This window comes from Streptomyces sp. NRRL B-24085 (genome assembly GCF_001282115.1).
Classification (GTDB): Bacteria; Actinomycetota; Actinomycetes; order Streptomycetales; family Streptomycetaceae; genus Streptomyces.
On record NZ_LJBR01000065.1, the window covers coordinates 1 to 51,606 of the forward strand.

A 51,606-nucleotide genomic window follows, 5' to 3' on the forward strand; every position below is an offset into this window, starting at 1 on the left:
AAGCCGCTGCGTGAGGAGACCCGATGACCGTCCCCCTTTCCGTCTGCGTCTTCTGCGGCTTCTCTCCCGGAGCGGGGACACGGTACGTGGAGTCGGCCAGGGACCTGGGCGCGCTGCTCGGCCAACGCGGGCACCGGCTGGTCTACGGCGCGGGGACGGGCGGGCTCATGGGGGCCGTGGCCGCCGGGGCCGCGGAGCGCGGCGCACGCATCACGGGTCTCATCCCGGACTTCCTGCGTCTGCGCGAACAGGCCGACGAACTCCCGGAACAGCGCCTGGTCCTCACCGGCGACCTGCTGGAACGCAAGCGGGGGATGATCGACGAGGCCGACGCGTTCGTCGCGTTGCCCGGAGGCTACGGCACGCTGGACGAGGTCCTCGAAGTGATCTCCATGAAGGCCCTGGGCGTGCTGGACGCCCCCCTGGTGCTGGTCAATGTGGACAACGCCTGGACCCCGTTCGTGGCGCTGATCGACAGCCTGCACGAGCGCGGTTTCCTGCGCGACCCCCGAGTCTTCAGCGTCGCCGCCGACCCCGCGGAGGCGCTGACGCACATCGAACGGCACACGGCACGCGACCGGCTGGAAAGCCGGCCTGCCGTCGTGCACCAGTGAACGGCCCGACTCCCGGGCCGTGGACCCCGACACCGACCGAGTGAAGTGGTGACCATGCCGACTCCGACAGGTCCGGACAAGCCCCTCATCATGCTGGTGGGAATGGGAGACCTGTCCTCCCGACTGCTCACCATGCTGCTGTCCCACCCCGCCACCAACCGGGTCGTGGTGGCCGGACGCTACCCGGAGACCCTCCGGCGCCGTGCCAACCTCGCCCGACTCACCGCCGTGAACCTCGGGTTGTTCGGCAGTGTGGCGACGGAACGGATCGACCTGTACGACGTCGCCGGCACCGCCGAGACGCTCGACCGGGTCCGTCCCGACATCGTGTTCATGGGAGCGTCACTCCAGTCGTGGAGGGTCATCACCCAGCTCCCGAAGGACGTCTTCGAGGAACTCGACCAGGCTCAGCTCGGCCCCTGGCTGCCTCGCCATCTCACCCTGAATCACCTGCTGATGCAGGCCGTACGGATGTCGGGCACCGGGGCGAAGGTGGTCAACGCGGCCTACCCCGACGCGGTGGGGCCCGTACTCGCCACCGCCGGACTGGCCCCCACCACCGGCATCGGGAACGTCGCCAACATCGTTCCGGCCCTCACCCTGGCGTACGCGCACTGCGCCGACCGGGACCCGGCCGACGTCGAGGTCCGGCTCGTCGCCCAGCACTACTTCAGCCACTACGTGCCGCGCTACGGAGAGGCCGGCAAGGGCGCCTACCACCTCACCGCGCGGGTCGGCGGAGAGTTGTTGGACAAGTCCCACCAGGAGGTCTTCCCCCAGATCAACGGCCGGCTGAAACGCCTGGGCGGTCTCGACGGCCAGCTCCTGACGGCCTCCTCCGCGATGCGGGTGCTGCAAGCGATGGCCACCGACAGCGGGGCCCTGTGCCACGCCCCCGCGCCCGGCGGTCTGCCCGGTGGCTATCCCGTCCGGGTGACCGCGGAGGGGGCCACGGTGGACCTGGACCCCTCCCTCACCCTCGACGAGGCGGTACGGCTGAACGTGGAGTGCCAGCGCGCCGACGGCATCGAACGGATCGACGAGGACGGGACGGTGACGTTCACCGAACCCGAGATGGCCGTCATGAAGCGGATGCTCGGCTACGACTGCCCCGCCATGAAGCTCTCCGAGACCGCCCAGTGGGCGGACGAACTCGGCCGCAAGTACGAGGCGTTCGCCGCACGCCACAAGTGACTCCGACACGGCGGTGCCGCGGTCTTCGGCCGCGGCACCGCCGTATCACGCTCGCAGCCGTGTCACGCTCGTGTCCTTGCCGTCCCAGGTCCGCCGACCACGTGCAACGAGCAGCCGTGCCGGCCCAGTTGCTCGGCGAACCGTGCGGCCACCCGGGGAGGCGGCGCCGCACCGGTGCACAGGACATGCCTGAGCCACGGCGGCGGCAGCAGCCCGTGCACCCGTTGGAAGTCCATGAACTCCTCGAGCGCGTCCAGCGGGAGCACCATCACGGTGGCACGGTTGCGCTGGCAGGCCAGCAGCCGTGCCATGGGATCCCGGGCCTCCTGCGCCACCACGGCCGCGCCCGCGCACAGCGGCCAGAACATCTCGAGCACCGCCTCGGGCGAGCCGACCGCCGCCGAGTGCAGCATCGTGTCACCCGGCGTCAGCGGGCAGACCAGCTGCGCCTCGAAGATCTGCGCCAGCCACTGTCCGTGCCGGGACACCACCATGGACGCGGAGCCCGCCCGTTCGTCCGGGGCGGGGGCGGCCGCCGTGTCGTCCCGGTCGGTGAAGCAGGCCGTGGCCCGGGCCGACGCAAGGATCCGGTCCACGCGCTCGGGCGGGGTGGCCGCATCGATGGGCAGCGCCGCCGCGCCGCTCTCCAGGACCGCGAGCGTCGCCGCCACGAATCGGGGGCCGCGCGGCAGACACACGCCCACCGGTGCCTGCGCGGGGTTGCCGAGCGCGGTCAGCCGCCGCGCCAGACTGTGCGAACTGTGCAGCAGTTCCCGGTAGGTGAACTGCTCCATCGGCGAGCGGACCGCCAGCCTCCCCAGGGCCCGTTCGCCCTGGCGGCCGACCAGCTCGTGCACGGGACTGACGTCCAGGGTCATCGCGGTCACGACGCGGGCCCGCCCGCCACCGCGATCGGCAGGAACCCGCTCACCGCCCGGGCGACCTCGGTGGCGAGCGGCGGCCTGAGCATGTCGAAGTGGCCGCCGGACACGCTCGCCCGGTGCACCGCCCCGGTTGCCAGGGACTCCCAGCGGGCCGAATGCGCGTCCTCGGCGGAGGTCACCAGGCACAGGTCGCCGTCGTGGGGGCCGGGACGGTAGGAGCCGAGCCGTGCGCACTGCCGCTGCCACACCCGCAGGACCTCGCGGGGGAACCGGTCGGGCGTGCGGCACGACGCCGGGTCCACCCCCATGGCCTCGACGAGACCGGATCGGATGATCGCCTGGAAGTCCTCCTCCAGGCGCCGGCCCGTGGCCTTGTGCAACCGTGCGCTCATCCCGGCCAGTTCACGTTCCTGCTGCCGCCAGCCCGCCGGGTCCTCCGGCGCGCACGGATCGAGCAGGACCAGCCCGGCCACGCCATGGCCCAGGGCGGCCAACTGACGGGAGGTCTCAAGGGCCACGGGCGCCCCGGCCGACCAGCCGGCGACGACCACCGCCTCGTCCACGGCTCCCGCGATCTCGCGCGCGTACCGGGAGCTCATCAGCTCCAGAGTGCTCTCGTCGTCGCCGCCGTCGCCGTGCAACGAGGCGAGGGTCAGCCCGTACACGGGCTGTGCCGGCGGCAGTTCTGCTACCAGATGCCGGTAGCAGAACACCGTGCCGCCGACCGGATGGACCAGCACCAACGGGACACCCCCGCCCGCGGCCCCCTGGATCCTCGCCAGACTGCGGGGCCGGGACACGTCCGGGGACCCGGACACGCCGGGCCGCTTGCGCTCGGCGTCGATCACCGCCGACAACGCCGCAAGGGTGGGGGAGCGCAGGACCTCCTCGAAGGGGACGGGGCGGTCGTAGCGGACGCGCAGCCGCTCCAGCAGCGCGAGCACCAGGAGGGAGTCGCCGCCCAGAGCGAAGAAGTCGTCGGCCGCCCCGATGTTCTGCGCCGGGATGCCGAGCAGCTCGGACCAGAGGGCGGCCAGCTCGACAGCCGTCTCGCCGGCCGAGCGAGCGGAGGGCCCGTCCGCGCCGGAACCCTGCCAGACCGGCGGCGGCAACGCGGCCCGGTCCGTCTTGCCGTTCTCATTGAGCGGCAGTGCGTCCAGCCAGGTGATCACCGAGGGCACGAGATACGGCGGCAGTACTTCGCCCAGTGATGCGCGGAGCTCTGCCGCGGGCGGCCGCTCGGAGGTACGGGGGACCGCGTAGGCGGCCAACGCGAGCTGACCCGAGGGGGCGCGCACGGCGACCACCACGGCTCGCTGCACCGCCGGATGCGCGGCCACCGCGCTCTCCACCTCCGCCGGTTCCACCCGGTATCCGCGGATCTTGACCTGCTGGTCGGCTCGGCCGAGGAACTCCACCTCGCCGTCGGCGTTCCAGCGGCCCAGATCTCCCGTCCGGTACATACGGGCGCCCGGCGGGCCGTACGGATCCGGCAGGAACCGGCTCGCCGTCACCGCGGGCAGACCGGCGTACCCCCGCACCACACAGTCGCCGCCGATGTAGATCTCGCCGGTCACGCCGGTCGGCACCCGGTTGAAGGAGGCGTCCAGGACATGGAGCGTGGTGCGGGGGATGGGCAGACCGATGGGCAGGTCACCGGCCCCGTCGGCGTCGTCCGGAGCGGCCTCGTGCACGCTGTTGGCCACGGACGCCTCGGTCGGGCCGTACTCGTTGAGCACCGGCGTGTGCGGGTCGAGCGCACGCCACGCGCCGAGCGCCGAGCGGGGAAAGGCATCGGCGCCGACCACCAGCAGCCGGGCCAGACCTTGCGCCCGGTGCGCCGGCAGTTGGCGGGTCAGCAGCTCCAGATGGCCCGGGGTCAGCTTGACGAACGCGAACGGCCCGGCCGCGCAGAGGACCTCGCCGAGTTCGGAGGGCGGGACGGACTCGGGGACGACCGTGACGGTCTGGCCCACCAGCAGCGGTGCGAACAGGTTCGGCACGATCATGTCGAAGGCGATCGACGAGAACAGCGGCGCCCCGCCGGTGCGGTCGCCGACGTACCGGTGGACGCACCACATCAGGAAGTTGACCAGACCCCGGTGCTCCACGAGGACGCCTTTGGGCGTGCCGGTGGAACCGGACGTGTAGATGACATAGCACAGGTTGCGCGGATCGGCCGGCTCCGGGGCCGGTCCGCCGGGGGCGGCCTGTTCGTCCACCAGCATGACCGCGGACGACAGTTCGGAGGCGGAATCCGCCAGGGCGGGCTCGGTCAGGACGACGGCGGATCCGCTGTCACGCACGAGATGGCGCAGCCGCGGCAGCGGGAAGGCCGGATCCAGCGGTACGTACGCTCCGCCCGCCTTGGCGACCCCCAGCAGCGCGGCCACCAGATGCGTGGAACGGTGCATGTACACCGCCACCCGGGTCTCGGGGCCCACCCCGCGTGCGGCGAGCGCCCGGGCGATCCGGTCGGCTCGCGCGTCCAGTTCCGCATAGGTGAGCGCGGCCGCTCCGTCCCCGCCGGCCTCGCGCACGGCGACCTGATCCGGAGTGCGCTGTGCCTGCCGCTCGAACAGTTCGTGCAGGCAGGCGTCCGGGAGCTCGCCGGGCCCGCCGTCCGACAGCTCCTCGAACCGGGCCAGTTCGCCGGAGGTGAGGACGGGAATCCGGTGCAGCCGCAGATCCGGCCCACCGCGTGCGGGGTCGGTGACCGAGTCCAGGACCGTGCGCAGCCGGGTCCCCACCTCCTCGGCCGTACGGCTGTCGCAGGCAGAGGTCCGGTAGGTCAGCGTGCCCTCGAGCCCCCTGCCGCACGGTGCGAGCGCGAGGTCCAGGTCGCTCTTCGGGGTGGTGAAGCCGACCGGCCAGGATTCGGCGTCGGTGCCCGTCAGGCGCAACGCCTCGGCCGGCTCGTAGTCCACCTCGAAGAGGACGTTGAACAGCGGGTTGGCCGCCGCCGACCTGGTCGTGCGCCGGACGTCGCGGAGCACGGTCTCGAAGGGGGTCTGCCGGTGCTCCAGAACGTCGAGGAACCGCTCGGCGTTGCGGTCGACGAGGTCGGCGAAGGCAGGGTCGCCGCCCAACTCGCCCCGCAGCACGACGGTGTTGAACAGCGGGCCCACGACCCGCTCGGCCTCGGCCCCGTCCCGCTGCGAGACGGTGGTGCCCACCGCCACGTCGCGGGTGCCGCACAGTCGGCCCAGCACGGTCTGGAACGCGCTCAGCAGCACCACGAACCGCGTGGTGCACAGCCGCCCGGCCAGGGCGTCGACCCGGGCGAGCAGATCCTCGTCCAGAACGAACCGGGTTTGCGCGCCGGGCCGCACGGTACCCGGCGTCGGCTCCACGGAGTTGCCGGGCAGCTCCAACAGGCGTATTCCAGACAGCTCTTGGCGCCAGAACGACAGGTCGGCCGCACGTCCGGGACCGTCCGTGCCGCGGGCGCCGCGCAGGTACTCCCAGTAGGCCGGGCGGGACGGGGCGGGTGCCGGGCCCCTGGCGTCCGGACGGCACAGACACGCGTAGGTCTCCGCCAGTTCTCTCAGCAGCAGTCGAAGTGACCAGCCGTCGCAGACGGAGTGATGGAGGTCGAGGTGCACGACGTGGTCGCGGGGCCCGAGCCGTATCACGCCGGCTCGCAGCAGTGGCGGGCGGGACATGTCGAACGGCACGGCGGCAGCGGTCTCCACCCGGCGCCGGGCATCCCGCAGGGCCGCCGCTTCCAGCCTGCCGCCGAGATCGACCACCTCCAGCGGCACACTGGCGTCGGGAACGGTTTCGACGACGAGCGTCCCGGCGCGCTCGACGAAGCGCGAGCGCAGGATCGGGGTGCGGCTCGTGAGTGCCGACACCGCGGCCTGGAGAGCCCCCACGTCGAGCGGTCCTGTCAGTCGGCTCGCCGTCGAGACGTTGAACGCCGGGCTCCCCGGAGCCAGCCGGGAGGCCAGCCACATGCCCTGCTGGATGACCGACGCCGGCTCACAGGCCGGGGCCGTCACCGCTGTCCCTCCGCGCGGGCCATCCGCTCACGCAGATCACGGGGCCGCATGTCGGTCCATGTCGCGTCGATGTGGCGCAGACACTCCTGTTCGTCTCCGCGCGTGCCCTCGGCCCGCCAGCCGTCCGGCAGTTCGAGCTCGGCGGGCCATATCGCGTACTGGTCCTGGTCGTTGGCCACCACCATGAACACGGAATCTCCTTGGAATGAGGCGGACCGCGTCAGCGTAGGAACCGCGTGGCCGCGACCGCGGCACTCCGGACCGGCAGTCGACCGGCACCTTGGCCCGCCGCACGGTTTCGGCCTTGATCCCGATTTCGCTGCTATGGACACCGACCAGGACCGTGAGAAGAATGAAAGAAGCCTTTCGAAAGGGGGCCCAGCACCAGTTCGGCCGGGACAACGATGTCCCTCGGCCGGGGCCCACCCGTCGTCTCGCCGATCACATGTGCACGAGGAAAGTCGAACAACCAACGGAGGTTGTGAATGGGACCCGAAGGAATCGGCACCCTGGTCCGCAGGTTCCGCTGCCAGGCGCGCCTGACCCAGTACGAGTTATCCGAGATCAGCACGGTCAGCGTACGGGCGATCAGGGATCTGGAGAACGGACGGGTGGAACGCCCCCGGCAGGAGACCGTGCGGCTCATCGCCAACGGACTGCACCTGGGGGAGTCCCAGCGCCTGGTGCTCCACGCGGCGTGCGGAGGCAGCGCCAAGGAGGCTGCCGCCAAACTGATCAGCGACGCGGCCCCGATCGAACCGCCCGCCCGCATCAACGGTCTGTCCGGCCGCGAGGCCGAGGTGCAGACCGTGGTCGAAGCCATGACACGCGACCACAACCGCTGGATGACCATCACCGGTCTCAACGGTGTCGGAAAGACGAGCGTGGCCCTCGACGTCGCGCACACCCTCCACAAGCTCCACTCGTACTCGACGCTGTGGGTCTCACTCGGCGCTCCCGGCCCGCACACGGACGGCTCCGACCGGTTCCGGGTGGACAGCGCGGTGGTGGCCGAGGTCTCGCGGATCGGTGAGCACCTCATGGGCGACGAATTCGACGCCCGTCAGCTCGTCCAGATGATCGGCCAGCGGCGCACCCTGCTCGTCCTCGACGGATGCGACCTGAAGCAGATCGGCGCCGACCGCGTGCTGGCGCTGCTCGCGGGCTGTCACGGCCTGCGGGTCCTGGTGACGACCCGCGACAGCGGCGCCACCCCCGGCGAGCACCTGCTGCCCCTCGAACCGCTCGACGTGCCGGCGTGCGAGACGAACCCGCCCGCCAGGGCCGAGCACCACCCCGCCGTCCAACTGATGCTCTCCCACATCCGCCGTCTGCAGCCACGGGCCGCGGACACCTCCGCCGCCACGGTCGGTCATCTCGTCGGTGTCTGCCGCGCCCTCGACTGCATTCCCGCGGCCCTCAAGCTCGGAGCGGAGTGGGGTCTCGTCCTGTCCCCGGTACAGCTCCTGGAACGTGCCCGGCGGGACCCCCTGTCCCTGCTGATCTCGCCGACCGTGGGCGGTGCCGGACCGGCGCTGCGGCAGACCCTGGAACAGTCGGTGCGCACCGTCACCGCCACGGACCGTCAACTGCTGGGCCTGCTCGCCCCGTTGCGTACCGGTTGGACCGTCCAGGACGTCGCCAGGCTCGCCGGCATCGACGAACCGGACTCCGCCCGGCGGGTCTGGGGACTGCTCGTCCGCGGCCTGATCCGGCGCGTCGACGGCTCGGCCGGCTCACACTTCCGCGTCCTGAACCTCGTCGCCCGCCTCTTCGAGATGCAGGAGCCGGAAACCGTCCACTGACGACAGCCGCGGGCACGCCCCGGCCACGAGCGACGGCAGTCTGCGCCGGATGCGACCGGCAGGCAGACTGCCGCGTTCTTGCCCTCCATGCTGCCGCCCGCGCCGCCCGTGCCCGGTGATGCTTGGTGCCCGCAACCGATCGGGCAGGCGACGGCTGTCGCCAGGCAGGAGCACTCGCGACGATGCGACCCAGCGAGAACGCGGCGGGCCCCCTGAGCGGCCGCGTCCGGACCACGCCCAGCCGACTCCTGCACGACGAGGTGCTCGGCCCCCAGTTCCGGTACGAGGCCGAACACCTCCTCCCCTGGTACGTCCTCATCGAGAAGGTGCTCCTCGTCGAGTACCACCGCATGGAACTCGTCGAGGCCGCTGACCGCACGGCCATCGCCGCGATCCTGCACCGCACCACGCCGCAGACGCTGGTCGCCGACCCCGAGGCCAACCTGTCGGACCTGGCCCTGGCGCTGGAGCGGCACGTGGAACGGCATCTGCCGCGGCGCGTGGTGCACTGGCACGTCGACCGCAGCCGCAACGACCTCCAGGCCTGCGCACAACTGCTGCACGGGCGCGAGACACTCGCCCGAACCGCGCAGGCCCTGCTGGACACGGCCGAGGCCGCCCTCGACCTCGGGGAGCGCACCGTCGAACTGCCGATGCCCGGCTACACCCAGTACCAGGCCGCCCAGATCATCAGCCCCGGCTTCTACCTCACCGCTGTCGTCGAGCAGACCCTCCACACCGTGGAGCGGCTCCTGTTCACCCACGACGTCAACAACCGGTCCCCGCTGGGCGCGGGGGCCATGGCCGGCCAGGAACTGCCGTGGGACCGCGAGCGCATGGCCCGTCTGATCGGCTGCACCTCGGCGGTGCCGCACGCGCTCACCGCGGTGGCCTCACGGGGCTGGCGCGTCGAGACGGCCGCCGAACTGTCCACCTACGCGGTGGCCCTGGGCCGGTTCGTCACCGATCTGATGGCCTGGGGGAGCAGCGAGCTCGGCTTCGTCGACCTGCCCGACGAGTTCTGCGGGATCTCCGCGGCCATGCCGCAGAAGAGGAACTTTCCCGTCCTAGAACGCATCCGGGGTCGTGCCGCACACGTGGCGAGCGCCCATCTCGACCTGGTGATCGGGCAGCGCGGCGTTCCGTACACCAACATGATCGAGGTGTCGAAGGAGGCCGGTGGCTTCCGGCACTCCGCCGTCGAGGAGATGGCCTCGGCTCTGCGGCTGTTCACGGCGGTGCTGCGGCATCTCGAGTTCCGGGCCGACCGGATGCGCGCCGCCTGTGAGCGGGACTTCCTGGGCGGCTTCACCCTCGCCAACCAATTGACGCTGCGGGCTGCCGTGCCCTGGCGGACCGCACAGGTCGTCGCCGGGGAGTACATCACCTCGGCACTGGAGAAGGGACTGCCCCCGGGCCGTACGGAACCGGCACTGCTGCGCGAGGCCGCCTCGCGGCACGGACACCACGTCGAGGCCCCGGACGCGCTTCTGGCCGAGTCCCTGGACGTGGACCGGGGACTGCGGAACAAGACCACCCCGGGCTCCGCCCACCCCGACGCGGTGCGCGCGCTGCTCACCGACCAGCGCGCGCACGCCCGCCGGCTGGCGGACACCTGGGAGAGCCGCCGGGCCACGGTCCGGGCCGGCCTGACGGAGACGGACCGTCTGCTCGGTCTCAGCGGCTGACAGCACTCCGAACGAGAGGGACGCCCACACACATGCGCACCCACGAGTCCGCTATCGAAAGAACACTGGACGGCGGGCTGGGCATCAGCCGCGCCTTCGGCACATTCGGCGAACTGCTCCAAGGAGTGCTGCCGGACAACGGCCTGGACTTCCTGGTGACCCTGCCGATCGACCTGTGGTCCACCGCCCGCTTCGACGTGGGCCCGGCCGACTGCCCGGTCACCGTGCGACCCGCCCACAAACGCAAGTCCTTGACCCTGGCCCGGATGCTGCTGGCCCGGCACGGCATCGACCGCGGTGGCACGCTGACCATCCACAGCGCCCTGCCGGAGGGCAAAGGGCTCGCCAGTTCGTCCGCGGACCTGGTGGCCGCCTGCCGGGCGATCTGCTCCGCCTTCGGCATCCCCCTGGCCAACAGCACGATCGAGGACCTGCTGCGCGCCATCGAGCCCACCGACGGGGTGATGTACCCGGGTTCCGTCGCCTTCTACCACCGGCAGGCGCGACTGCGCGAGCACCTGGGCCAGCCGCCCCCGCTGACCATCGTCGGCGTCGACGAGGGAGGTGCCGTACCCACCGTCGCCTTCAACCGGATCCCCAAACCGTTCGGCCCCGCCGACAGACGTGAGTACGGCCGGCTCCTCGACACCCTGGTCCGGGCGCTGCGCGAGCGAGACCTGGTGACCATGGGTGAGGTCGCCACTCGCAGCGCGGTGATGAACCAGCGGCTGCGTCCGAAGCGGATGCTCGACGAGATGTGCCGCATCAGCCGGACCGCGGGCGCCCTGGGCGTGGTGGCGGCCCACAGCGGCACGGTTCTGGGTGTCCTGCTCGCCGAGGAGGACCCGGAGTACGAGAACCGGCTGACCCGGGTCAGGGACGCCTGCCGCGAACTCGCCGGCCACACCGCCCTCTACCACTCACTGGTCGATGTGGGCCCGCCCCACTCACCGTCCGTCGACCGATCGGGGAACCTGTGATCTTCAGCAGCGTCGTGGACGCCATCGGACACACACCTGTCGTCAGGCTCCGCCACGAGGGCCCCGGCGACGTGGAACTCTACGCCAAACTGGAACTGCAGAACCTCTTCGGGATGAAGGACCGGGTCGCCAAACAAGCCATTCTGGAAGCCCGCCGCACCGGCGAACTGACTCCCGGCGCACCCGTCATCGAGAGCTCGTCCGGGACCATGGCCCTCGGCGTCGCCCTGGTGGGCACCTCCCTCGGTCATCCCGTCCACATCGTCACCGACCCGCGCATCGACCCGATCACCCTGGCCAAACTGCGGGCCCTGGGATGCGCGGTCCACGTCGTCGAGGCGATGTCCGCCGCCGGCTGGCAGAGCGCCCGGCTCGAACGCCTCGCGCAACTGATGGACGAACTGCCGGGCGCGTTCTGCCCCCAGCAGTACCAGAACCCGGACAACCCGCTGGCCTACCGCGCCCTGGCGGCCGAACTCCTGGAAGATCTGGGCTCCTTGGACACCGTCGTCGGGTCCGTCGGCAGCGGCGGCTCCTTGTGCGGCACCTCCCGCGTCCTGCGCCAGAGCCTGCCGGGGCTGCGCGTGGTGGGCGTCGACTGCGTGGGCAGCGTCCTGTTCGACCAGCCCGACCGTCCTCGGCGGCTGCAGAGCGGACTCGGCAACAGCCTGCACCCCGCCAACCTCGACAGCACCCTCATCGACGAGGTGCACTGGCTCAACGACCACGAGGCCTTCGCCGCCACCCGGGACCTGGCACGGGAACAGAACGTCTTCGGCGGCAACACCTCGGGCTCCGTCTACCAGGTGATGAGGCACCTGGCCGCACAGGCGTCGCCCGGCAGCCGGATCGTCGGCATCTTCCCCGACCGCGGCGACCGCTACACCGGGACCGTCTACGACGACGAGCACTGGCGCGGCGCCGACCTGTCCTCCCAGCCCCGGCGGCGCACACCCGTCCGCGTGCCCTACGGCCAGGAGGTCACCGCCTGGTCCTGCGCGGAGCTCCGACGCAGCCAGGAGCCCCGCAAGCTGATCTTCGTCGAGTCGAACACCACCGGGACCGGCATGCTCGCCCTCGACAAGGCCCGGGAACTCGGCCTCGAACCGCTCTTCCTGACCGCGGACCCGGAGCGCTACCAGGGCCTTGCCGAGCGCGCCTGCGAGACGGTCCGCTGCGACACCAACTCCCTCAGCGCGGTGCGCCGCACGCTCAGGAACACCATCCGCCGGGAGGACTGCGCCGGCGTGACCACCACCAGCGAGTTCTACCTGCCCCTCGTCGCCGAACTGGCCCGGTGGCTGGCACTGCCGGGCAACCCGCCCGAGGTGGCCGCCCTGTGCCGGGACAAGGCGCAGGTACGGCGGGCACTCGCCGACGCGGGCCTGTGCCGCACCCGGTTCGCGACCGCGGACCGCCCCGAGGACGTCGCCGAAGCGGTACGCCGGGTCGGACTGCCCTGTGTGGTGAAACCGGTCGACGACTCCGGATCCGTCGACGTGGTGCGGTGCGCGAGCGCCGACCGTGCCGAGGCCGCCGCCCGGTCCGTACTCGGCCGTACGTTCAACGTGCGAGGACAGCGGGCCGCTCCTACCGCACTGATCGAGGAGTACCTGGACGGACCCGAGTACAGCGTGGAGATGTTCGGCACCGGCGACGAGACGATCTGCGTGGGCATCACCGAGAAACACGTCACCGACGGACCGCACTTCGTCGAGTACCGGCACGTCTTCCCCGCGGTGCTGCCGCCGGCCCTCGCCGCCCGGATCGAGACCGTGGTGTCCGCCGCGCTGGCCGCCGTCGGCTTCCGGCACGGCGCCTCCCACACCGAGGTCAGGGTGAACGACGACAACGTGTCCGTGATCGAGATCAACGGCAGGCCCGCCGGCGGCATGATTCCCGAACTCGTCCGCCTCTCCTCCGGCACCGATCTGCTGGCCGAGCAACTCGGCGCGGCCGCGGGACTGTCCGTGAAACCGAGGGCCGACCAGGAGTCCTGGGCCGGAGTCCAGTTCCTCACCGCCGACCGCGACGGAGTGCTCAGCGGCTTCGACGGTCTGGAGGAGGCCGGGCGACTGCCCGGCGTCACCCACGTGGTGCCGACGGCCGAGCCGGGACGCACGGTGTGCACACCGCGTCAGGCCTACGACCGGCTCGGCTACGTCATCGCCCAGGGCCCGACCCGAGCCGACGTCATCGAGACCCTGGACAGGGCGTCAGGGCTCATCCGGATCAGGCTCACCGACCCCGTCCGTCCCGGGGCGGCATAAAGACGCCCGGCCCTGACACGCCCGCACAGAGGAGACCGATCAACCATGCGCCATCTGATCTCGCTCACCGACCTCCGCCCGGACGACCTGGCGCACCTCGTACGCCGCGCCGTCCGGCTCGCAGAACGGACCGATTCCTCCGCCGGACCCGAGCGCACCCTGGACCGCCGCCGGGTCGGCATCTACTTCCGCAAGTCGTCCACCAGGACGCGCACCGCCTTCTGGGGCGCGGCGGTCGCCCTCGGGGCCGACGCCATCGCCTTCGGCCCCGACGACCTCCAGATCAGCACGGGAGAGACCCTCCAGGACACCGCCAAGACACTGAGCCGCTACCTCGACGCCCTGGTCGTCCGCACCAACGAGGACATCCAGGAGCTCCGGGACCTGGCCGCGGCCGGCGACCTGGCCGTCGTCAACGCGCTCACTCTCGATGAGCATCCCACTCAGGCGGTCGCCGACCTCACCACGCTCGCAGAGCACTTCGGCGAGCTCTCCGGCCGCCATGTGCTGTGCGTCGGCGAGGGCAACAGCTCGGCCCGAGCCCTGGCCCTGGCCGCGGCACTCACCCCCGGCCTGCGTCTCACCCTGCTCTGCCCCGAGGGCTACACGGTGCCTGACGAACACCTCAAGTCGCTCGACGAGATCGGCGACGGCTCGCTCGTGACCCAGGAGACCGAACCGGCCCGGGTGGCCGGACCCGTGGACGCCGTCTACACCAGCCGCTGGCGCACGATGGGGGTCCCCAAGGAGGACCCCGACTGGATCCGCGCCTTCGACGGCTTCCGCATCGACGACGCCTTCCTCGACCGGGTGGGCGGACCGGACACCGTCTTCCTGCACGACCTGCCCGCGGTGCGCGGACAGGAGGTCACCGACGAGGTGCTCGACGGCCCCCGCAGCCTGGCCTGGCGGCAGGCCTTCCACAAGATGACCGCCGCCATGGCCGTCCTCGAGTGGTGTCTGCTCGACGGCGCCCCCGGCGCCCGGGACGAGGGGGGCAGCACGCCGTGATGGTCCCCGTTACCTCCCGTACGGCCGGGACGGTCGACGGACTCGTCGTACGGCAGGCCACCCGCACGCCTGACGCGGTGGCGGTGACACACGTCGGCCAGGAGCTGACCTACGCCGAACTCGTCTCCCGCGCCGGGGAGTTGGCACACCGGCTCACCGCGCGGGAGGTGCGGCCGGGGGACGTGGTGGCCCTGCTCATGGACCGCTCGGTGTCCTTCGTCGTCTCGGCGCTCGCGGTGCTCATGGCGGGCGGCGCCTACCTGCCGCTCGACCGGCGTCACCCGCAGGACCGCCTGCGCTGGATGGTCGAGGACGCCGGTGCCGTCCTGCTCCTCACGGACGGTCCCGCCGCGGTGGTCGGCTGGGCCGGGGAGACTCCCGTCGAGGAGGTCGGCCCGACCTCCGGTCCCGTCCCGGCACCGCGACGGCTGCCCGACCCTCCCGCGCACCCCGAGCACCTGGCGTACGTGATGTACACCTCCGGCTCCACCGGCACGCCCAAAGGCGTGGCCAACACCCACCGCAACATCGTGGACTTCGTGACCGACCCCTGCTGGGACCCGCAGCGGCAGGCGCGCGTGCTGGCCTACTCCCCGCTGGGCTTCGACTCCTCCACCTACGAGCTGTGGGTGCCCCTGGTCCAGGGCGGCCGGGCGGTGGTGTGGAGCCCGGAGCACTTCGACGTCGCCGAGCTGAAGCACGTGATCGCCCGGAACGAGGTGACCGCCGCCTACTTCACCACGGCGCTGTTCGACACCATCGCGCACGAGGACCCGGCGGCACTCGCACCCCTGCGGGACGTGACGACCGGCGGTGACGTGCTGTCCGTCAGTGCGCTCCGCCGGGTGCGCGAGCACTGCCCCGGCACCACGGTCGTGCACGCCTACGGCCCCACCGAGACCACCGTCTTCTGCAGCCTCCAGCCGTTCGCCCCGGACTTACGCGGAGCGCTGCGGCTCCATCTCGGCACACCCATGCGTCACACCGGCCTGTACGTCCTGGACGACACCCTGCGTCCGGTGCCACCCGGCGGTACGGGCGAGCTGTACGTCAGCGGATCCCATCTGGCCCGCGGCTACGTGGGACGGCCCGGGCTCACGGCCCAGCGGTTCCTGCCTGATCCGCAGGGCGCGCCGGGCAGCCGGATGTACCGCACCGGCGACCTGGCCCGCAGGGAGTCCGACGGCACCCTCACCTTCGCCGGCCGAGTCGACCGGCAGGTGAAACTGCGGGGCTTCCGGATCGAGCCGGCCGAGATCGAGGCCGCTCTCGTCGCCCTCCCCGAGGTGGCCCGTGCCGCGGTCACCCTGCGCGAGGACCTGCCGGGCGGACGCGGGCTCGCCGCATACCTGGTCCCAAGGGACCGGACCCGCCAGGCCGTCGACGTCGACGAGGCCAGGCACCACCTGTCCAGGCTGCTGCCGCCGTACATGGTGCCCTCCGCGTTCACCGTCCTGCACGAACTGCCCCTGACCGTCCACGGCAAGGTGGACCACTCGGCGCTGCCCCGCCCGGCCGCATCGGCGGAGCAGGGCCCGGCCCCCCGCACCCCGCTGGAGGAGAAGCTGTGCGGGCTGTTCTCCGAGATCCTCCAGTGCCCGCCCGTCGGCGTCGACGACAACTTCTTCCAGCTCGGCGGCCAGTCCCTGCTCGCCATCCGGCTCGGCGCCCGTATCCGGGAGACGACCGACCACGCGGTGACGATCCGTGATCTGTTCCGGTATCCGACCGTCGCCCGGCTGGCCGCCCACCTGACCGCAGACACCGCAGCCAACCGGGAGACATGATGGCCCTGCTCGACTCGCCCCTGCGCGCCGGCCCGATCCACGTCGACGGCGACCGCCTGACGGACCGCCTGGGGAAGCTGCGCACGTTCGGCGGCACCACCGACGGCGGTGTCACCCGGCCCGCTTTCACCCCGGAAGACCTGCGCGCCCGGGAGACCACGGCCGGCTATCTGCGCGAGGCCGGCCTGCGGGTCCGGGTGGACGCGGCCGCCAACCTCATCGGCACCGCGCCCGGCCGGCGTCCCGAACTCGGTGCCCTGGTCCTCGGCTCCCACCTGGACACCGTCCGGGGCGGCGGGGCCTACGACGGGGCGTACGGCGTGATGGCGGCCGTCGAGGTGGTGCAGAGCCTGCGCGACCGGCGCGTGGAGCTCGAACACCCCGTGGCCGTCATCGCGTTCGCCAACGAGGAGGGAACCCCCGACACCTCGCCCATGTTCGGCTCCCGGGCGGTGGCCGGTCTGGTCGACGAGCGGGAACTGAACGCGCGCACCGCGGACGGCCGTCCCTTCTCCGAGACCCTGGACGCCGCGGGCGGCGACAGCGCCCGGATCGGGCGTGCCCGCTGGCCGCACGGGTCGATCGCCGCCTTCCTGGAGGCCCACATCGAGCAGGGTCCGATCCTTGAGCGCGAGGGCGCCCGGATCGGTGTCGTGGAGGGCATCAGCGGACGCCAGACCGTTGAACTGGTGGTGCGGGGAGCGGCCGGCCACGGCGGAACGACACCGATGGACGCCCGCCGTGACGCCCTGGTCGCGGCCGCGCAGGCCGTGCTGGGGGTGCGCGAGCTGGCCGGGCCGTCAGGGGTGGTGCGGGTGGCCACCGTCGGCCAGTGCCGGGTGGTGCCGGGTGCCTGGAACGTCATCCCCGGCGAGGCACGCCTCCAGATCGATCTGCGGGACCTGGACGGTGCGGCCATCGACGAGGGACTGGCCCGCCTGCGCGCCCTGTCGGACCGTATCGCCGCCGACACCGGTACGACGATCACCCTCTCGCCGCAGCAGCGGGTCACGCCCACGCGGTGCGACGAGCGGTTGCGGAAACTGGCCGTCGACGCCGCGGACTCCCTCGGCCACGCGCACCGCAGCCTGCCCAGCGGGGCCGGGCACGACGCGCAATGGATGTCCCGGGTGGCTCCGAGCGGCATGGTCTTCGTACCGAGCAGGGGCGGGGTCAGCCACGTGCCCGAGGAGTACACCGCGCCCGAGGACCTGGTCGCGGGCGCCGACGTACTGCTCAACGTCGTGCTGGCAGGCGACCGGGAGTTCCGCCCGGAGGGCTGAACGCGCCACGTGACGGACGGGTGCCGGGGCTCTGCGCCCCGGCACCCGTCCGTCATGCCCGTTTGCGTCCGTGCGGCCCGCTGCCGTCAGCGCAACAGCGACCGCACATCAGGGCGGGCCGCACCGGCCGTCTCGCTCAGCCGCCGCAACGCCTCCAGCGTCAGATAGGGATGGTTGCCGTGCGAGGCCCGGCCGCCGAGCGCGACCTCCGGCGGCAGGCCCGGATCACCCAGCCCACTGATCACCAACGCGGCCTCGGAGAAGTCGTCGTGGACGGTGAGCCTCGTGGGCGTCACCACGCACGTCATGCCGGAGGCCATCGCCGACAGCAGGCCGTTGCGGGTGTCCTCGATCACGACACAGCGCTCCGGGCGCACGCCGATCGCCGTGGCCGTGGCGTCGAACACGTCGGGCGCCGGCTTCTTGCGCCGTACGGATTCACCGGTGATCAGGGTGAGCCGGGACGCGAGTTCCGTCCCGAGCGCGGCCTCGACCAGGGTGCGCACCGAGTCCCGGGCGCCCGCCGAGGCGACGGCCACCCGCCACCCGGCCCGCAACGCGTCCTCGGCGAGGCGGCGCACGCCCGGCCGTGGCGTGACGTTCCCGGCCTTGAGCGACTCCACGTATATCTGCGTCTTGCGCCGATGCCAGGCGGCGATGAGCCGCTGCCACTCGGCCGGGTCGGAGGGGACGTCGAAGACCGTGCGGAAACGCGGATCGTCCCGCAACAGGTTGAGGCGTTCCCTGCCCCCCGACACCCGCAGCGCGCGCTGGTACTCGGCGTCGCTCCAACGCCACGGAATGCCCAGCTCCGCCCACACCTGGTTGAAGGCACGCAGATGCCTCTGGATCTCGACGTCCACGATGACGCCGTCACAGTCGAAGATCAGCCCGCGTTTCATCGGCTCTGCCCCGCACTGCCGAGCACCTCGGCGTAGTGGCGGCACAACGCACCGATCCGGCCGTGCGCCGCGCTCACCAGGTCGAGAGGTTCGGTGCGGGAGGCCTGGACGAACGCCTGCACGGCCGCCACGTACGTCTCCTTCAGCACGGACGACAGATTGACCTTCGTCACGCCGCTGTCCACGGCTTTGCGCAGACACGCGTCGGACAACCCGCTGCCGCCGTGCAGGACCACCGGCACCCGCGCGGAGAGCTCTCGTGCCCGCCCGTAGTCCACGGCGGGTTCCTCGGTGTGCATGCCGTGCCGGGTGCCGAGATCGGGACTGAAGCAGTGGACGCCTGTCCTGTCGAGAAAGGAGAGGGTGCTGTGGTGCTGCGCCTCGGTGTCCTCGGCGTTCTGGGAACTCGGGTCGTCGACGCGCCTGATGCGCTCGAATTCCCCCTCGATCGCGGCTCCTCGCCTTTCGGCCTCCTCGACGACACGCCGGGTGGCCCGCACCCCTTCCTCGTACGGGAGGTGCGAGCTGTCGAAGAGGGCGGAATGCCAGCCGCTGTCGAGGCAGGAAAGGAGGAACGCCGGCTCTCCGCAGTGGTCGAGATGCAGAACGGCCGTCGTGCCGTGCAGTTTCCTCTTGGCCTCGAACGTGGCGCGGAGGAGTTTCGGGCTCCAGAATCTCGCCGTACGCACCGATACCTGCACGACGACCGGAGAACGGGCGAGGGCGGCTGACGAGAGCACGGAATCCATGCTCAGTTCGTCGACGACATTGAACGCGGGAAGGGCGTATCCGCCCGATGAGGCATTGTCGAGCAACTCACGCAGCCATGCGACCGGCATGTCTCTCTTCTCTTCGTCGGTGAAGCCGAACGCGGTGAGCGGCACGGACGCGCCTGCGTTTCCTGCACACGTCGGCCACGGGTGCGGTACGCGGATGTCAGTCGTAGTCGATCCAGTCGATGCACTCGATCTCCGCTACGAGGTCCGCGAGTCGGTCATGGGTCGCGGCGGTGCCCAGCACCGCGGCCACACCGCCGTCCGTACCGTCGCGCCAGTCGGCGCTCGCGCCGGGACGGGTCGTGATGGTGACGCGTTCGACCTCGGGCCGCTCACGCAATGCGAACAGGCCCTCCCGGACCTCGCGCACGCGGTGGGCGGTCACCGGGGGCATCACCAGGTAGTGGAAGGCGACGGCTTCGGCGGATCGCGCGGCCGCCGGGGCGGGCGGCCTGCCCAGCGCGGCCCTGACGGCCGTGTCGGCGGGGTCCGCGGTGGCCGAGCGGACAGCCAGGTCATCGACCCACCCGCCGAGCCGGCCGTTGACCTCGATCACCCTGGGACCGGCGGGCGTCAGCTTCAGTTCCACGTCGGCGATTCCGGTGCGGATGCCGAGTGCGCCGACCGCGCGGCAGGCGAGATCCTGTGCGGCGGTCAGCTCGGCCTGCGGCACCGTCGACGCCTGTCCGTAGCCGCCGCGCTCGCGATACGGCTCGGCCAGGGCGAACTTGCTGGTGACGAAGAGCGGCCGGACGTCCTCGCCGTCGGCCACACAGTCGACCGCGAGGTAGTCGCCCCAGGGGGCGTCGACCGGGCGCCCGACGAGGAGTTCCTCCACGATGGCGGTCCGGGGCGGCGATGCCGTGCCGTCGAGGATGCGGGCGACGGCGTCCGCGCATTGTGCCTCGGTGGTGACCGAGACCGTGTGCTTGCTCGCGGCGCCGGTGGTCGGCTTGACGATCGCGGGCAGACCGACCCGGTCGAGTGCCGCGCCGACCTCCTCCACCCGGGTCACCTCGTGGAAACGGACCGAATCGACACCCTGCTCGGCAAGTCTCCTCCGCTGGAGGTCCTTTCTGGTGATGGCTCCGACGTCGTCGAGCGAGTGATAGGGAAGCTCCAGAAGATGTGCCAGTCGCGCGGTCGGCACGATCATTCCCTCGCTGAAAGTGACGATGCCGGAGGGTTTGAAAGGCTCCAGTGCCGCCACGATCTCCGAGTCGTCGAAGCCCGTCGTGTCGATGACCGACCCGACCATTTCCAACGCGGGTGTCATTTCCCGAGCATGTTCCGAGCCGGTGGTGACGAACACGACATCGGACTCGTTCTGCTCGGCGGCCTCGGCCAGCCGGACCGGAGAAAGGCTGCCGTAGTCATAAGTGACCAGTAATGATGCATCCTTTGGCATACACCCACCTCAAGGTCGGTACGTACGCATCGCATTAAAGAATGCGGTACGCAGCCGTCGTGGGCGGCAGTCCGCACGGCAGATGGGTCGGCAGATGGGGGAACAGCCGCAGGGCTTCGCCACGACTGCGAGACAGGTCGAGGTTCACTCAGGGGCGACGCAGGCGTACAGCGGCAGCGGCCTCATGCCGTGGCGTTCCTTCATCGGCCGGTTGCTCCGGCCCCCCTCCACCCATTGCTTGCCCGCCTCGACGGCGGCGCGGATCTCGGTGGCCCACAGGAGGTAGTTGGGGCTGAAGCTGTGGACGGTGGCGTCGCTGGTCCCGCCCACCCACATGTGCAGGCGCTGGTCGTCCAGCAGGACCACCGCGGCCGCCAGTGTCCGTCCGGGCACGTCGACGCGCACGACACGCGCATGGTCGCCGAGGGCCATGACGAAGTCGATGAAGGCGCTCTCGGGATACATGTCCGCGCTGCCGTACTTGGCCGCCGTGCGGCGGGTGAGATCGCAGACGGTGCGCAGGAAGTCCGGCCGGGGGGATTCGACGGACGCCGTGACCCCGGCATCGGCCGCGCGCCGCATGTACTGGCGGATCGTGCGACGCGTCCTGGGTCCCAGGGTCGCGAGATAGTCGTCGTACGTCGCCACACCCTGGAGCGGGAGTTGGAAGCGGGTGACGATCGGGGCCACCCGCCACCCCTTGCGGCGGGCCGCACCGAGCAGCGGGTCACCCTCCGCGACGCTGACGAGGCCCGTGGCTCGTGCGCCGTCCCGGTTCCCCAGCTCCGCCAAGGCGTCCAGCATCGCCGCGAGCACCCGGTCGCGGTGTTCCGTGTTCGTCGCAAGCACCGGGACACGTGTGTCGTAGCAGTACCAGTTGTGTCCGAGGAGCGCCGTGCCGTTCGCTTCGGGGATGCCGACAGCCTGGAGGAAGCCGTACGGGTCGCCCTGTTTGTCGAGGTAGCACGGCAGCACGGCGACGATCCGCCCGGCGTCGACGGCCGTCAGATAGCGGACGGCGGCGTACGGGCTGAGCGGACTGTCCTGGTAGGCGCGCAAGTACGCGGGGGAGTAGTGGACGGGGGCGCCGGCCGAGGCCACCACCCGCTGCCACTGTGCGGTGTCGAGGCTCTTAACGGACTCGTGTACCTCGACCCGGACTTGAGACGTGCTCATGCCGTGTCCCCCTCGTGCGTCCGTCCCGCTCCCGTCGCTGCCGAGCCGTCCGCCCCGAGCACGGCTGCGCCGCCCTCCTCGATCCAGCCGGCCGTGGCCATCGCCGCCAGGAAGCGTTCCCCGAAGCCTGCCGTTCTCGGGCGGACACCGGAGTCCAGTTCAGCGATGAGCATCGCGGCCGCGGCGTCGGCGTTGCCGTCGATGCTTTGGGCGAGGGCCATCGCGGCGGCATAGCAGCCGCCGCGGTCCGCGGTCAGCTCTTGCAGGAGCCACCGGCGGTCCTTCTCCGTCATGGCTGCCATTAGCGCTCGAAGGTTGAAGGGGCCGGGCCAGTTTCTGCGCAGGGCCGGGCCGCGAGGTGACGGCGGTCGCTGTTCCGCGAGACCGTCGTCCGAGGCGGATGACAGGGTGCGGTGCAGCCCGGCAAGGAGTTCCGCCTGTCCGTCGAGGATGCGCGGGTTCGCGCCGAGGGGGCGCAGCGTGTGCAGGGCGTCCCGGCCGTAGTGCCAGCGGCGGGTGAGCCGGGCGACGGCCCACCGTTCAGGGTCCGGCCCGTCGGCGGGCGGCAGGCAGGCGGTCATACGCCGGGCCGTCCAGCGGGTCAGGAGTCGGGCGATGAGGTCGGCGTCGCGTTCGTCGGCCGTCGCCACGACGGCGGCCGCGGACGCCGCGATCGCTGCGGACCTTTGCAGCTCCTGCGGATCGACCTTGTCGATCGAGTCGGCACCGGAGTGGTTGAACCGGTCGGGCCAGTGCCCCAGTTGTACGGCGGGGCAGCCGATCGCCCGGTCGGCGAGGATCGCGTGGTCGGAGGCGCCGACGAAGGGTGTCGTACGCCAGGCCCAGGTGTCGCAGCCGACGGCACCGCTGTAGGAACGCGCGGCGGGCGGAAGGGCTCGCACGCATGCTTCGACCAGGGCGTTGGCGTAGTGCGGGAGGTACTCCGGGGCGTACTCGACGATCAGCGGGCCGCCACAACGGCGTTGGTCCTCACCCACCATGTCGAGGTTGACCGCCATCGCGGGGAGCTGTCGGATGCCTTCCTCGACCGCCTGGTGGACGTAGGCGGCCAGGCCCACGAACTCCGGTGCCCATACGAACCGGACGGGACGACGCAGCGGCCGTGCCGCCAGCGCGCGCCCGGCCGCCAGTGCCGCGGCGACACCCGAGGCGTTGTCGTTGGCCCCCGGGGCCGGATGGCACAGGTGGGCGCTGAGCAGACACGCGTCGCCTGCTTCCTCCCGGCCGGACGGGGTACGGGCGACCACGACCGGCATCCGCCGGGGACCGGTGTCGACGTCGACGAGCACCCGGGCCCGGATGCCCCGCCGGTGCGCACGCAGGAGCTCGTCCAACTGGGCTGGGAGCACGCTGAAGCCGAACAGGCAGCTGCCGCCGGGCAGTTCGACGCGGCCCGACTGCTCGATGCCGTCGGCATGGACCGTCACGCAGAACCCGCGTGCCTTCTCGGCCTGCATCCGCGTGAACAGATCGGCGCCGAGGCCGGCCGCCGGCCCGACGAGGACGAGTGCGCCCGGCGGCCAGCGGGAATCCTGCGGCACCGCGAGCGGCACCTCACCCTCCGCAGCCGCCGAGTTCGCGGCGAGGGCATAGGGCTGTGCCGGGTAACTGACAAGCGGGGGAGCGCCGTTGAGCGACAGATGCGCGGCGCGTGGTGTCCAGGACGAGGGAGCGGTGTACGTCCACCACGCGGTTCTGCCGTCCGCGGGCAGACTGAGCACCTCGATGTCGGCCAGCCCCACGCGCTCCGCCTCGCCCGCGACGAACTCGGCCGCCTCGGCGATCCCCGCCGATCCCTGGTAGCGGTCCCATCCGGCCAGCCGGGCCACCCATCCCATCGCCTCGACGGCGTCGATCTCGTGGTGGATGCCACCGACCAGACCGCTCAGGCCGCCTGGACCACTGAGGCTGTTCGAAAGGCCCGGAGAGCTCACCTCACCGAGGTCACGCATGCAGTCCGCCCCGGGTGAAAGCCGCACGGAAGGCCGTCAGCCGAGCGTCCGACAGCGGAACGGAGATCTTGAAGATCGAGCCACTGCCTTCCGCGTCCGACAGCTCCCGATCAGCACCACCTGCATCCCGCGGGCGGCGACTTGCGACCTGCCTTCCTGAGCCCTGCATGTCCTGCCCCTGTACCTCTTTGACACGGAGCCCGAACCGCTCAAGCACGGCTCTGCCCGCGTCGTGCGCCGGTGCGGTCACCCATGGCAGACAGGTATCTCCCTCCGTCACCGCGAGGCCCGCACCCCGCAGCAGCGTCGTGACTTCCGGTTTCACCTCGGCGATCCTGGCTCGCAGGCCGGCGAAGATGTCGCCCTGCGCCAGCAGGCGGAGGGCGACCGTCAGTCCGAAGCCGCTTGCGCCCAGCGGTGGCAGGACTTCCCGCAGCCGCCCGGTCAGCACGGGCGCGGCGACCGCGAACCCGACCCTGAGCCCGCCGCAGCAGTAGCCCTTGGACATGCTGCGCAGGACGATCAGGTTGTCGTGCTCGGCGACCGCGGGGACACAACTGGCGTCCGGCCCGGCGTAGACGGCGTAGGCCTCGTCGAGGACCACCGTCGTGCCGCGTGCGCGGGCGGCCCGCGCGATCTCGTCCAGCGTCTCTCTGCCGTACAGGTCCCCGGCGATCGTCGGGCGGTCGAGCACGAGGACCGAAGGGGCGTGCCGGTCGAGGTCGGCCGTCAGATTCCCGGGCCGGGTCACGATCGCCTCACTGCCCAAGCGCGCGGCCCAGCGCGGCAGGTCGGGGTGCCCGCCGCTCAGGTACAGCACGGGACCCGGCTGGGCCAGGGCCGCGCACGCGTGCAGCAGACCGGTGGCTCCGGTCCCGGCTGTCACCGTGTCCGGGGGCAGTTCGAGGCCGAAGTGTTCGGAGAGCACCGGCGCGGCCTGTGCGGCGGCGTAGGGGTCGGTCACGTGATAGGCCCGTGCGACGCCGGAGCTGACTGTCCGGAAGGCGCGGTCGACCGAGGGCTGGACGAAGTCGATCTCGTCGGGCGACCAGCGCAGGTCCACGAGATCCCCGGGAACGACCGCGTCCGCCGGTCCTGGCGCCGCGGGTTCCGTGCGCCTTCCGGCGGGGGGCTCTTCCCACCTCTTGATCGCGGTGGTGTCTGCGGCCTGGGGATTGCGGGCCACGAACTGCACGTAGCGAGTCGTGAGTGCGGCTTGGCGGCCGACGGTGAAGTCGGCGTCGGCGCGCTCGATCTCGAAGCCGGCGCGGACCAGCAGGTCCCGTACCTCGGCGGGCTGGTAGAGCCGAACGTCATCGTGGACGATCACCGGTTCCGCGTCCCCGCGCCGCACCTCGATCGAACCGGTGCTGCGGCCGCACACCACGCGGTAGTCACGGCGGAAGACGGCCAGCAACCCCTCGGTCTCGAAAGTGGCTTCGGGTACGTAGTGGCTCGCGATCGTCAGGACGTTGGAATGGTCGAGCACGAGGAGCCCGCCGGGGACGAGCGCCCGGCGGGCCTCCCGGAGCAGCCTCAACTGCTGGGCGTCACTGCCCCAGCCGAAGGACTGCACACAGACGATCGCGTCGAACTCGCCCACCGGCCAGCTCTGTTCACGCAGCAGGTCGAGGTGCAGCCACTCCACCTCCACTCCGGCCGCGGCCGCCGACTGCGCGGCCTGCCGCAGGGCCCACGCACCCACGTCGACACCGGTGACGCGGAACCCCCGCCCTGCCAGGGCCATCGCATGCCGGCCCGTACCGCAGCCCAGGTCGCCGACGCGTCGAGGACGTCAGCCAGGTAGTCGGCCTCCGCAGTCGTGCGCTCGGCGGTGTACTCATGGGCCGCCACCGCCCAGAACTCCTCACCGAAGAAGTCCTGGTACCAGGAACGGTGTGCGTCGCCGCCCCGTGCCCCAGGGGTCATACGGCGTCCGCCCGCAGCGCCTCCTGCCGGTGGAGGAAGCCGCAGACGTCGCAGAGGCCGGCGGGGTTGGGCATGCCCTCCATGAGGAGGTACCTGCCCTCGCAGACCCGGCACACGTCGTCCACCACCGGCAGCAGGCTGCGCTGCACGTTCTCGAAGGCGTTGAACAGGTAGTAGTCGATGCCCGGCCACAGGTCGTACAGGTGGTCGGCCATCGCATAGGCCAAGGAGCGTTCGTCGGAGCCGGTGGTGAAGCGGCCCGGGGCGCCCTGCCGGTTGAGCTCCGGCGCGACGAGTTCGAGGTAGAGGGTCAGTTCCTTCTTGGTGATCCGGTAGAGCGGGAAGACGTACCGCAGATCGCCCAGTTCCCGGACGGGAATGCCGCCCATCCGGTAACCGGTGGTGAACCAGGTGACCATGCTGGCCACCAGGTCGTCGGCGTTGAAACCGAAGGCGACGACCGAGGCTCCGGCGCGCCCGGCCTCCCGCTCCAGCATGCGGCGCAACACCTGGTGACCGATCACCATGTTCATGTTGCGGTGCTCGCCGGCGACGACTCTGTTCATCACGTCGACGAACGGCTCGCGCAGCTTGAACAGTTCGGCCACGTCGTCGGCGGTCACGATCGTGTGATCCAGGCCGAGTCCCTCGCAGGCGTCCAGCGCGATCTGGAAGGTCGCCGGCTCGTCCCAGTCGGGCAGGCCGGTGATGGTGACGGCGGTCATCTCCGTCTCGGGCCAGCGGCCCCGTGTGCGTTCGAGCAGCTTGAGGTAGGCGACGCTGTCCCGGCCACCTGACAGCCCGATGACCGCGCGGTCCCCGGCCCGCATGGTGCCACCGGCGACGATGCTCTGGACGAAGGTCTCCTCGACGTACTGCACGAACGTCTCGGCGGTGAGCTGCTCGGTGCGGCGTTCCAGGGTTCCGCCGTGGTCGAACAGGACGGACTTGGAGTACACGGGATCCGGCGCGGCATAGACCTGCTCCTTGGGCTTGCGCAGCACGTCGAGGTCGTAGTGGCGCACCTGCCGGACCTCGACGACCTCGTCGGCCTCGACGACGACCGCGGATTCGGGGATCACCGTCCCGTTCCGGTAACAGAGCACCGCGTTGGCCGGGATGCCGTGCAGACGCAGGACATCGAGGAGCTTCTGACCCGGTACTGCGTGCAGGGTTTCCGAACCACCGGTCTTGTTGCGGAACACGACCGTGCTCACGGCATCTCCTGTTCGTCTGGGCGGAGTTGGGGCCTATGTGTCCTGGGCGAGCGGTGCGTTCCAGGCCGCGAGGGGGACGAGCATCTCGTCGTCGCTGAGGGAGCCGTGCTCCCAGGCGACGGTGGGGTCGGGCACGGGGAAGGCCGCGGAGGTGGCGAGGGCGACCACCGCGCCGATGCGCTCGCGGACGGCGGGCGTCGCATCGAGCAGCCCGCGTGCGTCCAGGTCGTCGGGGGTCAGGACCAGCGCGTGGTCACCGAGTGCGTCGCCCAGGGCGGCGGCGAGCTTCCCCTCGTGCCCGGGCAGGGGGTACATCCACCGGACGCGGCCGGCGCCGCCGCTGGGCATCCGGCAGTGCGCGGGGGAGTCCAGCCGGGCCCAGGCATCCAGGAGCCCGGCCTGCGGTGCGACCGGGACCTGGCCGTGGTCGGCGTGCGCGAGCACGCTCCATCCGGCGTCGGCCCAGCGGCTCGCCGCCGTGTCCAGCAGCCGCAGGGACGCGTGCAGGCGGTCGTCGTAACCGTGCATGTGGATGTGGTCGTCGAGGTTCACGTACGCCCACACCAGGAACGGCACCTCGGACGGATGCCTGAGGACGGCTTCGACCTCGCGCACGGTCCTTTCGACAACGGCGACGGAATCGGTGTCGAGTACCGTCGCCGGCGACGGCACGACCTGGGCGCCGTGCAGCAGCGCCGCGGCCCACTCCCCGGTCAGCCGCTCGAGTTCGGCGCCGACCACGAAGGCGTCCCCGCCCGCCTCCACGACGCGGTCGAAGAGGGTGGTACCGCCGTGCAGCAAGGGTTTCCCGCACGGTGGGCAGGGGCCGAAGGCGTACGTGTCGCCGCTGACGAGGTGGGTGACGCAGTCGGCTCCCGGCGCTCGGTACACCATGCCGAGGGCGCCGTGCCGGGAGGGCGCCGCGCCGGTGACGGCGGTCAGCCAGGCGGTGGTCGAGGTGCTCGGGAACGTCGAGCGCAACGGGCGTGTCCTGGCGTGGGCGAGTGCCGCCTCCGCGACGCCGTACGACAGGCCGTCGAGGGCCAGGACGCACAGTCCGCAGGGTGCGGCGCTCAGGCACCGTTCGACGATCTCGGGCACCGCACGCAGGCCGGCGGACGCTGTCGCACGTCCGCCGACACGGGACGCCGTGCTCAGAAGTTCGGCACGCAGTCGGTGCAGGTGGTGCGGAACTTGCTGACGTGCACCGCCTGACGGTCCGTGATCATGCGCTCGATGAGGCGCGGCAGCAGCATCACCGGCGCGGGTGTCGAGGTGGTGGTCGTCTTCGGTGCGGGTTGTGGAGCTGTTTGCATGGTTCCTCCTGCTCATTGGACAGCGCGAGAGAAAAGTGCGAAACAACTTTCAACTTTTGCGCGAACAGGTCAACACACGGTGAGTTGGTCTGTCAATACCGGCCGGTTTTATAATCACGCCAACTCCTGCTTTATTCAGGGAAGTTGACAAAACGGCAACAATGAAAACCCCGCGCGACGGAGGCGACGGCAGCCGTCATTCGACAAAGATCAGAGATTCCGCCTGCGCGACGATCTTTTCCGGTACGGGTGGGTTCATCAGCGTGTCGACATAGCGCTCGGCGTCCGGGTCCGCGGCCAGGCGGGCACGGGCGACGGCGTCCGAGACGTCGTAATGGGTGGTCCTCAGCTGGACGTCGGGGCCCAGCAGGGCCCAGTACGCGGTACCCGGCTCGGCCGAGTGGTACGGCAGCCCGACGCTGCCCGGGTTGACGCTGCGCAGGCCCGCCACCACGCGGTCGAACTGGAGGTGCGTGTGCCCGGTGACCAGGACGCGGGTGTCGAGAGCGGCGGACAGGCTGGTGAACCGCTCCGAGGGCGTACCCGGGGTGACCAGTTCGTGGTCACTGCGCGGTGAGCCGTGGCAGAAGTGCACCGGGCCGAGGCCGTCGATCTCGACCACGACGGCGAAGGGGACGCGGGTGAGGAAGCCGATGGCCTCGGGCGAGTGCTGGGCCGCGATCCACGACTGACGGGGCGTGCCGGCCACCCGCTCGGCCGTGCCGATCTCGGCGGCGTACCGGTCGGCGTTGCCCCGCACGCACAGGGCACGCTCGCCCAGCGCGAGGATGCGCTCGTACGTCTCCTGCGGTTGCGGGCCCCACGTCAGGTCGCCCAGGAGGACGACGAGGTCGGCCGTCGCGACATCCGGCTCGGCCAGCACGGCTTCGAAGGCGGGGATGTTCGCGTGGATGTCGGAGAGCACGGCGACGCGTGCCACCGGCCCGTACCGGTGCACCGGGCCTTCCCAGCTCGCCGGTCCGTACAGCGTGACCCCGTCCTGCGTCGAGTCGTCCATCGGTGATCTGGCCTTTCCGGGCGGTCCTGGGCGGTCCTGGGCGGTCCTGGCGCGGGATGAGCGGGCAGGGGCGGTCACTGGTCCGCGGCGACGGAGGCGGCGGGCGTGGTGACGTGAGCGGGCGGCTCGGCGGTCGTGGAGTTCTTCGTGCCCTGGGCAACCGGTGCGGCGTTCGTGGACCGGGCGGTCCGGGGGTGGTTCAGCCGCGTACCGGGAGGCGGGCCGATCAGCGCCGTGCCCTCGGACGGCAGGCCGTCCACCAGTTGCGCGGCGAGCACTATGCGGTCCCACAGCGGGAGCCCCCCGTGGTCCTCGGCCAGCTCTTCCACCCGGGCGAGGAGCTCCATGGAATCGGTGCTCGCCGGTGACGTCGAGCCGGGTGGCGGCGTCAGGGGGAGGGCCGGATGGGCGGCGCAGAGCCGGCGTGCGGCAGCGACCACGTCGAGGGTCCGTCCGGGGGACGGCTCGCCCTCCAGCATCGCCCATGCCCCCTCCCGGCGCCTCGCGGGCAGCAGGACGCCCATCTCGCGGATCAGATCGGCGGCATCGTCCGGCGCGTGCAGGAAGTTCAGGCACATGAGCTCGCAGCCGAGCGCGCCGCGCAGTGACGTGCCGCCCGTGTCCCGGTTCTTGGACGATCCTTTGAGTTCGCCGAGCCGTTCGGCTGCTGTCCCGCCCGTCCGCTGCGGACCGTGGGTGTCGTACAGCGCGACGAAGAGACAGGGCGGTCCCGACTCCAGGATCATGTCCACGGCCCGGATGACGGCCAGCGGCGCGGCGTTGATCTGGTAGCGCCACAGCTCGCGGCAGACGCGCGCGTCGACCCGGACCTCCAGTGCGCCGAGCGGCTCGAAACCGTGACCGGCCAGCAGGTCGAGGGCGGGCTCGATGCGGCGTCCGACGACGGCATCGGGCTTGAACATGACGAAGGTGGTACGGCCGAGCGTCCGCTCGTTGTCGCGCGCGTCCCGCCCGTCCAGCAAAGCGGCCATCTCGCGGAAGTAGACGTCGTCCGGATAGGTCCGGCGTCGTACCGGGTCGCGGGTGAAGGGGGCTTGCAACCACTGGTCGACGGCCATGATCCTCCGACTCTCCGCTCGGCCGAATCCTGTGCACCCATGGGGCGACTCGCGCCAACTGGGCTTCACGCGCAGCGATTTGCACCGTTGTCATGCGGCATCCGGAGCAATACGCTGAGGCTAACTTCCCATACCGAACACATCAAGGAGGGCCCCATGAGCGTCGCCTTCAAGAAAGTGACGGTTCGCCCGAAGCCGGGCAAGTAAGCGAACGGTGTCGATGCGATCGGGATCCGCTCGACCGGATTTCCGGTGAAGATCCTGATCGCGTCCTCCGCTTCTCGTCCCGATATTTCGCCTTCATTCGATTCGCGTCGCTCTTCCGAACCCAACCAGAACTCGCTCACCAGGGCGGTGTCCGCGGTGACTGAAGCAACGACCGGTATCGAGGTAACGACCGACACGGTGCTCGCCTTGCTGGAGGCCGGGCCGCGGGCTGCTCGTGACACCGTGCTGCGTACGGCTCGCGACGGTCGGCACAAGCTCGCCGGCACCCTGCTGAGCCTGTGGGCCGCTGACGGTGAGCAGCTCACGGACGACGAGGCGGTCGAGCTACGGCTGGCCGAGGAGCGCGTGGAGAGCTACCGCCGGATCTGGAAGCGGCTCCAGGAACACGCGCCCGATGCCTTCCTTCTGAAGGGGGCGACGATCGCCGCCCTCTACCCGCCGGGAGTGCTGCGCTCGGCGGGCGACCTCGACGTCATCTGCCCTCGCCACGCCGATCTGTGGGCCTGTGCCCGCCATCTGTCCGACACCGGCTGGGAGTTGGAGGCCTTCACCGTGGGGCCCGCCCACCCTGGCGACACCGTGTCCCCCCACCTGGGCGCGGAGTTCCGCAAGCCGGCACCCGGACCGGGCCAGGACCCTTTTGCCGTAGGGCTGTTCACCGCCGAGATCGTCACGGACGTGCACGGGCCGGCCCGGCAGCTCGCGCGCCCGCCGGGTTCCCTGCTCGCCGCGAGCACCGTCGCCCTGGTGGCCGAGCGGTGGGAACGCCCCTTCCGGTCCCGTGACTTGCTCGACCTGGTCCTGCTCCTGCGGGCGCTGGACGACCAGGGTGTACGACAGGTGCGCGCCGACCTCGACAAGGCCGGCCTGTGGCCGGAGTGGCGGGAGGCGATGCGCCGGGTCAACCGCCTCGGCTGGCGGCCCGCGATCGTGCTGCCGCACACCCGGGCGGCGGCAGTACGCGTACGGCTGCTGCGGTCGGCGCGTGCAGTGCTGCGCTGGAGCAACCCGGTGCGCGCGGTGGCCTTCGCCGCGCAGGCCGGCATAGAGGGCCGCGGGGGCCGCCTGTCCGCCCTCGCCTCCGACCTGGTGCACCGCCGGCCCGGTGCGCGACGACTGCTCTCGGCGGGGGTGCCGCTGTTCGGGGTGCCGTTGGGCGCCGGCGTCGGCACGGCTGCGAGCGGACCCGCCGGTGCTGATCCGGACGGCTCCATGGGCTCCATGGACGAAGCGCCGGACGCCGAGCCGGTCGAGCAGCTGCGGCTCGACGATGTCGGCCGGCATCTGGTCGCGCGGACCCCGCTGGGTTCCTTCCTGCTGGTGTCCGGCGCCGCCCGCGAGGAATGGCTGGAGGAGGCGGCCGGCCGGTCATCCGGCCCCTCAGCCGCACCCGAACCACTCGAGAAGAGGACCTCTTCGTCCGTGCGAACGGGAGCGTGATGCGCGACAGTGGCAATCGGTCGGACGGTGCGCATCTGGCCGTCGACACCCGGCGGCTGAGGCGGGAGTACCGCGCGCGGCGCGGCCCGGCGGTCACCGCCCTGGACGATGTCTCGATCGAGGTGGAGCAGGGGGAGGTGCACGGACTGCTCGGCCCGAACGGGGCCGGCAAGAGCACCCTGATGAAGATCCTCTCGACGGTGCTGCTGCCGACTTCAGGAAGCGCGTACGTACTCGGCCATGACCTGGTGACGGAGTACCGGCGGATCCGGCCACTGCTCGGCATCGTCTTCGGTGGTGAACGCGGGCTCTATCCGCGTTTGACGGCCCGTCAGAACCTGCGTTACTGGGCCGCGTTGTACGGCATGTCCACGAAGAAGGGCCTGGCCAGGACCGACGCGTTGCTCGACGAACTCGGCCTGGCCGAACGGGCCGACGACCGCGTGGAGACCTACTCGGTCGGCATGCGCCAGCGTCTGCATCTCGCCCGGGGAATCATCGGTGATCCGCGCGTCCTGCTGCTCGACGAACCCACCAACGGCCTGGACCCGCTGGCCGCCCACCAGTTGCGCGAGCTGATCCGGCGACTCGCCGGGGAAGGCCGGACCATTCTCCTCGCCACGCACGACCTGGCCGAGGCGGAAGTGCTCTGCGACCGCGTCACCATGATCAATCACGGCCGGGTGATCGCGGCGGAGGCGCCGAAGAACCTCGCGCGGCTGATGTCGCGGCAGGAACGCGTCCGGGTCCGCGCCGATGCCGGCCTGCTCGACCGGGTGCGCGCCCTGACCGGCGTACTTGGCGTGGAGCCGGCCGGCGATGGCACGGCGGTCATCTCCGTCGACGGTCAGGAGGCCGTCAGCACGGTGCTGGCCTTCGTGGTCGCCGAGGGTGTGACCGACGTACGCACGGAGCTGCCCGGTCTCGAAGAGGTCTACCTCCAGCTCGTTCACCACAACCAGCAGCGCAGCGTGGTGAACCGGTGACCCTGCTTGCCGCGGCCGGACGCTTCCAGGGCCGACTGGTGCTGACCCACCGCGACTACCTCATCGACCTGGTGCGCACACCCCTGCTCGCCGTCGTGTTCCTGCTGCTGATCCGGCACAACGACCGGCCGGACCTCCTCGCGTACGGGCTGCTCGCACCGGTGCTGATGGGTGTGTGGAGCATGGCGATGCTCATCTCCGGGGAGGTCGTCGACAGCGACCGGTGGCTCGGCACCCTGGAACTCCAGATCGCGGCGCCGGCCGGCTTCGCCAGGGTGGTGCTCAGCAGAGTCTGGGTGACCACGGCGATCAGTCTGCTGACCGTGGTGGAGGTCGCCGCCGTCGCGATCCTGGGCTTCGGCATCGTTCCCGACGTACCGCACCCGTTCGTCTTCCTGATGGGCCTCCTGGCCACCGCGGTCGCCACCGCCGGATCCGCCACCCTCATGGCCGCCCTGTTCGTGGCGACGCGCACCGCCCGCACCTTCCAGAACTCGCTGAGTTATCCGGTACTGCTGCTGGGCGGAGTGTTCACCCCCCTGGACCGGTTGCCGGAATGGACGCACCCGATCGGCCGGCTGCTCTACCTTTCCTGGAGCTCCGACCTGCTGCGCGACGCGCTGAACACGGCCCCCGTCACCTCGGCAGCCTGGCGCACCGGTGCCGTCCTCGGCCTCGGGCTGCTCACCGGGCTCGGCGGCCGACTGCTTCTCGGCAGGGTCGTACGGCTGGTGCGCGAGAACGGAACGGTGGGACTGGCATGAGCGCCACGGACGCCTCGGCCACCGCGACGGGCGACCATGCGCCCGCCGCATCGAGCGGCTTCGCTCGCCGTCTCCGGATACTGGGCTGGGCGGCACGCGCCGGAGCCGCCGACTACGGAACGGTCTTCACCTGGAAGACCTGGCTGCTCGGCTGGTTCGTGCGGATGCTCGCCCAAGTGCTGTTCTTCACCACCATCGGCGAACTGCTCGGCCCCGGCCAGGCCCGCTATCTGCTCATCGGCAACGCCGTGGCGCTGGTCGCGCTGCACGGCGTCTTCGCGACCGCCTCCACCACATGGGAACTGCAGAACGGCACCCTGCCGCTGCTGGTCGCCTCGCCCAGCAGCCCTTCGCTGGTCCTGCTCGGCCGGAGCCTGTTCTGGCTCCCGGACGGCGTGGCGTGCGGCCTCGGCGCGATACTCATTCTCGCGCCCGTCGCGGACCTCCATCTGAGCGTCGCCAGAGTTGCCCTGCTCGCCGCCCTCCTCGTTCTCGTCGCGACGACGAGCTACTGTCTCGGCCTGTTCCTGGGCTCCCTGGTGCTGACCGCTCCGGACCTGCGCAACGTGGTGTCGAACGCCGCGTTCACCGTGATGATGATCGTCTGTGGCCCCGAGGTCCCGGCAAGCGCCGTCGGTCCGCTGCTCGGCCGCATCGGCGACTTCCTGCCACTGACCCATGGCCTCCTCGCGATCCGTGAGGTACTGGCCGCGAAAGCGGGCGCCCACACCGCCGTGCTGGCGGGCTGGGAGACACTCATCGGGGCGTGCTGGCTCGCGGCGGCCGTCACGGCACTGACCTGGCAGGCCCGCCGCAGCCGTCGCGACGGGGCGGCCCTCTTCCTGACCTGACGCACCCGTGCCGGTGAGCCGCTGGGCGGCGAGGCTGACGCCAGTGCGGCCTGCCGGAGCCGGGTCAGCCAGGATGATGCCCTGTTTGTCGGCGACGACGACGTGGCCGCGCCTGCTGATGGCCGTGTCCGGCGGAGCACGAGCGGGCGAGGGGGCCTCCGGAGCGTGAACATGCGTGAGTCCCGGGAGGTCTGCTCTCTCCCGGGACTGTCGCGACACCTTACGGGGTGACGATGACGGAGTTGAACGGGGTGAGGTCGACGTCCGACCAGGAACCTTCATAGAAGGTCCAGTCGCACTCTTCGCCGTTCGATCCCCGGCACAGCAAAAACTTCCAGTCGTCCGTCTGATTGTTGAACACAGTGTGGACGCCGACCTGGTTGTAGAGCTTGTGAACCCCTCGGGACCAGTACTGGTCGGTCACGCCACCGCTGCTGTTGGGTCCCCCGTAGATGCACGCGGCGCCGGACGGACAGCCGGCGGGGGCCGCCGATGCCGGCGACGCCGACAATGCTCCCGTGCCGAGCGTCAACAACGCGGTTGCGGCTACCGCTACGACCCTTCTCCGGATCGGCGTACGCATCATGCATGCCTCCTCAATCGTTGCGGAACGGACGACGTGCGGCAGATCTGACGCCGGGGTGAGCCCGGCGCCTTGACGGACGGCGACACAGTGCCGGGCTGGCCCAAGTCACCGGAGTTGTGATTACCGGCCGTTGCGGAGCGCCAGCGGCTGTACGCGTAGGTGTGCGCGCTGGACCCAGGGACCCATGCGTAGTTGGACCAAGGGATCGGTCGGAGAGATGACGTGCGAAGAATGGACGACATCCGATGCTCGCATACCTCGACAGCCCCCTTCCGGGTGTCAACGTGGTGTGCCAGGCGAGTGCAGTCGAGCTGCAGAGGGGTGTCCCCTACGGAGGGCCGGACATGCCTCTGCAGCAGGCGGTGATCCGGGTGTGCAGGACTCAAGGCTGATGGTCTGGGAGTTGTGGCGCAGCGGCAGAACTGTGAGCGGTGTTCAGGTCTCCGGCCGGACTGGTCTCGCTGACGGTACGAGGGCGTCGACCGTTTGGCCGCCGCTTCCCGGGCGTCAGAAAGAAGGAGACCTCCGCGGTGCTCTGTCGTGTGCACAGCACGGATGTCTCCCTCCCCGTCGTGAACGGTGTCGGTGAGGCTGTGTCAGGCTCGCACGGGGAAGGCGGTGCAGCCATGTGTTTCGGCTACGGCCGAAATCCCGGTTGAATCGCCCTGCCCACCCGGCCGTCCAAGCACGGCGGCGCGTTCGTCTTGAACCCCCTGGGCACGGTCAAGTGTCCGCCGACACCTGTACGTGCGGGGGAGTGGACGGTCCGCCCGAGCGTGGCCGGCAGTCGTTGGAACCATGCCCGCGCGTGCGGAGCTGCCGGGGATCGGCCCCACGGCTGAGCACGAGATGAGCGCAGCAAGCAACTGCTTACGGCGCGGGCGCGGCGTTGGTCCCGACGCGGGCCGCACCAAGTCACGAGGCGCCGGCGCCTACCGTCGGCTTGATCAGCCGGACAGGTCCCGGCGGCCGGGCGCCCCCGCGCGTAGTCCGTCCATGACGATGTCCAGCAGGCGTGTCGCCTGGGGCTGCCAGTCGTCGTGCGGGGCGAGCTGCCACAGGCCGGCGATGGCCAGCATGAAGTCGTCGGCTGTGAGGCCGGGACGGATCGTGCCGGCTTCCTCGCAGGCGTGGAGCAGGAGGTCGGCAGCGTCGGTCACCGGGGTGTGGCCTGGTTTCGCCGCCTTGCCGGACGAGGTGCTCAGGGCCTGGCGGATCGCCTCCGCCAGGCCGGCCTTGGTCATCGCGAACTGCGCGAGGTGGTCCATCCACGCTCTTAGCGCGCGGTCGGGTTCCATGGTCTCCAGCAGCTCGGTCGCGCTGTCGGCGATCTGTTGTACGCCGTGGCGGTAGAGCTCGAGGACGAGGGTCTCGCGGTTGGGGAAGTTCCGGTAGAACGTGCCCTGGCCGACGCCCGCCTTCTTGGCGATCGTGCTCAGCGGGGTGTCGGCGGCCCGGGACAGCTCGGCGAGGGCCACTTCCAGAATGCGTTCGCGGTTGCGTTGCGCGTCCGAGCGCAGGTGCGGGTCGTTCCTGTGCCGCACGCGTCCTCCTCGCCGGCTCGTGTCCGAAAGCGGCCCTTGAGAACCGGACAGTTGTCCACTACCTTCGAGCCGATAGCGGACAGCTGTCCGCTTGAGTTCACTCTAGCGTCGGACTGACGCCCCGACGTGTCCGGGACACGTGAAAGAAGGCTGAACATGGCCCCAGCCCCCTCGTCGACGTCCAGCGACATCACCCTGAACATCAACGGGGAGAAGCACAGTCTGCCCGTCGACCACCGCACCACCCTGCTCGACGCCCTGCGTGAGCGCCTCGACCTGACCGGGACCAAGAAGGGCTGCGACCAGGGGCAGTGCGGAGCCTGCACGGTACTGCTCGACGGACGCCGGGCGGTGTCCTGTCTGCAACTCGCCGTGGCCGCCGACGGACGCGAGATCACCACCGTCGAGGGCTTGGCCGACGGCGAGCGACTGCACCCGGTGCAGCAGGCGTTCCTCGACCTGGACGGCTACCAGTGCGGCTACTGCACCCCCGGCCAGATCTGCTCGGCCATCGCGGTGATCGAGGAACACGCGGCCGGCTGGCCCAGTGCCGTCACCGACGACGTCCGCCCCGAGGCCGGACCACCACCGCTGAGCGCCGAGGAGATCCGGGAACGGATGAGCGGGAACCTGTGCCGCTGCGGCGCGTACGTGTCGATCGTCCAGGCCGTGGCCCGGGCGGCGGAAGCGAAAACCGAGGAGGCGGCGGCGTGAGGGAGTTCGCATACGACCGGGCCCTCGACGTCTCCGGGGCCCTGGCCCTGCTGGACGCCGACCCCGACGCCCGCTTCCTCGGCGGCGGCACCAACCTCGTCGACCTTATGAAGACCGGCGTCGAGCGGCCCACCCGCCTGGTCGACGTCCGCGAACTGCCCCTGGACGGCATAGAGGTGACGGCGGACGGCGGCCTGCGCATCGGCGCCACCGTCACCAACAGCGACCTCGCCGCCCACCCCGAAGTCCGCCGCCGCTACCCGGCGTTGGCACAGGCGGTACTGGCCGGCGCCTCCGGCCAGCTCCGCAACATGGCCACCGTCGGAGGAAACCTGCTCCAGCGCACCCGCTGCGGCTACTTCACCGACGTGACCAAGCCCTGCAACAAGCGTGTGCCCGGCAGCGGTTGCCCCGCGATCGAGGGCGAGCACCACAACCACGCCGTCCTCGGTGCCTCCGAGCACTGCGTGGCCATCCACCCCTCGGACATGGGCGTCGCGCTGACCGCCTTCGACGCGGTCGTGTCGTACCAAACCGCCGACGGCCCCGGCACCTTGCCCCTCGCCGACTTCTACCTGCCGGTCGGGGACACCCCGCACCGCGAGACCGCGCTGCCGCCGGGCGCGCTGATCACCCACGTCACCCTGCCGCCCGCTCCGGTGGCTGCCCGATCCCGCTACCGCAAGGTGCGCGAGCGGGCCTCGTACGCCTTCGCCATCGGCTCCGTCGCCGCCGCGCTCGACGTGCGGGACGGCCTCGTACACGACGTACGCCTCGCCTTCGGGGCGGTCGCGTCCCGGCCGTGGCGGGCGACGGCGGCCGAACGCGTCCTCACCGGCGCACCTGCCGACGCCGAGACCTTCGCCGCAGCCGCGGACGCCGAACTCGCCGCGGCGAAACCGCTGCCGCACAACGCCTACAAGGTGACCCTCATGCGCAACCTCGTCGTGGCCGTGCTGACCGAACTGACCGAGGAGGCGGCCCGATGACCACCACCCCCACGGCACGCCAGAACGCCGTCGGTACCGCGCACACCCGCGTGGAGGGCCGCGACAAGGTCACCGGAGCCGCCCGCTACGCCGGTGAGATCCCGTTCGCCGACCTCGCGTACGGCTGGCTGGTGCTCTCCACGATCACCCGCGGCCGCATCCGCTCCATCGACACCGCCGATGTCCTCGCCATGCCCGGCGTAATTGCCGTCCTGCACCACGGCAACGCCCCGCGGATCGAGACGGACTACGTCGGTGTGCTGGGCGTTCCGGACCCGACCGCGGCCGTCTTCCAGCACGACAGGGTGCCGTACGCCGGCTGGCCGGTGGCGCTGGTCGTCGCCGACACCTCCGAACGGGCCCGGGAGGCCGCCGAAGCGCTGGTGGTGCACTACGAACAGGAGCCGCACGACGTCGACTTCACCGGCGAGCACCCCGACGCCTACCCGCTCGACAGCCATGGCCCTGCGGTGATCGAGAACGGCGACCTGGAGGCCGAACTCGCCGCGTCCGCCGTGGTCGTGGACGCCGAGTACACCACCCCGGAAGAGCACCACACCATGATGGAGCCGCACGCGGCGACCGCTCGCTGGGACGGCGGCCGTCTCGAAGTCGTCGACTCCAACCAGGGCACCTTCTGGATCGCGAGCGAACTCGCGCAGATGTTCTCGCTCGACCCGTCGGCTGTCCGGGTGCGCTCCGAGCACGTCGGCGGCGGCTTCGGCAGCAAGGGCCTCCGCGCACACCAGGTGGCCGCCGTCATGGCCGCGACCGAGCTGCAGCGCCCGGTCCGCGTGGTCATGACCCGCCGTCAGATGTTCTCCCTCACCGGCTACCGCAGTCCCACCCGGCAGCGGCTGCGGCTCGGCGCCGATGCCGACGGCCGGCTGCGCGCGCTGGAGCACCGTTCCCTCAGCGCCACCTCCACCGTGCACGAGTTCATCGAATCGGCCGCCGGCCCCGCCCGGACCATGTACGGCGCCGACGCGCACCACACCGCCAACCGGCTGGTCCGCCTCGACGTGCCGACCCCGACGTACATGCGCGCGCCGGGCGAGGCACCGGGGTCGTTCGCACTGGAGTCGGCGATGGACGAACTCGCCGAGAAGTGCGGCCTCGACCCGATCGAACTGCGCGCCCGCAACGACCCCGCGGCGGGCCCGGTGTCCGGGCTGCCGTTCAGCGGCCGCAACCTGATCGCCTGTTTCCGGGAAGGTGCCCGCAGGTTCGGCTGGGCCGACCGTGACCCGCGCCCCGGCCTGCGCCGCGAGGGACGCTGGCTGCTCGGCACCGGCACGGCTGCCGCATCCTTCCCGGCGGGTGCCGGACCGTCCACCGCGGCCGTGACGGCGGAGGCGGACGGCACCTTCACCGTGGGAGTCAACGCCGCCGACATCGGCACCGGTGCCCGGACCGCCCTCACCCTGATCGCCGCCGACGCCCTCCAGACCGCGACGGAACACGTCCGGGTGCGCATCGGCGACAGCGACCTCGGCCCGGCGTTCATCGCCGGCGGCTCCATGGGCACCCGCTCCTGGGCCTGGGCGGTCATGGCCGCCGCGAAGGAACTGCGAGAGAGGCTCGCCCTCGGCGCCGACATCCCGCCGGAGGGGATCACCGTACGGTCCGACACCACGGAAGCCCTCGGCGCGCTCGCACAGATGGAACGGCACTCCTTCGGCGCCCAGTTCGCCGAGGTCGCCGTCGACCCCGCCACCGGCGAGGTCCGGGTGCGCCGCATGCTCGGCATCTTCGCGGCCGGCCGGATCGTCAACCCGCTCACCGCCCGCAACCAGTTCGTCGGCGGCATGACCTGGGGCATCTCCATGGCCCTGCACGAGGAGGCGGTCCGCGACCGCGCCCTCGGCAGCCACTACGGCGCCGACCTCGCCGGCTACCACGTCGCCTCCCACGCCGACGTTCCGGCCATCGAGGCGGACTGGATCGACGACCCGGACCCCGACGACCCGGTCGGCATCAAGGGCATCGGCGAGATCGGCACCGTGGGCGCCGCCGCGGCCATCGCCAACGCGGTCTGGCACGCGACCGGCGTACGCCACCGGAACCTGCCGATCCGCCCCGACCGCGTCCTGACGGCAGGCGTCCGTGCTTGACCTCGCCGGGGACCTGCACCGCTGGATGGAGGAGGGCCGCGCGTTCGCCGTCGCCACCGTCGTGGCCGTGGGCGGCAGCGCCCCGCGCGGCCCCGGCGCCGCCCTCGCCGTCGACAGCGAGGGCACGGTCATAGGCTCCGTCTCCGGCGGCTGCGTGGAGGGAGCGGTGTACGACCTGTGCGTCCAGGCGCTCCAGCACGGCGACACGGTCGTCGAACGGTTCGGATACAGCGACGAGGACGCCTTCGCGGTCGGGCTGACCTGCGGCGGAATCATCGACATCATGGTCACCCCGGTCGGCACCGACGCGCCTGGAAGGCCGGTGCTCCGGTCGGCCCTGTCGGCTGCCGTCCGGGGCGAACGGGCAGCCCTCGCCCGCGTCGTACGAGGCCCCGCCGATCTCCTCGGCACGGCCCTGCTGGTGCGGCCGGGCGAAGCGGTGGGGGAGCCGTCCCGGCCCTCCCGGGCGAGCTCGTACGAAGGCGGACTCGGCGGGCACACGGAACTGGACCGAACGGCGGCCGGTGAAGCCCTCGCCATGCTGGACGCCGGCCGCACCGGCACGGTCGAGCTGTCGGCGGACGGCTCGCGCTGCCCCGACGGACTGACCTTGCTCATCGAGTCGGTTGCGCCTGCGCCTCGCATGATCGTCTTCGGGGCGATCGACTTCGCCGCGGCACTCGTACGGGTGGGCAAGTTCCTCGGCTACCACGTCACCGTGTGCGACGCCCGCCCCGTCTTCGCCACCACGACCCGCTTCCCCGAGGCCGACGAAGTCGTCGTCGACTGGCCGCACCGCTACCTGCGCCGCACCACGACCGACGTGCGCACGGTGCTGTGCGTGCTCACCCACGACGCCAAGTTCGACGTGCCCCTGCTGGAAGCGGCCCTGCGGATGCCGGCCGCGTTCGTCGGCGCGCTGGGCTCACGGCGTACGCACGCCGACCGGGAAAGACGGCTGCGGGAAGCGGGTCTGACCGACGGGGAGTTGGCCCGGCTGAGGTCGCCGATCGGCCTCGATCTCGGTGCTCGCACACCCGAGGAGACGGCCCTGTCCATCGCGGCGGAGATCATCGCCACCCGACGGGGCGGAACGGGCACGCCCCTGACCGGGTCGGGGGGACCGATCCACCATGACGAGGAGACACATGGCGCGGGTAGGAGGTCAGGCCCGTGGACGCGGAGCACCGCACCGGTGCGCACGTCCATGCCTGGCTTTCGGTAGTGGCCGGCCATACGCTGCGACATACGTGTGGGCCGTAGGGTCCTAGCCGCCCCGCGCACGGCCGACGCTCGGTCCTGACGTCGCCGTCTCCGGAGCGGGCCAGGCGCACTGAGCCCACGGCACAGCGTTCTTCGAGTCGGCGACCTGCTCATCGCCGCCGCTCCGGGACGGGGGAGAGCGAGTCAGCGGACTCACTGAGACGATGCCTCGGTGAACTCTTTCTCGTATGACCGCATCGGTCCTGGTCATGACCGGACGGATCTCTCGGAGCCCAGGCAGGCCGAACCCGGTGAGTGGCCGAAGTTCGAGGCCGCGCTGGCTGTGGTCAATCGCGACGTGACGGCGACCCTGCCAGGTCAGGACGCGCTGATACTGATGGTCGCCCCGTCCTGGCAGCAGCCGCTGGCCGCAAGCGGGATCGACAGGGGACTGGTCCATGTGGCGATGCCGGACGGCCGTTGGCAGGGCAATGCGCTGAACGCGGTCGACCTCGCGGAAGGCGAGCCGCCGGAGCCGGATGACGCGATGACGGCCCTGACGCTGGTCGCGGAAGCGGCGCAGGAGACCGTCATGGAGCTGCTCTGGCAGGTGTGGCCGGTCTGCCGGGAGCACAAGATCGGGATGCACGTCCGTCCGGCAGGGACCGCTGACGACTGGTGCGGGGGCGAGGCGGTCGTGTCGGACCCGGTGGTGTGGTGGTGCCGTGGCGGCCGGGACGGCTCGGGACACGACGTCTCCCTGGTGGGCGAGTTGGCCGCCACGCTGCCGGGAAAGGAGCGTCGCGCACTGCGGCGCAGCGAGCGTGGACGGGACAGTGGCCAATAGCGGAGTGGACGGCCGCACAGTTCGTCGGTTGCCCACTGCCGGCTTCGGCCGCTGCCCATGCCCGGGTTGAGCGGGCGTGGTGGAGATGAGCGCGGTGCAGTACGACCCGCCCGGCGGTGACGACCGATCGCGGTATTCACACCGTTGTACGACGGAGTTGACCTGATGCGCGACATGTCTGTGGCTCCGGACAAAGCCGGAGCCACAGACATGTCGCTGCTTGGCGGGTTACCAGCGATACCAGCGTCCCTTGCGGCCGCCTGAGTCGGCGGAGCGCAGGACGAAGCCCAGCAGCCAGACGACCAGCACGATGACGGCGAGCCACCACAGTGCCTTCAGGGCGAAACCCGCACCGAAGAGGAGCAGAGCCAGCAGAAGAACGACAAGCAGGGGAACCATAGTTATCAACCTCCGTCGCTCCTCGTGCCCGGCAAATGCCAGAACACACAGTCGATTTCCTTGGTTTCTCCACTGCTCGTGCGGGCACTGGACTCTGTTTCTTCACGGCGCCCACGTCGCCGTTGGAGTACGTCACACGTGTGTCTGACGGCACCGGTGCCCAGGCGGCTCGGGCCACTCTCGGGCAACCCGCGCACTCGCTGACTGGTGCGTCGCTGTCAGTACGGTCGTCTATGTTCAGCTCATGACATCCACGGACAGTCCTGCGTTCGAGCGTGCGTGGACTCGCTTTGCGTCGTGGCTGCAGGCGAACTCGCCCGTTGATCACGCCATGCTGCGAGGGCCTGCGGTCCCCGAGCGGCTCATCGAGTTGGAGTCGCGGCTCGGCTTCGGTGCGTTCGGTGTTGTTGCGGGCCGCAGCGATGCCGCGCAGGCGGAACTGGAACTCAGGGTTGCGGGCGATGGCCTGCAGCAGCCGCGCGTGGCTGGTGACAAGGCTCCATCTGTGGGACGGCTGGTCCCTGGCCTCCGTCCGCGTTTCGCGCCGACTGCTCTCGCAGGAATGTGCCGGAAATCGGATTCTTCCTTGAATCGTCTTGCCTGTGCATGTCATGTGAAGATGTCGTGTTGAGGAAGGTAGGCTCGTCATTCAAAGTTGCGTCTCCCGATGCGGCGGTGGGGAGAGCGTGATGACGGCGGAGGCCTCGGATCAGGCAGATGTGTCGGGACTGTCGCTGACGGTGCAGGTCGACGGAGACATGGATTGGCAGACCGCCCCGTTCCTCCGTGAACGGCTTCTGGCGCAGATCACCGCGGAGTACCGGCGTGTGGTGCTCGATCTGTCCGCGGTGTCGTTCTGTGATTCGGCCGGGCTGAATGTACTGCTGTGGGCCCGGCGGTTGGCGAATGAGGCCGGTTCCGAGCTGGTACTGGCATGTGTGCCGGCGAACGTGCAGAGGACGCTCGTCATGACCGGCGTGGACACCGTCGTGCTGGCATATGTCACCGTCGGCGAGGCGGAAAGCGCCCTGATGGTAGATGGCGGTGCCTGATGCCGGGCTGCAGCCGGAGGGTCGGCCGAGGACGGGTTCGTGTTGTACGGACGGGTCAGTCGGCGGGTCATCATTCGCGCGGGTCGTAACCCCGGGTGTTCACCCGGTCCGACAACGCATCGCGGCCCGGATACCCGCTACTCACGTTGCGGCAGCATCCCCGCATCAGTCCGAACGCTCAACCATCGCCCCGGACACGGCAACCAGGCCCGGCCCGCCGCACGGTGTGAGCCGCTGCAAGACGTAGAATCCTCCGATGTCGAAGATCTGTCTGATCGGTGTCGGTCGCATGGGGGAGCCCATCTGTACCCGGCTCGTTGCAGCCGGACACCACGTGCACGCCTATGACATCCGACCTGAGCGCAGGGAAGCGATTCTCGCGTGCGGAGCCCAGTACGCGGATACCGCCCTCGCCGCCGCCACTTCGGCCGAAGTTCTCATCTCCGTGCTTCCCGGACCTGCCGAAGCGGCAGCCGCGGTTGGCGACTCCGTCCTCGCGGCACTGGCTCCGGGCGCGATCTGGATCGACATGACCAGCAACACGGCCGCTGACGCACGCGCTGGCTGGGACAGAGCAGTTGCTCATGGGGTGGCCACTCTGGAAGCGCCCATCGGCGGATCACCAAAAGATGCCGCCGAAGGCCGCCTACGTCTCTACACCGGCGGTGACACCGTCCACCTGGAGCGATGTCGACCCCTGCTGGACGTCCTCTCCGATCGAATCACCCACATGGGCGGCCACGGCGCTGGCTACACCACCAAGCTCCTCGTGAACCTGCTGTGGTTCACCCACGCCGTGGCCACTGCCGAGACCCTCCTCATCGGCCACCGCGCCGGTATCGACCTCACCTCGCTCACCCGTACGCTCGCCGGCGGCCCCGCTTCCAGCACGTTCATTCAGGACCACCTGCCGGGCCTGCTCACCGGCGACTACCTGACGGGCTTCGGTCTCGACCGCATCGTGGACCAGCTCACAGCCATCACCTCCCAAGCGGAACGCCTAGGCACACCTCATCCCCTTGCAGCCGCAGTCCGCGCACTCCATCAAGAGGCCCTGGAGTCCTACGGCCCCGCCAGCGGAGAACTTGCCGCAGTTGCCCTGCTGGAGGAACTAGCCGGTCTGCGCCTGCGCCTCCCGAGTTGACCGGGAGCCCATCCCTGCGGATCGTCGACCCAGACCCGTACCCGCCGCCTGCCCGGCCGCCTTCCCAACAGGGAAGTGGTGAATCGGCTCTCACCAACCACGTCGCCCGCTCGTGAGGTTCAGCGGAGGGTCGAGCCAGGCACCGACAGAGCCACCGGTCTCGATGTTGGAGAACAAGTTCAGGCCGGATCGAGGAGTACCGAGGCGCGGGGATCGGGGAGCGGCTGCGGTGGTTGCGGAGTCGTTGGGACGAAGACCGGAGCGTCCTGCTGGTAGAAGATGTCGATGTCGGCTTCCTCGCCACCGACGATCAGGGTGTCCCACGCCCCGCTCTTCTGGAGTGTCCGCAGGGTCGCGGGGGCGAGGGTGGACAGGTGGGCTCGGAGGATGTTGTCGTCGGGCAGACCCGGCATGCGGGGTGCCAGTCGTTCGCGTATGCCCCGCATGCGGTCCAGCAGGATCTCCAGGTCGGCGTCGGCTGAGTCCGGGACCGCGGCAGGTGTCGCGACCGGACCGGAGGGCTTGTGCTGTACGGTACCGGCCTCCGCCGGCTTGGCCGTGGTGTGCATGCTGGCGTCGATGATGTCCTTGATCGCTCGGGTCACGCCCCGTTCGTCCGTGGTGACCATGGCGTTCCAGGCGCGGCTCTTGTGCCGGTATTGCAGCATCGACATGGCCGCCTCGTGCCGGATGAAGTCGGCGTCGCGCAGGGGGCGACCGCTCCAGACCCGGCTGAGGGAGCGGGCGAGCGAGATGGCTGAGGCGAGGCCGCTGTTGAGGCCGCGTCCGGGCCAGAAGTGGATGGCGTTGGCTGCGTCACCCAGGAGGAATCCGTAGGTTCCCGGGCGGTCCGCGGTCGGGCGGGTGAGCTGAGCCGTGAACCGGGGACGCTGGACCATGTCGAGGCGGAACGAGGTGATCGCGCTGAGGTCCTGTTCGGGGACGTCGAACAGTCGCAGCCCTTCCAGGATCCGCTTCCACAGCGGTGAGCTGCGCAGCAGCGCCGGGAGGAACAGCGTGCCGTGGGTCGGGCAGGCGAATTCGTTGTCCTCGTGGCGGCTCATCAGGCACGGCCGGGCGGCGATGCACTCCTCGAAGACCTGTCGTACCGGGTCGATACCGATGACGTTGCGGGCTTCCTCGCGGGTGAGACGCATGTTCAAGAAGCCCTCGCCGCGAAGGGAGTTGAGCAGGAACCGGTTCTGGGCCACGGTCAGCAGCACGCTCATCGGGTCGGACAGGCGGGACTTGACCTTGAGACCGAGGACGACGTCCTGGATGTGCTCACCGTCCAAGGAGTAGATCGAGGCGTCGGGCATGCCGAAGCGGTCGGTGAAATGCTCTCGGGTACGGGAGCGGCCGCCTTCGCTGATGACCAGCACGTGTTCGCGCGCGATGAGCTGCTCCTGCTCCGCGGCATCGAACCGCTTGGGCACGAGCCGGATGGCAGGCTTACGGTTGGCCAGCGCGAGGAGCTGGTCCTCGATGTAGGCGATGCGAATGTTGCGGGGCGGGCGTCCCTCCACGGAATCGGGCCCCAGTGGCCACATCTCGGAGAAGTGACGGTCGTCGCCGAACATCGCCGTCTGCATCTCTTGTGTCAGCGCCGAGTACTGCCGGCTCTGCACGGTGACCACCTGCTGACGGCGGACGTTTCCCTGGGCGGCGTCCTTCCAGATCACCGAGGTGCCGTCGCGAACCCAGCGGCCGTCGTAGACGGTGATCGCGACCCGTCCGGCCAGCGCCTCCTCCAGTAGCAGGGCGAAGGCGAGACCGACCGGGCCACCGCCGGTCACCGTGACCCGCAGGACCCCCGGGTCCACGGCCGCATTGGCGCGCGGCAGGTCCATCTGGGAGAGGTCCATGACCGTCTCGACGGCTTCCTGCGTCTCGAACAGGAACGTCTCGTCGCCGATGCGTATGGTGTCGCCAGGGGACAACTCATGGCGTTCGACACGGCGTTCGTTGACGAAGGTGCCGTTCCTGCTGTCGCGGTCATGCAGGATGTACGCGCCGTTGTCGGCGACAATCTCGGCGTGAAAGCGGGAAGCACTGACGCTGACGATGATGACGTCGTTGTCACTCTTGCGGCCGAACGTCAGCGGGGCCTCTCCGAGAACCACGCTCTGACCGGTGAACGGACCGGTGCGTCCCACGATGACCGACAGCACGGAAACTCCTTAAGAGATACAGATTGGTCCAGTGATGGACGACTTGATGGGTGTCACTCGCCGGCGGGCCGGCAGGTGATGCTGAACGGCACGGAGTTGGACTTCGTGTCGAACGGCGACTTGATCTCGACGGCCATTGCGCTCTGCAAGGTTCCCTCCTGCGCCCACGTCGAGAGCCGCACCGTCTCCGTCTTGCTCGTCGGATCACCTTCACGGAACGACAGAGTCCGCCACTGAGGGTCCACCACCGCACCGTTGTCGGACACCCACCGGTAGGAGAACTGCACCGGCGCCCGGTCCGTCGTGAACGTCGCGGTGAACCAGGGCGCCTGACCGTCTCCGCCCGGGCACCGGCCGTCGAACGTGGTGGCCCTGCCGGTGACGGTCACCGACACCGGTTGGGACGCGCTGACGGAGGCGGTGGTTTCGCCGTCCTTGGCGGCAGTGCTGTCGTCCTGATTGATTAGCGTGTAGCCGAGGACTGCGCCGCCGGCCACGACCAGGGCGGCGGCGGCAGCCCACACCGCAGGAGCCCCCTTATGGCTGCGAGCGGCACGCGTGGGCGAGGGACCGGTGCCATGGACGAGACCGGGTGCGGGGGCCGGTGCGGCCGTGCCGTGCCGAAAGGCTGCACTGTCCGGGGGAGGCCCGAACGTGCCCAGCGGCGCGGTCCCGGCCAGGGCCTCGGCAGCCGGCGTGGCGGCGATCGCCGCCACGGTCTCGTCGGCCGGGGTCTTTTCCTCGGCGGTGACAGCCGTGGTGCCCCCGGCGGTGACGGCTGTAGTGACCTCGGCGGTGACGGCCGCGGTGACTTCGGCCGTGGCGGGCGAGGTGACCTCGGCCGTGATGCCGTCCGCCGCCGCAGCCGGGGTCACAGCCGTGGCAGCAGCTCCCGCCTCGGGTGACGCCGTCAACCCCTGTGCGACACGGGTGAGTTCACCCATGGCCTCCTCGGGACCCATCCGCTCCTCGGGATCCTTGCGCATGAGCCCCTCGATGACCGCGGTCAGCGGGCCGGCCCGGTGCGGCGGCGGCAGTTCGTCGTCGACGACGGCGCGCAGTGTCGACAGGGCGCTCGTCCGGCGGAACGGCGAACGGCCCTGTACGGCGGTATAGAGGAGCGCCCCGAGCGACCAGAGATCGGAAGCAGCGCCCGGGGTCTGTCCCAACGCACGCTCGGGAGCGAGGTATTCGGGCGAACCGACGACCTCACCCGTCATCGTGAGTGCGGTGCTGCCCTCCACGCTGGCTATGCCGAAGTCGGTCAGGACGACACGGCTGTCATCGGCCAGCAGCACGTTGGCGGGCTTCACATCGCGGTGCAGCACCCCGGCTCCGTGGGCCGCGCGCAGAGCCGCCAGTACCTCGACGCCGATGCGCGCGACGTCCTTGGGCGCCAGGGCGCCCTCGGCGGTGATCACGTCGGCGAGGGAACGGCCGCGGACGAGTTCCATGACGATCCACGGTCGGCCGTCGAAGTTCACCACGTCGTAGACGGTCACGACGCCACGGGCGTTGACCCGTGCCGCCGCCCACGCCTCCCGTTCCAACCGTTCGTGCAATTGCCTGCTGCGTTCGACGGGCAGCTCGATGGAGGCGCGAACCTCCTTGACCGCGACATCGCGGTGGAGCACCTGGTCGCGGGCCCGCCACACGGTGCCCATACCACCCTCGCCGAGCACAGACAGCAACCGGTATCTGCCGGCGACGAGCCGTGAGTCGCCCGTTTCCGATGAGACCTCGTCCAGGTTGTGCATGAGGGTCAACTCCCTTGTTCCGCCGCCTGCAGGGCTCAGTATGATGAATACGCCGGTGATCACTAAATGCTCAGCGTGGGAGCCGGACAGAAACGTCCACGCGCCGGGCCGTCGAGCGGGCCATCGACGAACTGGGCTACGTGCCCAACCTGGCGGCGCGTACCCTGGCCGGGCGGCGCGCCGACGCGGTGGCGTTGGCGCTGCCCGAACAGGACTGGCGGCAGTTCGCGGAACCCTTCTTCTTGGAGATCATTCGCTCGTTCGGCGACGGCCTCGAAGACACCTCGGTGCAGCTGCTGCTCACCCTGGTTCGCAGCGGCATCGAGCGGCAGCGTTTCATCGAGTTCGAGCGTGGTGGTCAGGTGGACGGGGCGCTGTTCATTTCCGTTCGAGCCGAGGACCGGCTGTCGGACATGCTCGCCGAAGCCGGAGCTCCCACGGTGCTGCTCGGCCGCCGCCCGGGCGACCAGCTCGTCACCTACGTCGACGCGGACAACGTCGGCGGCGCCCGCAGCGCAGTCGAGCACTTGTTGCGCGGGAGGAGCCGCAGGATCGCCGCCGGCATCGGACCGCTCGACATGTACGTCACCCAGTGCCGGCTGCGGGGGTACCGCGAGGCGCTGGCCGCCGCCGGCGTGGAAGCCGCTCCCTCGCTGGTCGTCGAGGGCAACTTCACCGAGGACAGCGGGCCGCGGGCGACGACTGAACTCCTCACCCGGCACCCATACGTGGACGCCGTCTTCGCCGCCTCGGACACCATGGCCGCCGCAGCACTCGGGGTGCTGCAGGCGGCCGGCCCCCGGGTGCCCGAGGACGTCGCGGTGATCGGCTCCGACGACTTCCCGCTCGCCCAGCACACCGAGCCGTCGCTGACGACGGTCCAGCAGCCGCTGGACGAGATCGGGCGGACCAAAGTGCGGCTGCTGATGCAGGAGACGGAACAACCGGAGGTCGCCTGGCGCCATGTCATCCTGCGCACCCGGCTGGTGGTGCGCGCCTCGGCTTGAGGCACGCAGGGACGGGGCCTGGGCTCGCGGGGACGGCTCCGGGCGAAAGATTCGGGAGCGCTCCCAACTCCCGTCGCCCAGCGAAAGGTTGCGACGTGTTTGCCTGACCTGCGACTTCGAAATCCATTCGACGCATGTGCGCGCATAGGGTTGTCAGGGACATGGACGGACTCTTACAGTCCGACCCGAACCGGTGGAATGGGAGCGCTCCCATCATTGGGGAGGCGGGAGCGCTCCTTTACCAGTTCCGACACAGCCGAGCCACGTTCGAGAGAGGCACCCGCATGCGACCGTTACCGCACCGTCCCCGCCCCGTGCGCGGCCTGTTCGCCGCACTCCTCTCCGCTTTCGCCGCGCTCGCGGCTCTCCTTGTCGCCGCACCGCCGGCCCAGGCCGACACCACGATCTGCGAGCAGTTCGGCTCGACCGTCATCCAGGGCCGCTACGTCGTGCAGAACAACCGCTGGGGCACCAGCGCCACCCAGTGCGTCACCGCCACCGACACCGGCTTCCGCCTCACCCAGGCCGACGGCTCTGTGCCCACCAACGGCGCCCCGAAGTCCTACCCGTCGGTGTTCAACGGCTGCCACTACACGAACTGTTCGCCGGGCACCAACCTTCCGGCGCAGCTCAGCAACATCTCCAGCGCGCCCAGCAGCATCTCCTACGGCTTTGTCTCGGGCGCCGTGTACAACGCCTCGTACGACATCTGGCTGGACCCGACGCCCCGCACCGACGGCGTCAACCGCACCGAGATCATGATCTGGTTCAACCGAGTGGGCTCCATTCAGCCGATCGGTTCGCAGGTCGGCACCGCCACCGTCGGTGGCCGCACCTGGCAGGTGTGGACCGGCAGCAACGGCTCCAACGACGTGATCTCCTTCGTCGCTCCCTCGGCGATCAGCAGCTGGAGCTTCGACGTCATGGACTTCGTCGACCAGGCCGTGGCCCGGGGCCTGGCGCAGAACAACTGGTACCTGACGAGCGTCCAGGGCGGGTTCGAGCCGTGGCAGAACGGCGCCGGACTCGCGGTGAACTCCTTCTCCTCCACCGTCAACCTCGGTGGCGGCGGCGACCCGGGCGGCCCCGGCGGACCGGCCACGGCCTGCCAGGTGACCTTCGCGACCAGCGTCTGGCAGGGCGGCTACACCGCCGATGTCACGGTCAAGAACACCGGCACCACCGCTCTGAACACCTGGCAGCTCGGCTTCACCCTGCCCTCCGGACAGCGCGTCACCAGCTCATGGAACGCCACCTTGTCCGGCTCCTCCGGCGCGGTGACGGCGACTCCCGTGGCGCACAACGCGCAGATCGCCGCCGGCGGCAGCCAGTCCTTCGGCTTCCAGGGCACCTACAGCGGCACCTTCGCCAAGCCCGGCACCTTCACCCTGAACGGCACGGCCTGCACCAGCGCCTGACCGAAGCCGGTTGCGCCGCACCGGCCTTCTCCAGGGCCCGCCCCGCCTTCCCGCACCGACGGGGGCGGGCCCTGGAGT

General features: G+C 70.7%; 42 protein-coding genes and 2 pseudogenes. 23 read left to right on the forward strand and 21 right to left on the reverse strand.

All coding sequences use genetic code 11. The features are described from left to right. The first annotated feature begins 23 nt into the window (after positions 1 to 23). On the forward strand, positions 24 to 614 hold the full coding sequence (locus tag AOJ26_RS09830) for a TIGR00730 family Rossman fold protein (protein WP_053847837.1): 591 nt from the start codon (positions 24 to 26) through the stop codon (positions 612 to 614). A 54-nt stretch (positions 615 to 668) separates the two neighbouring features. Next, positions 669 to 1,808: a hypothetical protein gene (locus AOJ26_RS09835; RefSeq protein ID WP_063790257.1), complete on the forward strand. Its 1,140-nt coding sequence runs from the start codon at positions 669 to 671 to the stop codon at positions 1,806 to 1,808. Positions 1,809 to 1,870: 62 nt separating this feature from the next. Here AOJ26_RS09835 and AOJ26_RS09840 read toward each other — a convergent pair whose 3' ends face one another. Genes AOJ26_RS09840 through AOJ26_RS09850 form a run of 3 tightly spaced genes read right to left on the reverse strand, consistent with a single transcriptional unit; the run spans position 1,871 to position 6,881 of the window. Then, entirely contained in the window at positions 1,871 to 2,686 is an 816-nt protein-coding gene (locus tag AOJ26_RS09840) for an AMP-binding protein (protein WP_053847839.1), read from the reverse strand. 5 nt (positions 2,687 to 2,691) lie between these two features. Beyond that, the gene (locus AOJ26_RS09845; RefSeq protein ID WP_053847840.1) at positions 2,692 to 6,696 is read right to left on the reverse strand and encodes a non-ribosomal peptide synthetase; all 4,005 of its coding nucleotides are present in this window, start codon (positions 6,694 to 6,696) and stop codon (positions 2,692 to 2,694) included. Next, positions 6,693 to 6,881, reverse strand: a complete 189-nt coding sequence (locus AOJ26_RS09850; RefSeq protein ID WP_053847875.1) for an MbtH family protein — start codon at positions 6,879 to 6,881, stop codon at positions 6,693 to 6,695. Before AOJ26_RS09850 ends, AOJ26_RS09845 begins: the two co-directional genes overlap by 4 nt. A 300-nt stretch (positions 6,882 to 7,181) precedes the next feature. On the opposite strand from AOJ26_RS09850, the gene AOJ26_RS09855 reads away from it, so the two are divergent. The 7 genes from AOJ26_RS09855 to AOJ26_RS09885 all read left to right on the forward strand — a co-directional run bounded on the left by AOJ26_RS09855 (position 7,182) and on the right by AOJ26_RS09885 (position 17,520). Next, complete coding sequence (locus AOJ26_RS09855; RefSeq protein ID WP_053847841.1) at positions 7,182 to 8,501, forward strand: NB-ARC domain-containing protein; 1,320 nt, start codon at positions 7,182 to 7,184, stop codon at positions 8,499 to 8,501. A gap of 182 nt (positions 8,502 to 8,683) precedes the next feature. Continuing rightward, entirely contained in the window at positions 8,684 to 10,189 is a 1,506-nt protein-coding gene (locus AOJ26_RS09860; RefSeq protein ID WP_053847842.1) for an argininosuccinate lyase, read from the forward strand. 32 nt (positions 10,190 to 10,221) lie between these two features. Continuing rightward, positions 10,222 to 11,169: a hypothetical protein gene (locus AOJ26_RS09865; protein WP_053847843.1), complete on the forward strand. Its 948-nt coding sequence runs from the start codon at positions 10,222 to 10,224 to the stop codon at positions 11,167 to 11,169. Then, positions 11,166 to 13,439: a pyridoxal-phosphate dependent enzyme gene (locus AOJ26_RS09870; protein ID WP_053847844.1), complete on the forward strand. Its 2,274-nt coding sequence runs from the start codon at positions 11,166 to 11,168 to the stop codon at positions 13,437 to 13,439. The genes AOJ26_RS09865 and AOJ26_RS09870 overlap by 4 nt, the downstream gene beginning before the upstream one ends. 45 nt (positions 13,440 to 13,484) lie before the next feature. Further along, positions 13,485 to 14,450, forward strand: coding sequence for an ornithine carbamoyltransferase (locus tag AOJ26_RS09875; protein ID WP_053847845.1), 966 nt, complete (start codon positions 13,485 to 13,487; stop codon positions 14,448 to 14,450). Then, on the forward strand, positions 14,450 to 16,237 hold the full coding sequence (locus tag AOJ26_RS09880; protein WP_053847846.1) for a non-ribosomal peptide synthetase: 1,788 nt from the start codon (positions 14,450 to 14,452) through the stop codon (positions 16,235 to 16,237). Before AOJ26_RS09875 ends, AOJ26_RS09880 begins: the two co-directional genes overlap by 1 nt. Continuing rightward, a complete protein-coding gene (locus tag AOJ26_RS09885) occupies positions 16,234 to 17,520 on the forward strand; it encodes a Zn-dependent hydrolase (RefSeq protein WP_078959818.1) in 1,287 nt (428 codons plus the stop codon). The genes AOJ26_RS09880 and AOJ26_RS09885 overlap by 4 nt, the downstream gene beginning before the upstream one ends. Before the next feature lie 86 nt (positions 17,521 to 17,606). On the opposite strand, the gene AOJ26_RS09890 is transcribed toward AOJ26_RS09885, so the two are convergent. From AOJ26_RS09890 to AOJ26_RS43430, 13 genes and pseudogenes are all read right to left on the reverse strand, one after another. Further along, positions 17,607 to 18,422 carry an HAD-IA family hydrolase gene (locus AOJ26_RS09890; RefSeq protein WP_053847848.1) on the reverse strand — a complete coding sequence of 272 codons (816 nt, stop codon included), beginning with the start codon at positions 18,420 to 18,422 and terminating at the stop codon, positions 17,607 to 17,609. Then, positions 18,419 to 19,261, reverse strand: coding sequence for a class II fructose-bisphosphate aldolase (locus AOJ26_RS09895; RefSeq protein ID WP_143663538.1), 843 nt, complete (start codon positions 19,259 to 19,261; stop codon positions 18,419 to 18,421). Before AOJ26_RS09895 ends, AOJ26_RS09890 begins: the two co-directional genes overlap by 4 nt. A 97-nt stretch (positions 19,262 to 19,358) precedes the next feature. After that, a complete protein-coding gene (locus AOJ26_RS09900; protein ID WP_078959819.1) occupies positions 19,359 to 20,606 on the reverse strand; it encodes an ATP-grasp domain-containing protein in 1,248 nt (415 codons plus the stop codon). A gap of 144 nt (positions 20,607 to 20,750) precedes the next feature. Continuing rightward, on the reverse strand, positions 20,751 to 21,782 hold the full coding sequence (locus AOJ26_RS09905; protein ID WP_053847851.1) for a GNAT family N-acetyltransferase: 1,032 nt from the start codon (positions 21,780 to 21,782) through the stop codon (positions 20,751 to 20,753). Then, positions 21,779 to 23,755, reverse strand: a complete 1,977-nt coding sequence (locus AOJ26_RS09910) for a DUF4910 domain-containing protein (RefSeq protein ID WP_053847852.1) — start codon at positions 23,753 to 23,755, stop codon at positions 21,779 to 21,781. The genes AOJ26_RS09905 and AOJ26_RS09910 overlap by 4 nt, the downstream gene beginning before the upstream one ends. Beyond that, a complete protein-coding gene (locus tag AOJ26_RS09915; protein ID WP_324613976.1) occupies positions 23,748 to 24,950 on the reverse strand; it encodes an aminotransferase class I/II-fold pyridoxal phosphate-dependent enzyme in 1,203 nt (400 codons plus the stop codon). The genes AOJ26_RS09910 and AOJ26_RS09915 overlap by 8 nt, the downstream gene beginning before the upstream one ends. Before the next feature lie 69 nt (positions 24,951 to 25,019). Beyond that, positions 25,020 to 25,535 (reverse strand): annotated as a pseudogene (locus tag AOJ26_RS45055) (class I SAM-dependent methyltransferase); the annotation flags it as partial. A 145-nt stretch (positions 25,536 to 25,680) separates the two neighbouring features. Further along, complete coding sequence (locus AOJ26_RS09920; RefSeq protein ID WP_053847854.1) at positions 25,681 to 26,901, reverse strand: hypothetical protein; 1,221 nt, start codon at positions 26,899 to 26,901, stop codon at positions 25,681 to 25,683. A 33-nt stretch (positions 26,902 to 26,934) separates the two neighbouring features. After that, positions 26,935 to 28,002, reverse strand: a complete 1,068-nt coding sequence (locus AOJ26_RS09925; RefSeq protein WP_053847855.1) for an alkaline phosphatase family protein — start codon at positions 28,000 to 28,002, stop codon at positions 26,935 to 26,937. Positions 28,003 to 28,055: 53 nt separating this feature from the next. After that, a complete protein-coding gene (locus AOJ26_RS43425) occupies positions 28,056 to 28,217 on the reverse strand; it encodes a hypothetical protein (protein WP_159044250.1) in 162 nt (53 codons plus the stop codon). A 196-nt stretch (positions 28,218 to 28,413) separates the two neighbouring features. Further along, entirely contained in the window at positions 28,414 to 29,235 is an 822-nt protein-coding gene (locus AOJ26_RS09930; protein WP_086724101.1) for a metallophosphoesterase family protein, read from the reverse strand. Between the two features lie 74 nt (positions 29,236 to 29,309). Beyond that, a complete protein-coding gene (locus AOJ26_RS09935; protein ID WP_053847856.1) occupies positions 29,310 to 30,314 on the reverse strand; it encodes a nucleoside-diphosphate kinase in 1,005 nt (334 codons plus the stop codon). Positions 30,315 to 30,379: 65 nt separating this feature from the next. Then, entirely contained in the window at positions 30,380 to 30,661 is a 282-nt protein-coding gene (locus tag AOJ26_RS43430) for a hypothetical protein (RefSeq protein ID WP_159044252.1), read from the reverse strand. Between the two features lie 16 nt (positions 30,662 to 30,677). Between AOJ26_RS43430 and AOJ26_RS09940 the strand changes: the two genes are divergently transcribed. From AOJ26_RS09940 to AOJ26_RS09955, 4 genes are read left to right on the forward strand one after another with little or no spacing between them, the layout of a single operon-like run. Next, positions 30,678 to 31,982 carry a nucleotidyltransferase family protein gene (locus AOJ26_RS09940; RefSeq protein WP_159044254.1) on the forward strand — a complete coding sequence of 435 codons (1,305 nt, stop codon included), beginning with the start codon at positions 30,678 to 30,680 and terminating at the stop codon, positions 31,980 to 31,982. Beyond that, a complete protein-coding gene (locus AOJ26_RS09945) occupies positions 31,982 to 32,968 on the forward strand; it encodes an ABC transporter ATP-binding protein (protein ID WP_053847858.1) in 987 nt (328 codons plus the stop codon). The genes AOJ26_RS09940 and AOJ26_RS09945 overlap by 1 nt, the downstream gene beginning before the upstream one ends. Beyond that, entirely contained in the window at positions 32,965 to 33,732 is a 768-nt protein-coding gene (locus AOJ26_RS09950) for an ABC transporter permease (protein ID WP_053847859.1), read from the forward strand. Before AOJ26_RS09945 ends, AOJ26_RS09950 begins: the two co-directional genes overlap by 4 nt. After that, entirely contained in the window at positions 33,729 to 34,583 is an 855-nt protein-coding gene (locus AOJ26_RS09955; RefSeq protein WP_053847860.1) for an ABC transporter permease, read from the forward strand. Before AOJ26_RS09950 ends, AOJ26_RS09955 begins: the two co-directional genes overlap by 4 nt. Positions 34,584 to 34,803: 220 nt before the next feature. On the opposite strand, the gene AOJ26_RS42760 is transcribed toward AOJ26_RS09955, so the two are convergent. Next, positions 34,804 to 35,169, reverse strand: a complete 366-nt coding sequence (locus tag AOJ26_RS42760) for a hypothetical protein (protein ID WP_234358516.1) — start codon at positions 35,167 to 35,169, stop codon at positions 34,804 to 34,806. A 947-nt stretch (positions 35,170 to 36,116) separates the two neighbouring features. Next, positions 36,117 to 36,713, reverse strand: a complete 597-nt coding sequence (locus tag AOJ26_RS09965) for a TetR/AcrR family transcriptional regulator (RefSeq protein WP_053847862.1) — start codon at positions 36,711 to 36,713, stop codon at positions 36,117 to 36,119. Between the two features lie 156 nt (positions 36,714 to 36,869). Here AOJ26_RS09965 and AOJ26_RS09970 point away from each other — a divergent pair, with 156 nt between their 5' ends. From AOJ26_RS09970 to AOJ26_RS09990, 5 genes are all read left to right on the forward strand, one after another. Further along, positions 36,870 to 37,427, forward strand: coding sequence for a (2Fe-2S)-binding protein (locus AOJ26_RS09970; RefSeq protein ID WP_053847863.1), 558 nt, complete (start codon positions 36,870 to 36,872; stop codon positions 37,425 to 37,427). After that, complete coding sequence (locus AOJ26_RS09975) at positions 37,424 to 38,416, forward strand: FAD binding domain-containing protein (RefSeq protein WP_053847864.1); 993 nt, start codon at positions 37,424 to 37,426, stop codon at positions 38,414 to 38,416. The genes AOJ26_RS09970 and AOJ26_RS09975 overlap by 4 nt, the downstream gene beginning before the upstream one ends. Continuing rightward, a complete protein-coding gene (locus AOJ26_RS09980) occupies positions 38,413 to 40,530 on the forward strand; it encodes a xanthine dehydrogenase family protein molybdopterin-binding subunit (protein WP_053847865.1) in 2,118 nt (705 codons plus the stop codon). Before AOJ26_RS09975 ends, AOJ26_RS09980 begins: the two co-directional genes overlap by 4 nt. Beyond that, positions 40,523 to 41,755: an XdhC family protein gene (locus tag AOJ26_RS09985; protein ID WP_053847866.1), complete on the forward strand. Its 1,233-nt coding sequence runs from the start codon at positions 40,523 to 40,525 to the stop codon at positions 41,753 to 41,755. Before AOJ26_RS09980 ends, AOJ26_RS09985 begins: the two co-directional genes overlap by 8 nt. A gap of 210 nt (positions 41,756 to 41,965) precedes the next feature. Continuing rightward, complete coding sequence (locus AOJ26_RS09990; protein WP_053847867.1) at positions 41,966 to 42,580, forward strand: hypothetical protein; 615 nt, start codon at positions 41,966 to 41,968, stop codon at positions 42,578 to 42,580. 228 nt (positions 42,581 to 42,808) lie between these two features. Here the strand turns inward: AOJ26_RS09990 and AOJ26_RS09995 are convergent, their stop codons facing one another. Beyond that, complete coding sequence (locus tag AOJ26_RS09995; protein ID WP_053847868.1) at positions 42,809 to 42,979, reverse strand: hypothetical protein; 171 nt, start codon at positions 42,977 to 42,979, stop codon at positions 42,809 to 42,811. Between the two features lie 244 nt (positions 42,980 to 43,223). Between AOJ26_RS09995 and AOJ26_RS43435 the strand changes: the two genes are divergently transcribed. The 3 genes from AOJ26_RS43435 (at position 43,224) to AOJ26_RS10005 (ending at position 45,175) form a co-directional block, all read left to right on the forward strand. Then, positions 43,224 to 43,610: a hypothetical protein gene (locus tag AOJ26_RS43435; RefSeq protein ID WP_143663539.1), complete on the forward strand. Its 387-nt coding sequence runs from the start codon at positions 43,224 to 43,226 to the stop codon at positions 43,608 to 43,610. A 58-nt stretch (positions 43,611 to 43,668) separates the two neighbouring features. Beyond that, entirely contained in the window at positions 43,669 to 44,031 is a 363-nt protein-coding gene (locus AOJ26_RS10000) for an STAS domain-containing protein (protein ID WP_053847869.1), read from the forward strand. Between the two features lie 256 nt (positions 44,032 to 44,287). Then, positions 44,288 to 45,175, forward strand: coding sequence for an NAD(P)-dependent oxidoreductase (locus tag AOJ26_RS10005; protein ID WP_053847870.1), 888 nt, complete (start codon positions 44,288 to 44,290; stop codon positions 45,173 to 45,175). Positions 45,176 to 45,354: 179 nt separating this feature from the next. Here the strand turns inward: AOJ26_RS10005 and AOJ26_RS10010 are convergent, their stop codons facing one another. Together AOJ26_RS10010 and AOJ26_RS10015 are read right to left on the reverse strand one after the other, a co-directional pair. Continuing rightward, a complete protein-coding gene (locus tag AOJ26_RS10010; RefSeq protein WP_053847871.1) occupies positions 45,355 to 47,346 on the reverse strand; it encodes an FHA domain-containing protein in 1,992 nt (663 codons plus the stop codon). Between the two features lie 53 nt (positions 47,347 to 47,399). Further along, on the reverse strand, positions 47,400 to 49,103 hold the full coding sequence (locus AOJ26_RS10015; RefSeq protein WP_053847872.1) for a serine/threonine-protein kinase: 1,704 nt from the start codon (positions 49,101 to 49,103) through the stop codon (positions 47,400 to 47,402). Between the two features lie 95 nt (positions 49,104 to 49,198). Between AOJ26_RS10015 and AOJ26_RS10020 the strand changes: the two are divergent. After that, a pseudogene (locus AOJ26_RS10020) lies at positions 49,199 to 50,110 on the forward strand (LacI family DNA-binding transcriptional regulator); the annotation flags it as partial. A 284-nt stretch (positions 50,111 to 50,394) separates the two neighbouring features. Further along, positions 50,395 to 51,528 (forward strand): GH12 family glycosyl hydrolase domain-containing protein, encoded by a 1,134-nt coding sequence (locus AOJ26_RS10025; RefSeq protein WP_053847874.1) that lies wholly within the window; start codon positions 50,395 to 50,397, stop codon positions 51,526 to 51,528. Positions 51,529 to 51,606: the final 78 nt, after the last annotated feature.

Bases quoted from the DNA above. Each gene is read 5' to 3' on its own strand.
- AOJ26_RS09830 (WP_053847837.1), top strand. From the start codon at position 24: ATGACCGTCCCCCTTTCCGTCTGCGTCTTCTGCGGCTTCTCTCCCGGA.
- AOJ26_RS09835 (WP_063790257.1), top strand. From the start codon at position 669: ATGCCGACTCCGACAGGTCCGGACAAGCCCCTCATCATGCTGGTGGGA.
- AOJ26_RS09840 (WP_053847839.1), bottom strand. From the start codon at position 2,686: ATGACCCTGGACGTCAGTCCCGTGCACGAGCTGGTCGGCCGCCAGGGC.
- AOJ26_RS09850 (WP_053847875.1), bottom strand. From the start codon at position 6,881: ATGGTGGTGGCCAACGACCAGGACCAGTACGCGATATGGCCCGCCGAG.
- AOJ26_RS09855 (WP_053847841.1), top strand. From the start codon at position 7,182: ATGGGACCCGAAGGAATCGGCACCCTGGTCCGCAGGTTCCGCTGCCAG.
- AOJ26_RS09860 (WP_053847842.1), top strand. From the start codon at position 8,684: ATGCGACCCAGCGAGAACGCGGCGGGCCCCCTGAGCGGCCGCGTCCGG.
- AOJ26_RS09865 (WP_053847843.1), top strand. From the start codon at position 10,222: ATGCGCACCCACGAGTCCGCTATCGAAAGAACACTGGACGGCGGGCTG.
- AOJ26_RS09875 (WP_053847845.1), top strand. From the start codon at position 13,485: ATGCGCCATCTGATCTCGCTCACCGACCTCCGCCCGGACGACCTGGCG.
- AOJ26_RS09880 (WP_053847846.1), top strand. From the start codon at position 14,450: ATGGTCCCCGTTACCTCCCGTACGGCCGGGACGGTCGACGGACTCGTC.
- AOJ26_RS09885 (WP_078959818.1), top strand. From the start codon at position 16,234: ATGATGGCCCTGCTCGACTCGCCCCTGCGCGCCGGCCCGATCCACGTC.
- AOJ26_RS09890 (WP_053847848.1), bottom strand. From the start codon at position 18,422: ATGAAACGCGGGCTGATCTTCGACTGTGACGGCGTCATCGTGGACGTC.
- AOJ26_RS09895 (WP_143663538.1), bottom strand. From the start codon at position 19,261: ATGCCGGTCGCATGGCTGCGTGAGTTGCTCGACAATGCCTCATCGGGC.
- AOJ26_RS09900 (WP_078959819.1), bottom strand. From the start codon at position 20,606: ATGCCAAAGGATGCATCATTACTGGTCACTTATGACTACGGCAGCCTT.
- AOJ26_RS09905 (WP_053847851.1), bottom strand. From the start codon at position 21,782: ATGAGCACGTCTCAAGTCCGGGTCGAGGTACACGAGTCCGTTAAGAGC.
- AOJ26_RS09910 (WP_053847852.1), bottom strand. From the start codon at position 23,755: ATGCGTGACCTCGGTGAGGTGAGCTCTCCGGGCCTTTCGAACAGCCTC.
- AOJ26_RS43425 (WP_159044250.1), bottom strand. From the start codon at position 28,217: ATGCAAACAGCTCCACAACCCGCACCGAAGACGACCACCACCTCGACA.
- AOJ26_RS09930 (WP_086724101.1), bottom strand. From the start codon at position 29,235: ATGGACGACTCGACGCAGGACGGGGTCACGCTGTACGGACCGGCGAGC.
- AOJ26_RS09935 (WP_053847856.1), bottom strand. From the start codon at position 30,314: ATGGCCGTCGACCAGTGGTTGCAAGCCCCCTTCACCCGCGACCCGGTA.
- AOJ26_RS09945 (WP_053847858.1), top strand. From the start codon at position 31,982: ATGCGCGACAGTGGCAATCGGTCGGACGGTGCGCATCTGGCCGTCGAC.
- AOJ26_RS09955 (WP_053847860.1), top strand. From the start codon at position 33,729: ATGAGCGCCACGGACGCCTCGGCCACCGCGACGGGCGACCATGCGCCC.
- AOJ26_RS42760 (WP_234358516.1), bottom strand. From the start codon at position 35,169: ATGATGCGTACGCCGATCCGGAGAAGGGTCGTAGCGGTAGCCGCAACC.
- AOJ26_RS09970 (WP_053847863.1), top strand. From the start codon at position 36,870: ATGGCCCCAGCCCCCTCGTCGACGTCCAGCGACATCACCCTGAACATC.
- AOJ26_RS09980 (WP_053847865.1), top strand. From the start codon at position 38,413: ATGACCACCACCCCCACGGCACGCCAGAACGCCGTCGGTACCGCGCAC.
- AOJ26_RS09995 (WP_053847868.1), bottom strand. From the start codon at position 42,979: ATGGTTCCCCTGCTTGTCGTTCTTCTGCTGGCTCTGCTCCTCTTCGGT.
- AOJ26_RS43435 (WP_143663539.1), top strand. From the start codon at position 43,224: ATGACATCCACGGACAGTCCTGCGTTCGAGCGTGCGTGGACTCGCTTT.
- AOJ26_RS10000 (WP_053847869.1), top strand. From the start codon at position 43,669: ATGACGGCGGAGGCCTCGGATCAGGCAGATGTGTCGGGACTGTCGCTG.
- AOJ26_RS10005 (WP_053847870.1), top strand. From the start codon at position 44,288: ATGTCGAAGATCTGTCTGATCGGTGTCGGTCGCATGGGGGAGCCCATC.
- AOJ26_RS10015 (WP_053847872.1), bottom strand. From the start codon at position 49,103: ATGCACAACCTGGACGAGGTCTCATCGGAAACGGGCGACTCACGGCTC.
- AOJ26_RS10025 (WP_053847874.1), top strand. From the start codon at position 50,395: ATGCGACCGTTACCGCACCGTCCCCGCCCCGTGCGCGGCCTGTTCGCC.